At 42.1% G+C, this 57,671-nt stretch carries 58 protein-coding genes (1 of these 58 only partly in view); 39 read left to right on the top strand and 19 right to left on the bottom strand.

Annotation, left to right across the window (positions count from 1 at the left end; all coding sequences use genetic code 11):
• Window positions 1-31 precede the first annotated feature (31 nt).
• On the top strand, window positions 32-268 hold the full coding sequence (locus tag U859_RS0119080; protein WP_029985961.1) for a hypothetical protein: 237 nt from the start codon (window positions 32-34) through the stop codon (window positions 266-268).
• A 492-nt stretch (window positions 269-760) separates the two neighbouring features.
• Here the strand turns inward: U859_RS0119080 and U859_RS0119075 are convergent, their stop codons facing one another.
• Window positions 761-1,120, bottom strand: coding sequence for a response regulator transcription factor (locus U859_RS0119075; RefSeq protein ID WP_025144920.1), 360 nt, complete (start codon window positions 1,118-1,120; stop codon window positions 761-763).
• Window positions 1,121-1,533: 413 nt separating this feature from the next.
• Here U859_RS0119075 and U859_RS31245 point away from each other — a divergent pair, with 413 nt between their 5' ends.
• The 3 genes from U859_RS31245 to U859_RS0119060 all read left to right on the top strand — a co-directional run bounded on the left by U859_RS31245 (window position 1,534) and on the right by U859_RS0119060 (window position 5,704).
• A complete protein-coding gene (locus tag U859_RS31245) occupies window positions 1,534-3,684 on the top strand; it encodes an ATP-binding protein (protein WP_025144919.1) in 2,151 nt (716 codons plus the stop codon).
• Window positions 3,685-3,871: 187 nt separating this feature from the next.
• Window positions 3,872-4,450: a hypothetical protein gene (locus U859_RS0119065; RefSeq protein WP_025144918.1), complete on the top strand. Its 579-nt coding sequence runs from the start codon at window positions 3,872-3,874 to the stop codon at window positions 4,448-4,450.
• Between the two features lie 588 nt (window positions 4,451-5,038).
• Window positions 5,039-5,704 carry an SOS response-associated peptidase gene (locus U859_RS0119060; protein WP_162799994.1) on the top strand — a complete coding sequence of 222 codons (666 nt, stop codon included), beginning with the start codon at window positions 5,039-5,041 and terminating at the stop codon, window positions 5,702-5,704.
• A gap of 1 nt (window position 5,705) precedes the next feature.
• Here the strand turns inward: U859_RS0119060 and U859_RS0119055 are convergent, their stop codons facing one another.
• Window positions 5,706-6,509, bottom strand: coding sequence for an XRE family transcriptional regulator (locus U859_RS0119055; protein ID WP_029985958.1), 804 nt, complete (start codon window positions 6,507-6,509; stop codon window positions 5,706-5,708).
• 1 nt (window position 6,510) lies between these two features.
• Between U859_RS0119055 and U859_RS0119050 the strand changes: the two genes are divergently transcribed.
• The 6 genes from U859_RS0119050 (at window position 6,511) to U859_RS0119025 (ending at window position 15,546) form a co-directional block, all read left to right on the top strand.
• Window positions 6,511-7,323 carry an ImuA family protein gene (locus U859_RS0119050; protein WP_240183074.1) on the top strand — a complete coding sequence of 271 codons (813 nt, stop codon included), beginning with the start codon at window positions 6,511-6,513 and terminating at the stop codon, window positions 7,321-7,323.
• Between the two features lies 1 nt (window position 7,324).
• Window positions 7,325-8,821, top strand: coding sequence for a Y-family DNA polymerase (locus U859_RS0119045; RefSeq protein WP_025144915.1), 1,497 nt, complete (start codon window positions 7,325-7,327; stop codon window positions 8,819-8,821).
• Between the two features lie 15 nt (window positions 8,822-8,836).
• Window positions 8,837-12,061: an error-prone DNA polymerase gene (locus U859_RS0119040; RefSeq protein WP_025144914.1), complete on the top strand. Its 3,225-nt coding sequence runs from the start codon at window positions 8,837-8,839 to the stop codon at window positions 12,059-12,061.
• On the top strand, window positions 12,061-12,357 hold the full coding sequence (locus tag U859_RS0119035) for a DUF3253 domain-containing protein (RefSeq protein ID WP_240183073.1): 297 nt from the start codon (window positions 12,061-12,063) through the stop codon (window positions 12,355-12,357). Before U859_RS0119040 ends, U859_RS0119035 begins: the two co-directional genes overlap by 1 nt.
• Before the next feature lie 127 nt (window positions 12,358-12,484).
• Window positions 12,485-13,300: an XRE family transcriptional regulator gene (locus U859_RS0119030; RefSeq protein ID WP_025144912.1), complete on the top strand. Its 816-nt coding sequence runs from the start codon at window positions 12,485-12,487 to the stop codon at window positions 13,298-13,300.
• A gap of 56 nt (window positions 13,301-13,356) precedes the next feature.
• Window positions 13,357-15,546: an ATP-binding protein gene (locus U859_RS0119025; RefSeq protein WP_025144911.1), complete on the top strand. Its 2,190-nt coding sequence runs from the start codon at window positions 13,357-13,359 to the stop codon at window positions 15,544-15,546.
• Between the two features lie 199 nt (window positions 15,547-15,745).
• Here U859_RS0119025 and U859_RS0119020 read toward each other — a convergent pair whose 3' ends face one another.
• The 3 genes from U859_RS0119020 to U859_RS0119010 all read right to left on the bottom strand — a co-directional run bounded on the left by U859_RS0119020 (window position 15,746) and on the right by U859_RS0119010 (window position 18,195).
• Window positions 15,746-16,033: a hypothetical protein gene (locus tag U859_RS0119020; RefSeq protein WP_025144910.1), complete on the bottom strand. Its 288-nt coding sequence runs from the start codon at window positions 16,031-16,033 to the stop codon at window positions 15,746-15,748.
• 109 nt (window positions 16,034-16,142) lie between these two features.
• A complete protein-coding gene (locus U859_RS0119015; protein WP_025144909.1) occupies window positions 16,143-17,333 on the bottom strand; it encodes an FAD-dependent monooxygenase in 1,191 nt (396 codons plus the stop codon).
• Between the two features lie 373 nt (window positions 17,334-17,706).
• On the bottom strand, window positions 17,707-18,195 hold the full coding sequence (locus tag U859_RS0119010) for a DUF4385 domain-containing protein (protein ID WP_025144908.1): 489 nt from the start codon (window positions 18,193-18,195) through the stop codon (window positions 17,707-17,709).
• A gap of 247 nt (window positions 18,196-18,442) precedes the next feature.
• Here U859_RS0119010 and U859_RS0119005 point away from each other — a divergent pair, with 247 nt between their 5' ends.
• Both U859_RS0119005 and U859_RS0119000 read left to right on the top strand, forming a co-directional pair.
• A complete protein-coding gene (locus U859_RS0119005; protein WP_240183072.1) occupies window positions 18,443-19,999 on the top strand; it encodes a PAS domain-containing sensor histidine kinase in 1,557 nt (518 codons plus the stop codon).
• On the top strand, window positions 19,989-20,351 hold the full coding sequence (locus U859_RS0119000; RefSeq protein ID WP_025144906.1) for a PleD family two-component system response regulator: 363 nt from the start codon (window positions 19,989-19,991) through the stop codon (window positions 20,349-20,351). Before U859_RS0119005 ends, U859_RS0119000 begins: the two co-directional genes overlap by 11 nt.
• Window positions 20,352-20,373: 22 nt before the next feature.
• Here U859_RS0119000 and U859_RS0118995 read toward each other — a convergent pair whose 3' ends face one another.
• From U859_RS0118995 to U859_RS0118985, 3 genes are all read right to left on the bottom strand, one after another.
• Window positions 20,374-21,918: a cryptochrome/photolyase family protein gene (locus tag U859_RS0118995; protein WP_025144905.1), complete on the bottom strand. Its 1,545-nt coding sequence runs from the start codon at window positions 21,916-21,918 to the stop codon at window positions 20,374-20,376.
• The gene (locus U859_RS31670) at window positions 21,902-22,054 is read right to left on the bottom strand and encodes a DUF2256 domain-containing protein (protein ID WP_084153109.1); all 153 of its coding nucleotides are present in this window, start codon (window positions 22,052-22,054) and stop codon (window positions 21,902-21,904) included. Before U859_RS31670 ends, U859_RS0118995 begins: the two co-directional genes overlap by 17 nt.
• A gap of 147 nt (window positions 22,055-22,201) precedes the next feature.
• Window positions 22,202-22,474, bottom strand: coding sequence for a DUF3072 domain-containing protein (locus U859_RS0118985; protein WP_025144903.1), 273 nt, complete (start codon window positions 22,472-22,474; stop codon window positions 22,202-22,204).
• Between the two features lie 539 nt (window positions 22,475-23,013).
• Between U859_RS0118985 and U859_RS0118980 the strand changes: the two genes are divergently transcribed.
• The 5 genes from U859_RS0118980 to U859_RS0118960 all read left to right on the top strand — a co-directional run bounded on the left by U859_RS0118980 (window position 23,014) and on the right by U859_RS0118960 (window position 27,808).
• Window positions 23,014-23,631, top strand: a complete 618-nt coding sequence (locus U859_RS0118980; protein ID WP_025144902.1) for a hypothetical protein — start codon at window positions 23,014-23,016, stop codon at window positions 23,629-23,631.
• 53 nt (window positions 23,632-23,684) lie between these two features.
• On the top strand, window positions 23,685-23,960 hold the full coding sequence (locus tag U859_RS0118975; protein WP_025144901.1) for a hypothetical protein: 276 nt from the start codon (window positions 23,685-23,687) through the stop codon (window positions 23,958-23,960).
• An 87-nt stretch (window positions 23,961-24,047) separates the two neighbouring features.
• Window positions 24,048-24,338 (top strand): hypothetical protein, encoded by a 291-nt coding sequence (locus tag U859_RS0118970; protein ID WP_025144900.1) that lies wholly within the window; start codon window positions 24,048-24,050, stop codon window positions 24,336-24,338.
• Window positions 24,339-24,372: 34 nt separating this feature from the next.
• Window positions 24,373-25,173, top strand: a complete 801-nt coding sequence (locus tag U859_RS0118965) for a GLPGLI family protein (RefSeq protein WP_025144899.1) — start codon at window positions 24,373-24,375, stop codon at window positions 25,171-25,173.
• Window position 25,174: 1 nt separating this feature from the next.
• Window positions 25,175-27,808 carry a carboxypeptidase regulatory-like domain-containing protein gene (locus U859_RS0118960; protein ID WP_025144898.1) on the top strand — a complete coding sequence of 878 codons (2,634 nt, stop codon included), beginning with the start codon at window positions 25,175-25,177 and terminating at the stop codon, window positions 27,806-27,808.
• Between the two features lie 323 nt (window positions 27,809-28,131).
• Here the strand turns inward: U859_RS0118960 and U859_RS32505 are convergent, their stop codons facing one another.
• Complete coding sequence (locus U859_RS32505) at window positions 28,132-28,257, bottom strand: hypothetical protein (protein WP_262496801.1); 126 nt, start codon at window positions 28,255-28,257, stop codon at window positions 28,132-28,134.
• A 38-nt stretch (window positions 28,258-28,295) separates the two neighbouring features.
• Window positions 28,296-28,709, bottom strand: a complete 414-nt coding sequence (locus U859_RS32050) for a hypothetical protein (protein WP_025144897.1) — start codon at window positions 28,707-28,709, stop codon at window positions 28,296-28,298.
• Between U859_RS32050 and U859_RS0118945 the strand changes: the two genes are divergently transcribed.
• The 13 genes from U859_RS0118945 (at window position 28,699) to U859_RS0118880 (ending at window position 36,261) form a co-directional block, all read left to right on the top strand.
• Window positions 28,699-29,094, top strand: coding sequence for a single-stranded DNA-binding protein (locus U859_RS0118945; RefSeq protein ID WP_025144896.1), 396 nt, complete (start codon window positions 28,699-28,701; stop codon window positions 29,092-29,094). The two genes, U859_RS32050 and U859_RS0118945, sit on opposite strands and share 11 nt — an antisense overlap.
• A 48-nt stretch (window positions 29,095-29,142) precedes the next feature.
• On the top strand, window positions 29,143-30,213 hold the full coding sequence (locus tag U859_RS0118940; RefSeq protein ID WP_025144895.1) for a DUF932 domain-containing protein: 1,071 nt from the start codon (window positions 29,143-29,145) through the stop codon (window positions 30,211-30,213).
• 370 nt (window positions 30,214-30,583) lie between these two features.
• A complete protein-coding gene (locus U859_RS0118930; RefSeq protein WP_025144893.1) occupies window positions 30,584-31,024 on the top strand; it encodes a hypothetical protein in 441 nt (146 codons plus the stop codon).
• A gap of 19 nt (window positions 31,025-31,043) precedes the next feature.
• Window positions 31,044-31,529, top strand: coding sequence for a hypothetical protein (locus tag U859_RS0118925; RefSeq protein WP_162799993.1), 486 nt, complete (start codon window positions 31,044-31,046; stop codon window positions 31,527-31,529).
• Window positions 31,530-31,561: 32 nt separating this feature from the next.
• Entirely contained in the window at window positions 31,562-31,870 is a 309-nt protein-coding gene (locus tag U859_RS0118920) for a hypothetical protein (protein ID WP_025144891.1), read from the top strand.
• Between the two features lie 25 nt (window positions 31,871-31,895).
• Window positions 31,896-32,084, top strand: a complete 189-nt coding sequence (locus U859_RS0118915) for a hypothetical protein (RefSeq protein WP_025144890.1) — start codon at window positions 31,896-31,898, stop codon at window positions 32,082-32,084.
• Window position 32,085: 1 nt separating this feature from the next.
• Window positions 32,086-32,334 carry a hypothetical protein gene (locus tag U859_RS0118910; RefSeq protein ID WP_029985955.1) on the top strand — a complete coding sequence of 83 codons (249 nt, stop codon included), beginning with the start codon at window positions 32,086-32,088 and terminating at the stop codon, window positions 32,332-32,334.
• 32 nt (window positions 32,335-32,366) lie between these two features.
• A complete protein-coding gene (locus tag U859_RS0118905) occupies window positions 32,367-32,822 on the top strand; it encodes a hypothetical protein (RefSeq protein WP_025144889.1) in 456 nt (151 codons plus the stop codon).
• Between the two features lie 21 nt (window positions 32,823-32,843).
• Entirely contained in the window at window positions 32,844-33,359 is a 516-nt protein-coding gene (locus tag U859_RS0118900; RefSeq protein ID WP_025144888.1) for a hypothetical protein, read from the top strand.
• An 18-nt stretch (window positions 33,360-33,377) separates the two neighbouring features.
• Complete coding sequence (locus U859_RS0118895) at window positions 33,378-33,596, top strand: PRTRC system protein C (protein WP_025144887.1); 219 nt, start codon at window positions 33,378-33,380, stop codon at window positions 33,594-33,596.
• A 142-nt stretch (window positions 33,597-33,738) separates the two neighbouring features.
• Window positions 33,739-34,761, top strand: coding sequence for a hypothetical protein (locus tag U859_RS0118890; protein ID WP_162799992.1), 1,023 nt, complete (start codon window positions 33,739-33,741; stop codon window positions 34,759-34,761).
• A complete protein-coding gene (locus tag U859_RS0118885; protein WP_025144885.1) occupies window positions 34,748-35,464 on the top strand; it encodes a hypothetical protein in 717 nt (238 codons plus the stop codon). The genes U859_RS0118890 and U859_RS0118885 overlap by 14 nt, the downstream gene beginning before the upstream one ends.
• Entirely contained in the window at window positions 35,461-36,261 is an 801-nt protein-coding gene (locus U859_RS0118880; RefSeq protein WP_025144884.1) for a PRTRC system ThiF family protein, read from the top strand. Before U859_RS0118885 ends, U859_RS0118880 begins: the two co-directional genes overlap by 4 nt.
• A 139-nt stretch (window positions 36,262-36,400) precedes the next feature.
• On the opposite strand, the gene U859_RS0118875 is transcribed toward U859_RS0118880, so the two are convergent.
• Both U859_RS0118875 and U859_RS0118870 read right to left on the bottom strand, forming a co-directional pair.
• Window positions 36,401-37,186, bottom strand: coding sequence for a hypothetical protein (locus tag U859_RS0118875; RefSeq protein WP_025144883.1), 786 nt, complete (start codon window positions 37,184-37,186; stop codon window positions 36,401-36,403).
• Window positions 37,187-37,336: 150 nt separating this feature from the next.
• Entirely contained in the window at window positions 37,337-37,615 is a 279-nt protein-coding gene (locus tag U859_RS0118870) for a hypothetical protein (RefSeq protein WP_025144882.1), read from the bottom strand.
• A 175-nt stretch (window positions 37,616-37,790) separates the two neighbouring features.
• On the opposite strand from U859_RS0118870, the gene U859_RS0118865 reads away from it, so the two are divergent.
• The 4 genes from U859_RS0118865 to mobC all read left to right on the top strand — a co-directional run bounded on the left by U859_RS0118865 (window position 37,791) and on the right by mobC (window position 42,553).
• On the top strand, window positions 37,791-38,678 hold the full coding sequence (locus U859_RS0118865) for a toprim domain-containing protein (protein WP_084153114.1): 888 nt from the start codon (window positions 37,791-37,793) through the stop codon (window positions 38,676-38,678).
• 187 nt (window positions 38,679-38,865) lie between these two features.
• Window positions 38,866-39,255, top strand: coding sequence for a plasmid mobilization protein (locus tag U859_RS0118860; RefSeq protein WP_025144880.1), 390 nt, complete (start codon window positions 38,866-38,868; stop codon window positions 39,253-39,255).
• Window positions 39,243-40,556, top strand: coding sequence for a relaxase/mobilization nuclease domain-containing protein (locus U859_RS0118855; protein ID WP_025144879.1), 1,314 nt, complete (start codon window positions 39,243-39,245; stop codon window positions 40,554-40,556). The genes U859_RS0118860 and U859_RS0118855 overlap by 13 nt, the downstream gene beginning before the upstream one ends.
• A gap of 5 nt (window positions 40,557-40,561) precedes the next feature.
• Window positions 40,562-42,553, top strand: coding sequence for a conjugal transfer protein MobC (mobC, locus tag U859_RS0118850; RefSeq protein WP_025144878.1), 1,992 nt, complete (start codon window positions 40,562-40,564; stop codon window positions 42,551-42,553).
• A 64-nt stretch (window positions 42,554-42,617) separates the two neighbouring features.
• Here mobC and U859_RS0118845 read toward each other — a convergent pair whose 3' ends face one another.
• Window positions 42,618-43,052 carry a helix-turn-helix domain-containing protein gene (locus U859_RS0118845; RefSeq protein WP_025144877.1) on the bottom strand — a complete coding sequence of 145 codons (435 nt, stop codon included), beginning with the start codon at window positions 43,050-43,052 and terminating at the stop codon, window positions 42,618-42,620.
• A 586-nt stretch (window positions 43,053-43,638) separates the two neighbouring features.
• Between U859_RS0118845 and U859_RS0118840 the strand changes: the two genes are divergently transcribed.
• From U859_RS0118840 to U859_RS0118820, 5 genes are all read left to right on the top strand, one after another.
• Window positions 43,639-45,189: a hypothetical protein gene (locus U859_RS0118840; RefSeq protein WP_025144876.1), complete on the top strand. Its 1,551-nt coding sequence runs from the start codon at window positions 43,639-43,641 to the stop codon at window positions 45,187-45,189.
• Window positions 45,190-45,247: 58 nt separating this feature from the next.
• Window positions 45,248-48,811, top strand: a complete 3,564-nt coding sequence (locus U859_RS0118835; RefSeq protein ID WP_162799991.1) for a hypothetical protein — start codon at window positions 45,248-45,250, stop codon at window positions 48,809-48,811.
• A gap of 4 nt (window positions 48,812-48,815) precedes the next feature.
• Entirely contained in the window at window positions 48,816-53,099 is a 4,284-nt protein-coding gene (locus tag U859_RS0118830; protein ID WP_025144874.1) for a DUF6443 domain-containing protein, read from the top strand.
• On the top strand, window positions 53,096-53,506 hold the full coding sequence (locus U859_RS30540) for an SMI1/KNR4 family protein (protein WP_025144873.1): 411 nt from the start codon (window positions 53,096-53,098) through the stop codon (window positions 53,504-53,506). The genes U859_RS0118830 and U859_RS30540 overlap by 4 nt, the downstream gene beginning before the upstream one ends.
• A 107-nt stretch (window positions 53,507-53,613) precedes the next feature.
• Window positions 53,614-54,105, top strand: coding sequence for an SMI1/KNR4 family protein (locus tag U859_RS0118820; protein WP_025144872.1), 492 nt, complete (start codon window positions 53,614-53,616; stop codon window positions 54,103-54,105).
• 155 nt (window positions 54,106-54,260) lie between these two features.
• On the opposite strand, the gene U859_RS31240 is transcribed toward U859_RS0118820, so the two are convergent.
• From U859_RS31240 to U859_RS0118790, 6 genes are all read right to left on the bottom strand, one after another.
• A complete protein-coding gene (locus tag U859_RS31240) occupies window positions 54,261-54,752 on the bottom strand; it encodes a hypothetical protein (protein WP_051584733.1) in 492 nt (163 codons plus the stop codon).
• 28 nt (window positions 54,753-54,780) lie between these two features.
• Window positions 54,781-55,152, bottom strand: coding sequence for a hypothetical protein (locus U859_RS0118810; RefSeq protein ID WP_037505635.1), 372 nt, complete (start codon window positions 55,150-55,152; stop codon window positions 54,781-54,783).
• Window positions 55,152-55,565: a hypothetical protein gene (locus tag U859_RS31235; protein ID WP_025144871.1), complete on the bottom strand. Its 414-nt coding sequence runs from the start codon at window positions 55,563-55,565 to the stop codon at window positions 55,152-55,154. The genes U859_RS0118810 and U859_RS31235 overlap by 1 nt, the downstream gene beginning before the upstream one ends.
• Window positions 55,566-55,605: 40 nt before the next feature.
• Complete coding sequence (locus U859_RS0118800) at window positions 55,606-56,073, bottom strand: hypothetical protein (protein ID WP_025144870.1); 468 nt, start codon at window positions 56,071-56,073, stop codon at window positions 55,606-55,608.
• Window positions 56,063-57,130 carry a hypothetical protein gene (locus U859_RS0118795; RefSeq protein ID WP_025144869.1) on the bottom strand — a complete coding sequence of 356 codons (1,068 nt, stop codon included), beginning with the start codon at window positions 57,128-57,130 and terminating at the stop codon, window positions 56,063-56,065. The genes U859_RS0118800 and U859_RS0118795 overlap by 11 nt, the downstream gene beginning before the upstream one ends.
• A gap of 378 nt (window positions 57,131-57,508) precedes the next feature.
• Window positions 57,509-57,671, bottom strand: partial view of a metallophosphoesterase gene (locus U859_RS0118790; protein ID WP_025144868.1) — the final stretch only. The gene runs 593 nt beyond the window's last position; the window shows 163 of its 756 coding nt (coding positions 594-756); its start codon lies off the right edge, out of view — the gene reads right to left on this strand; its stop codon occupies window positions 57,509-57,511.

Raw genomic sequence — 57,671 nt, 5'->3', positions numbered from 1 at the left:
ATAAAGCGCCAGGTCTAAGTGTTCTGGGAATATGAAAAATCTACACTTGATACTTAGTACCTTGATTTTATTATCACTGGGTTCCACAAATGGCTTTGCGCAGCAGTTGGAATCCAGGATGAAAATCCAGCTAAAGATCCAGGCAGGCGGCAAAGAAATTATTACCTCCCTGAACAGTGTCAGCACCTCTATATCCCGTTATGAGGCTGATCCCGCCCGGACAGGCGGTGTGAAAGGTGGGGTTAAAGATTCTGTAAAGAAAGGCTAGGATAAGACCCAATCATCTTTGACTGGACAAAATTCCTTTTATCTGCTACTGGATACCAAGGAAATGTCGGATCAGCTGCTTTCGGTTCTCCAAAAACGATAGCCGGTTTTAATGGGACCATTACGGTGACAAATACCTACGGCAAGCTGCCAACCAGGACCTTATCGTGTTCACAGGCAAGCATGAGTTCATACTCAGACCGGTTTTCATCAGGATATTATGCAGAAACATTTGGAAGTGCATCACTTTCCATCATCTGCAGATCAATTTCTACAAATGGGATTAATATTGAGCAGTAGACATATGCGCAGTATTTAACATGACTTTATCGTAATCTAACTCCTCAACATAAATAAGTCAATGAGAAAACCACCCTTGATAAGGGTGGTTTTTTAAGGAATAAATAAATTCCGGTAGCCATTTAGATGCAAATGAATGAAACGATTCTAGAATGCCGATAATAAACACTCTAATTTCCAATGGGATTGAAACTTATGCGACCAATGCTTTGATCCTTTTTTCGAGATCGGCAATATCAAAGGGCTTCGAAATGAAATCATCAGCTAACGAATCGTTTAACGCAGTCTGATTACTGACGCCTGCAGACATTAAAATTACAGGAATACCTGAAAAACGTTTATCTGATTTCAAGTCCTTGCATACCTCAGCGCCATTGCCATCAGGTAAATTGATATCCAATAACACCAGATCGGGCTTTGATGCAGCAATCCGGTCCTGAAAATCATTTACGGTCGGGCTACAGGCGATTCTAAAACCGCTATCCTGCAATATAAGTTCAATTATTTCCGCAATATCTTTATCATCCTCTAAAACAAAAATTAAGTTTTTCATTTGTAGTCTTCAATTTTCATAGGGTTCGTAGGAGCAGGCCCCTATTTTAGGTTATTATCTAAATTCAATAACATTAAAAACTGGTTAATTGTTACCCTTTTTTGAAAAAATATTTTGCCAGGGTTATTTTAATGTTTATGAAGGCCCTATCTGTATTTATTTAGGATAAGTATGGTCCAAAATGATAGCTACTTTTTGTGAAGATGAAAGACACAAAAGTTTAGTCAAATCCCTGTCATTAAAATGATGTAACCACAATGTGTTCAAAGGTTATTTATAGGTCGAAGATATTCTTATGTTGCGTAAACCGGTAGCCACAACACGATGGTTGCATTTTGCGAAACAATTCTGTTATTTTATATTTGCAATCTGAAAATATAAAGAATTGCCGGAGCTAATTATCCGGTGTGCTGATGATAAATTTTATTAATTCGATGGGCAGCAAGGCGCTGCTGGACATTTTGATGATGTCGATGGATGCCACAGCCATTTATACAGGCCCGGAGCTTACCATACAGTTAGCGAACGATGCTATGCTTAAGCTTTGGGGCAAAGATAGATCTATACGGGGGCAACGTTTCGAAGATGCACTTCCGGAAATGAAAGGCCAGCCTTTCCCTGAATTACTGAAATCAGTATGGCGTACCGGAGAAACATACGAAGCCAGGGACACCGCTGCAACGCTTGAGATCAATGGCAAGCTGGTCACATCCTATTTTGACTTCGTGTACAGGGCCATCAAGGACGAAAATGAAAACATCATCTGCATCTTGCATTCTGCAAAGGATGTTTCTGCCAGGATCATAGCCTGGGAAATGGTAGCGCAAAAAGAAGCCAGAGAAAAAGAGATCAATGAAGAGCTCCATACGGCCAATGAGCAGCTTTCGGTCCTCAATGAAGAGTATCAGGCTTCAAATGAACAATATCACGCGCTTAATGAGGAATACCAGGCCACTAACGAAGAACTCAATGCTTCTAATGAAGAATTCGCTGCTTTGAATGAAGAATTCCAGGTAACCAATGAGGAGCTTAGCCTTGCCAATGAAGAGCTTAATGCCAGCCGTACTGTTTTAAAAGATGCCAATCTCAAACTCGATGCGCTAAATGCTGCGCTTCATCTGGACAACGTTCAATTGGCAGCAGAAACCAAAGGGACCCTGGCCCTTTTGGCCGACGCCCCTATTGCTATTGCTCTACTGGACGTCAAGGACTATCGTATCATCAGCGCTAATGCCTATGCTTTAAAACTTTGGGATAAAGATATATCGATTTTGGGTAAGCGCCTGGCGGAGGTGTTGCCGGAACTTGGTGAACAGCATTTTATCCATAATGTTAACAAGGCCTTATCTGAACAGACGGTAATTTACAGCGATTCAGAAAGGGTTTTATTGCCAAAGTCCGGCGAACTCACACCCTACTATTTCAATATCGTTTATAAGCCTGTCTTCGGGGCTGATGGTTCTGTATCTGCAGTAATGGTGGTTGCCAGCGATGTATCTGAACAGACCATGGCTGCCCAGGTCGTGTCGGAATCCAGGGATCGCTTATCACTGGCACTTTCCACCGGAAAGCTGGGATCTTATGAACTGGATCTTTCGACCCACAAAATGATATGCAGCGACCAATGCAAGGCTAACTTCGGAAAAGCTGCAACAGACCGGTTTGATTTCGCGGATCTGATGGAGAGCATTCTTCCTTCCTTCCGCAACGATGTGCAGAAAAATATCGAGGATGCAATAAAACTCCACGAACTTTACGAAGCAGAGTATCAGGCCAGGCTACCCGACGGTTCGGTAAGATGGATACATGCTTCCGGGAAAGCCAATTATGACGGCACAGGTAAACCTCTGACCATGACCGGCGTTACCAGGGATGTAACGATGCAGAAACACTACGAACAGCGACAGGATGATTTCCTTACTGTAGCCAGCCATGAGCTTAAGACACCGATTACGGTTCTGAAAGCTAACTTTCAATTGCTGGAAAGAATGAAAGATAGTATCTCTCCCCAGATTGCAGTAAAGCTGATCGAATCTGCAGGCAATAGTCTGGAAAAATTTAATGTCATGATCAATGAACTCCTTGATGTCACCCGGCACAGAGAAGGTAAGCTCAAGTTAAATAAATCAAAATTTAACATCGGTCATCTGCTCAAAGGCTGTTGCGACCACGTGAGGCTTGCTGGCAGCCACGAGCTTATCATTCGCACGCCGGATATTATGGTGTATGCCGATGAGCACCGGATCGATCAGGTACTCGTCAACCTGGTTAATAATGCAGTAAAATATTCTCCTGCCGGAACTGCAATATTTATTACCGGTGAAAAAAGAAATGACTTGGTAAGAATATCAGTAAAAGATCAGGGTAATGGGATTAAGGCTGAGCAGATCCCTCATCTCTTTGACCGCTTATGGCAGGCAGCCGATCAAAGTACAGAATACAATGGCCTGGGCATGGGGCTTTATATTTCTTCGGAGATCATTCAACGTCATGGTGGCAAAATGGGTGTAGAAAGCGAACTCGGGAAAGGAAGTGAATTCTGGTTTGAAATTCCATTGGCGTAAATAGGACCCAGGATCTTGCAGTTAATATATTTCTGCAGAAATCTGATCTATAGCGTATTGAAGGATTATTCACCGAATTTATCATAGATGAAGATCCTGATTTTGTGTATTGCTCCTAAAGGATATAAATGCATTAAGCCTTCAAAACTGAGAAGACTCTTTCTACACAGCGACAATAGAACCGAGCATGAAAAATTTTGCGATGATCGTCCTTACCTTCCTGACCTTAAATAGTGCTTTTTGTCAGGAAAAACTAGTTAAGGATATTGATTTTGATAAGGTGATGGATACGGTTTACCTGGATGCCAATACTTCTGAGCTTATCTGCCGGTTATCGGGCTTAGGCTTTAAGAAGATAAAAAGTGATCCTATGGAAACAGCTGGTGATAATTATCAGATCAAGAGTACCAAAAATGGTTTCGAGTACCAATGCAACTGGATGCGTGCAGGATTTGCCGCCCAGTTCCGTTACGATAAGGTTGCAAAGAAAGTGCAGCTTATCGGTATGAGCCGTTATGAATTTGGGAATGCAAGTAACGATGGCAGCGGGGAATCCAGCATAAATCTTTTGACTACAGATTACATCGGCAACTGGAATTATTTCGATCAGGATAAAATGAAACTTGTGAAGATACCAGCTATCAAAAGTAAGATGCCAATGAAAACAGTTTTTCTGGAAGATTTCAGTGAAGGAACTTACACACAATACGCAGACAGGTGTGCTGAACTATATAATAAGAACAAAAAAAGATTGCTAAATAAATAAAATGAAAAAGACCAACTGTATTAACAGATGATCTCTTTCCAACCATTGCAGGGACGGCGGGTCCCTTAAATGAATTCTAAAGATAGAAATAATCTTTTAGACTGAACCGACTTTATTTTACGAAGGAATTATCGATCTAAATTATTTGAGCCGGGCATTACTTGCAAACGCTTAAAATATCTTAATTACTATTGTATTCTTTTTAATATCAGTTTTTGGCATACAATATGCTGATTACTTAAACCAACAGGTTGTAGAAGTCCTGTGGTAATAAATTGCTTCAAAATGGGTATTGCTGGATAGCAATTGCCCATTTTATTTTAACGAAGAAACCTTGAATGAAAACTAATGTCAAAAATCAGATCGACCTTTATTTGATTATCATGTGAAATACAGGCAGGCGAAATTCAAGCGATGATTTAATGATGTTTTTAATCAGCATGCAAATTAATTAGGAATTACAATTGGTGCCGAGTACTATCATAGACAAATAATTACACTCCTGTTACTAATTTATTTAGTAATAGGTGCCAGATTTGGTAACTTTGGGATATGTGTACAAAAGCAGTAAGAGTAGATGCGCGTGCGATGTCAACAAGGTTGAATGTACCAATTATCAATTCCAGGACATCAGTATCTTCCGGTCAGAAAGCGGATGATGCTCAAAAACAGGAAACACTTCCTACAGATTATACTCCGGTCATCACCATCCAGCGTCCACGGGAGATTCAATATATGCGATGGGGCCTCGTTCCTGCCTTCGCAAATGATCTAAAGGAATATGCCCCTATGCTCAATGCCAGGGCGGAAACCTTATTCACCTTGCCATCTTTCAGGGATCTGGTAATGACTTTCAGATGCCTTATTCTTAATGAAGGTTTTTACGAAAGCGAAGTGATAGGTAATGAACGGGTCAACTGGCTGGTGAAGCCTGCCCAGGAAGATTACTTTTATAAGGCAGGGCTCTGGACCACATGGCGCGATCCGCAGTCTGGTGATTTGACTGAAAGTTTTACGATGATCACCTGCGATCCAGGTAGTTCTGAATTCGGAAGGATACACGACCGGATTCCGATTATCATGAATAAAGCGGAGCGCAGGCTTTGGATGAATCCTTCAGCGACAAAGGATCAGCTGATAGGATTGCTTAAGCCATGTGACCCGTCGATGTATCATATTACCGAACATAACCGCAAACAGGTTCGCCCAAAGCGTTCCGATAAAGGTCAATCGGGTGGCCCTACCTTTTTTTAATTCAGGTTTTAGCTTGGAGCGCCTTGATATCGGCATGGATCTTTCTCACCATAGATGCGATGCTTTGTATATCCTGGGCCTCCGGAATATCGCGGGTATGGTAGCTGTAGTATTGCCACAACTCTAACACATCAGGTATGGGCACAACATAGGGTTTATAGACAGGATTCAAAGATTCCATCAGTAAACCGTCGGTTTGCACCGTTACCCTCTTAAACACAAAGTCCTGTTCACCTTGTAATATGGCGATACAGAGGGTTTGCGGTTTTAAACTTCCCCAGTCTTCGATATACTGGCATACAATGTCACATCCGTCCGGGAAGGGCAGCATGGAATCACCTGTGGTCGGAAACATGCGAAAAGTTTTGCCCTTTGGCAGGGACGGCAGGCTGAATTTAGGAAGTGTGGCAATATAATCCGGATCATTAAAGCCCGAGCGATAACCGGCTTTCGCTTTAACAGGCACATATTCGAGATTCTCTTTGTTGTTTTTATCAACAGATATGGCCAGCACCCTTATCTTGCTCCCATTCATATAAACATCGTTGCCCGCTTCCAACTCCCTCAGTTTCAATTCGCCGAGTTTGGAAAGGTCTACCTTGAATAGACTGTCGATACTGACTTTGAAATAATTAGAAAAGTTAATTACATCTTCCGGCGCCGGCATCTGGGTCATCCCATTTTCGATTGCCGAGAGCTTTGCACGCTTGATTTCCAGGGCACCGGCTACGCTTTCCTGGCTTAATTTCCTGCGGTTTCTCAAGAATTTAATATTGCTGCCGAAAAAAACTTTTTGGTTATTCATTTTGTATTGCTATTATTGGTGTCAACGTTTTGACATTAATTATATCAAATGTAGTCAATTAATTTTAAATACAGTGAAACAGGCGGTAGAGAAAAGTGAGCTGATAGCGAAGTTGCAGAAAGAGATTCTTTCTCTGCAGGGATTCCGTACGGCATCCGATGACAAGCGGCTGCAGTTTGGTCTGGGCCCTTTGGAAAATGCTTTCCCCAACCATGTCTTTCCTACCGGCGCCGTTCATGAGTTTATAAGCCCGGGCACAGCAGAAGCCGCAGCCACTACAGGCTTCCTGGCAGGCATGCTCGGTACTTTGATGCAGGATAAAAAATCATGTGTCTGGATCAGCACACACAGGACCATTTTTCCACCGGGGTTAAAAGTTTTCGGCATTGAACCGGACCGGATCATTTTTATTGACCTGAACAAAGAGAAGGACCTGCTTTGGACTGTTGAAGAGGCGCTTAAATGCGAAGCACTTGCAGCAGTGGTAGCTGAGGTAAAAGAGATCAGCTTAACGGAATCCAGGCGGCTGCAGCTGGCTGTGGAACGGAGCCGGGTTACGGGTTTTCTGCACCGTTGCAATCCAAATAAAATAGAAAATATTGCCTGCGTTTCCCGCTGGCAGATAAGGCCCATTTCCAGTGAGCTGGAACCTGGGATGCCCGGGGTAGGCCACCCACGCTGGGACGTACAGCTGCTAAAGGTACGCAACGGAACTGCCGGCAGCTGGCAGCTGCAGTGGGCCGATGGCCGGTTTGAACATATCCCGGTATTGAGCAAGATACTTCCTTCAGCTTATATCAAAAAAACGGGATAGTATGGAGCGGCGATTTGCTTATATATGGTTTTGCCACCTGACAACAGATCAGCTGGCCATCCGGAAGCCAGAGCTGAAAGGTATTCCGTTTGTGCTTGCTGCACCGGAACGGGGCCGCATGGTTATCAGGGCTGTAAGTCCGGCAGCAAATGCCGCAGGTATTGTGGTAGGTATGGTGCTTGCAGACGCCAGGGCCCTTATGCCGGACCTTAAAATGTTTGATCAGCAACCTGGCAAGGAAGAAAGGCTGCTCCGCGCACTTGCAGCATGGTTCCTCCGCTATACACCAGTAGCTGCCATTGATCTACCTGACGGATTGATACTGGATATAACAGGATGTGCCCACCTTTGGGGCGGGGAGCAGAATTATCTTGAGGATATACTGGCGCGGCTCAGTGCTGCTGGTTACCATCTCCGCGCCGCCATCACAGATACCGTAGGGATGTCCTGGGCGGTGGCACGGTATGGAACGGGCAGGGTCATTATCGAACGGGGAGCACAAAGGGAAATATTAAAGGCAATGCCACCGGCAGGCCTAAGGCTCGCGCCGGAAATACTGGACCGCCTTAGCAAACTTGGGTTTTACCGGATCGGTAGCTTTATAGATATGCCCAGGGCGGTACTGCGCAGGCGCTTTGGGGTATCCATTGCTGAGCGCCTCGACCAGGCACTGGGATTGGTTACTGAAACGATAACACCAGTTCAGCCCGTGGTGCCTTTTGATGAGCGACTACCTTGTTTGGAACCCATACGCACCGCCAATGGTATCCAAATCGCTATCCGTAACCTTTTGGAGCAAATCTGCCTTCGCCTGCTCCGGGAAAACAAGGGGCTTCGTAAAAGCGTTCTGACCTATTACCGGGTAGATGGTGTGGTCCAAAAGATAGAAATCGGTACAAACCAGGCCGTACGCAATATGGAACACCTTTTCAAGCTCTTTGAACTAAAAATAAGCACGATCAGGCCCGGGCTGGGTATAGAACTTTTCGTGCTGGAAGCACCGATTGTGGAAGCGCTCAGCCGACAGCAGGAAACGCTATGGACTGCGGCACACCAGGAAGATACCGCGGTGGCCAATCTGCTGGACCGCGTAGCAGGCAGGGTCGGTGCCGGCGCAGTGCACCGTTACCTGCCCGATGAGCACCACTGGCCGGAACGTTCGTTAAAGCAAGCTGCTTCACTGGATCAGCAGCCGGACATACCCTGGCCTGAAGACCAGCCAAGGCCCGTGAGCCTGCTGCCGAAACCGGAGCCAATACAGGTCACCTCACCGGTACCGGATTATCCGCCCATGCTTTTCATCTACAAAGGAAAGGTACATAAGATCAGGAGAGCGGATGGCCCGGAAAGGATCGAGCAGGAATGGTGGATAGACAATGGGCTGCAAAGGGATTATTACTGCGTGGAAGATGAAAGCGGGGCAAGGTACTGGGTATTCCGCTCCGGCCATTATGATAGCGGAGCTACACAATGGTACCTGCATGGTTTTTTTGCATGATGAAAGGAGGCAATTGTGGGTTATACAGAGTTACAGGTTACAACTAATTTTAGTTTTTTAAAGGGGGCATCCCATCCCGACGAACTGGCCGAACAGGCCGCTGCATTGGGGTATAAGTCCATTGCCATTACAGATCATAACACACTTGCGGGTGTGGTCCGTGCACATGTGGCGGCTAAGGCTAAAGGGATCAGGATCATACCTGCCTGCAGGCTCGATCTTATGGATGGGCCACCGCTACTGGCCTATCCCACAGATAAGGATGCTTATGCCAATCTATCCGCATTACTTTCTGTAGGAAATCTCAGGACGGAAAAAGGGAAATGCGAACTATACCGGGCCGATGTTTATGCCCACGCAAAAGGTATAAAGTTTATTGCCCCGCCACCGGCAGCGCTCAATAAGCAATTTGATATTGACCCGTCTTATAAAAGTGCCGTCAAAGAGTATCGTGAGGCTTTTGGGCAGCAACTTTACCTCGGCGCATCATTTTCTTACCGCGGAAGCGATACAAAAAAGCTCTATCGGATCAACCAGTTTGGCGGGCAGCTGGGGATTCCGGTGGTAACGACCAATGATGTCTATTATCATGATCCACAGCGGCGGGAATTTCAGGATATCCTTACCTGTATCCGGGAAAAACGTACGATATATAACGCTGGATATCATCTTTACCAGAACGCTGAACGGTTCCTGAAGCCTAGAAAGGAGATGGAGCGGCTTTTCCGGATGTACCCGGATGCGATCAGGTATACGCAGGAAATAGAGGACGCCTGCCGGTTTTCGCTTGATGAGCTTAAATACGTTTACCCGGAAGAACTTACAAGCGAGGGACGCAGCCCGCAGGAGGAAATAACCTATCTTGCCTGGAAAGGGGCAAGTGCATTTTATGGCAGCAATATTCCGCAAAAAATTATCGCCTCTATTCATCATGAGCTGAAGTTCATCGAGGAAATGGATTTTGCTGCTTATTTTCTTACGGTTTATGATATTGTAAAGTTTGCAAGAAGCCAAGGCATCCTTTGCCAGGGTCGCGGATCTGCGGCTAATTCAACTGTTTGTTTCTGCCTGGGCATAACCTCTATTGATCCTACCAAGTTTGATCTGCTCTTTGAACGCTTTATTTCTTCGGCAAGAAATGAGCCACCGGATATCGATATCGACTTCGAGCACGAGCGAAGGGAAGAGGTTATCCAGTACATTTACAATAAATACGGCAGGGACCGGGCGGCCATTGTAGCTACAGTAACCCAGGTACATCAAAAAGGGGCAGTGCGCGACGTAGCCAAGGCCATGGGACTATCCACAGATGCAATTAACCGCCTATCCAAATCCATATGGGAGTTTACCGATGAATGGTTCGAGGGTAAGATCATTTCCGATAACGGCTTTAATCCCGGTGATCCGCACCTGATCAAGGTGCTGGACCTTACCCGGCAATATATGGGCTTTCCCCGTCAGCTCGGCCAGCATACAGGCGGCTTTGTGATCACCAGGGGCAAGCTAAGCGATCTTTGCCCCACCATGAATGCACGCATGGAAGACCGGACCTGCATAGAATGGAACAAGGACGACATAGACGCCCTGGGCTTCATGAAGATCGACGTACTGGCGCTGGGGATGCTGACCTGTATCCGCAAGGCGTTCGATCTTGCGAAAATGCATTATGGTCTTAACCTTACCCTGGCCAATATTCCGCAGGATGATCCGAAGGTCTATGAAATGATCCAGCGTGCCGATACCCTGGGCGTTTTCCAGATTGAGAGCCGGGCGCAGATGTCGATGCTGCCGAGGCTGAAACCCAAGAATTTTTATGACCTGGTTATAGAGGTAGCCATTGTGCGTCCCGGGCCGATACAGGGTGATATGGTTCACCCCTACCTGCGCAGGCGAAACGGCGAAGAAGAAGTTGTATATCCGTCAAAGGAACTCGAAGAGATCCTGGGCCGTACGCTGGGTGTCCCCCTTTTTCAGGAGCAGGCTATGAAAATAGCTATCGTTGCCGCAGGCTTCACTCCCGCTGAAGCTGATGAGCTTAGGCGCAGCATGGCCACCTTTAAAGCCAAAGGCCTGGTCAGCCGCTTTCATGACAAACTGGTAAGTGGCATGACAGCCCGTGGATATCCACAGGACTTCGCCGAAAGGGTATTTAAGCAGTTGGAAGGGTTTGGTAGTTATGGTTTTCCGGAAAGCCACGCGGCAAGCTTTGCCTTGTTGGTGTATGTTTCCTGCTGGCTTAAATGCCATTACCCGGATGTTTTTGCCACGGCATTACTCAACAGCATGCCAATGGGGTTTTATCAGCCCTCCCAGATCATCAGCGATGCCATTAAACACAACGTTCCTGTAAGGGAAATCGATATCAATTGCTCTAACTGGGATCATAGCCTGAAGCAGCAGGAAGGGAAATACCGGGCAATCCGTATGGGGTTCCGGCAGATCAAAGGCATTCGGGAAGATGATATAGCCAAACTGGTTGCAGGCAGAAAACAGGGATACAAGCATATCCATACTTTGTGTGATCAAGGTATAAGCCTGGCAACGCTGGAAAGGCTAGCGGATGCGGACGCTTTCCGTTCTTTGGGTATGGACCGGCGCCAGGCATTGTGGCACGTATCCGCACTTGCAGACCGTCCATCAGGTTTGTTCACGGGACATTATCAACCGGACGAACAGGAAAGTGCTATTCAATTACCTGCGATGTCACCGTCCGAGCATGTGATGCAGGATTATAAAAGTACGGCCTTATCTATAAAAGCCCATCCTGTAAGTTTCGTCCGCCGGCCTTTATTTGAACGCGGCATACTTTCAACCAAAGAACTGGAATTATGGCCCGATGGCACATTGGTCAAAGTAGCAGGTCTGGTCATGGTCCGCCAAAGGCCGGGAACTGCAGGCGGCGTGTGTTTCATTACCATTGAAGATGAAAGTGGAAATGCAAACCTCGTCGTATTCAAAAACCTGTTTGAACGCTACCGAAAGGAAATCCTGTATTCCACTTTACTAATGGTAGAGGGCAAGTTGCAGCGGGAGGGCGAGGTAACGCATGTAATTGTAAAGCATTGCCACGATCTGTCGTCACTTTTAAAAGGTCTGACCACGGAAGTAGAAACACCACCGCTACTTACCTTATCGCGTGGCGATGAAAATAACGGTGAAGTATTCCCTGCTGAAAATAAAAAGACACAGGTACGAAAAGCGGTGCAAACAGAACTTTTTCCTTCCAGAAACTTTAAATAATGGCCCATTTATGTTATTTTCAGGAAAATATGCAGGATCCGAAAAACATTGCTTCAACCATTTTATCAACCGCTATCCAACGCGGACCTGAAAAAACTACTTGTCCATCTGAAATTGCGCGCATGCTATTTCCCGGGGATTGGCGTAACCACATGAAGGAAGTACGTGATGTGGCAATCGATCTGCATAAGCAGGGTAAAGTAGTGATGACACAAAAGGGAATACCTGTTGACGTAGACCATATTAAAGGTCCGGTGCGCATTAAAATTATCTTATTTGACAAGAGTAAAACCTGATCCGAGAAGTGTCTATTTCTTCATAAATCACAAATAGATCAGATAATATTTGTCGGATTTGAATAAAATTATTTGTAGTTTTGGCACCCACTGTACCTATAGAATGACCGGTATAGTATCATACAATATGCAGGAACCCAAAGTTTTTCTAGCTGCTAACCTTCGATTGCTCAGGCAGCGTAAGAAACTGAGCCAACAAGAGCTAGCCAACGTTCTTAACCTCACCCGTTCGAAAATAAACGCACTGGAGCGTGGCCATATCAAAGCCCCGCCGCCTGAGGATTTTATAAATATCGCAGGTTATTTCAATATCAGCGTAGATAACCTGGTAAAGATTGACCTCACTGCAATGTCGGAACAGGCGGTAAAACAGCTTGAATCCGGAAATGATGGATTCACCACCGGTAGGAATCTGCGCATTCTGCATATCTCGACCGATTCGGATAACAGGGAAAACATTGCCTATGTACCGGTCAAAGCTAAAGCAGGTTATCCCACAGGCTTTAACGACCCGGAATATATCGCAGGACTTCCGAAGTTCAATTTTCCCGTGCTTCCTGACGGCAAGACCTTCCGTATGTTTCCTACTGAAGGTGATTCCATGCTTCCTATACCTGAGGGCAGCGACATCATTGCTTTCTATGTCCAGGACTGGCGGTCGTTAAAGCCTGCCACGCTGGGTATCGTTGCCTTGCATGGCGACCAGGAACTTGTCTTCAAGCAAATAACTATTGAAGGCGATGAAGTATTACTGGAATCGCTCAACACAGCTTACGAACCTTATAAGGTCAAGCTTTCCGATGTACTGGAAATCTGGCAATATTACAGTTTCCACTCCAGGATTGTCCCCAAAAAGGCTTCAGATCTCGGTGAGATCAGCAAGAGCCTATCTGATCTGAAACGGGACGTAAAAGCAATTCAAAGTAAACTTGATAATGGTTAGGTTCCCTTATCGAAAATTATCCAACAGCTCCAATTTATCAAGATAGAAAAAATTAAATGAACACAGCGGACCTTACCAATTGTGACAAAGAACCCATACATATACCCGGCAATATCCAGCGTCATGGATTTCTGATTGTTGTCGATAAGGATCATATGATAACGCATTGTAGTGAAAATGTCGTCGATCATATCAATATGACCAGCTATGAACTGTTAGGTCATATCTTTGACGATTTCAACCATCTTTTCGGCAAAGATGATGAGTCCGGCTTTTTAGGCGGCCTTATGGACCTTGCTTCCGGTTCTTCAATGGATAATGCCTATCCCCTGAACTTCGGTTCACAGGACTGGAACCTGATCGTTCATAATTCCGGGGAATTTTTCCTGCTGGATTTCGAGCCGCAACGCTCCGATCTGGAGCCTGATCTGCAGGACATTGTTGGCCAGTCCCTTTCTCAGATACTTGGCGACCGCAACCTTGGGGAAATCCTTAAAAATGCATCTTTGAAGATCAGGGAGTTGATCGCTTACGACAGGGTCATGATTTACAGGTTCGACCAGGATGGGGATGGCGAGGTCGTAGCGGAAGCCTGTGATCCAGGCCTGGACTCCTGGGTTGGTCTGCACTATCCCGCATCAGATATTCCCAGGCAGGCCAGAGATCTGTATCGGATCAACTTGACGAGGCTCATCAGCGATGTTGATTCTGCACCATCCCCGGTACGGACAAAGCTTACGGCTCCCCTTGACCTTACCCATAGCCCACTGCGGGCAGTTTCGCCTATTCACATCCAATACTTAAAAAACATGGGTGTAGCGTCAAGCTTCAGTGTGTCACTGGTTCATAAGGGGGAATTATGGGGTCTGATTGCCTGCCACAATTATACGCCAAGGTTTATCAACTTTAACCAGCGCAGGTCGGCAAAGCTGATCGGGCAGATCCTTAGTTCGGCCATCAGTTACCAGGAACAACAACAGGAACAGCACCTGCTCAACCAGCAGCAGTCTGCTATAGCTGCTCTTTCCAGCAACCTGCTCAAAGGCAGTGATGTAAATGAAGCGCTATTCGATACGCAGATTAATATTGGGGATGCAGTCAGTTGTAGCGGAGCTGCAATGCTTTTTGATAACGAGCTGAGCGTTTGCGGCGAAGTACCCGCCCGGGAATTCCTGGAGCCATTTTTTGCCTGGCTGTCCGAGAACATGAAAGATGACATTTTCGATACCGATGACCTTGCGGCAATTTACCCTGCTTCGAAGGAAGTTGCTGCCCAGGCAGCAGGCGTCATGGTTTGCAGGCTTGCAAAAGATCTTCCTGAATTTTTGATATGGTTCCGCCCGGAGAAAATAAAGACCGTCAACTGGGCCGGTAACCCTCATCAAAAATCGGTATCTATCGACCCGATGGAGGTTATTTCCCCACGCAATTCATTTGAGCTTTGGATCGAAGAAGTGAGGGGCAGATCTTTAAAGTGGCTACCTCATGAACGCAGAATTGCACTCCTCCTCAGAGATGAGATCAATTATGCTATCGGAAGAAAGGCAACCGAGCTCAGGGCATTGAATCTGCGCTTGCGGGATGCTTATGCAGAACTGGATACTTTTGCCTATACCGTTTCCCATGATCTTAAGAATCCGATAACTGTTATTAAAAGTTATGCGCAGTTGATCATGGGTGCAAAAAGTATTGGTCAGGCAGGTAAGATGGCCGATAAGATCCACAGCAGTGCAGAGCGTATGCGCAGGATGATCGACGAAATTCTGGATTATTCCCGTGCCGGCCAGTCTGCACTTTCTATGCAGCATATAGAGTTATTGCCTATCCTGGAAGAAATCAGAGCAGATCTGTTGCTGAGCTATCCCGGTAGCAATCTGGAAATAAACTTTGGCCCTACGCCCAGCATCCAGGGAGACCGGCTGATGATCCGCCAGGTGTTCAGTAACCTGATGGAAAATGCGGTTAAGTATTCTCAGGAAAATGAAAATGCTACAGTCACCGTTACCGGTGAGATCAAAGGCGAGGGGGTTCAATATAGTATTATTGACAATGGTATGGGTATAGATGAGCTTGAGCATGGCAAAGTATTCGAGCTTTTTGAACGGTCCTCAGAAGTCAAAGCTATAAGTGGTACAGGTGTTGGCCTGGCAATTGTAAAAAGAATTATGGAACGTCATGAAGGTTCCATCCGGCTGGAAAGCGAACCCGGGAAAGGAACGATTTTTTACCTGGAATTTATCGGTTAACACCTTATAAAATCAAGTGCTGAGTGCTATTAACCTAGAATAGGTTGAAATTGTTTTAAGTCAGATTGATGCCGGGGCTATGAACTCGAAAAAAAATATCACGCTCGCTGTCAATATAAAATGCCTTATTAAAATTAGTATGGAGAACGTACGATAAAATGTTGTTTGATTAAGCTTACCGATAAACGTCAAAACTTAATTAATCATTCGATCTGGTTGCAAGCTGCGTTAAATAGTTAACCGCATCTGCCAGCACAGATTGTACCTGGGCGAACCTAAAATAGATTAAATTTCCCCGCTCCAACCTTAATTTTGCTAATAATGCAGGATGGTTATTTGTGCTGATCTGAATATAAAATCCTATTGTTTCATTTTGCTCATTTTTGATGTCATGTAGCCCGGTATATATTAAAGCATCAACCTCTTCTTCTGTCAGGTTCAATAGAATCGCCAGATAGTAATTTGGTTGCCCATTTAATGTTTTCATATTTCAGTTCGACAGAAATCGTTATTTTAAGGTTTAGTCTATAGTTAAATTATATAAACTAATGGATGACAACGTCGCATTGGAATCAAGAGCGGCTTTATCCCATTAACTATACGTTATAGTCCGGTAAATGCAGCTCACTTTCCGGATGTTTTTTATTGTTGCTAAAAAGTCCCATAACCATTTTGGCTGGTCTGCTACCAACTACCCTAAACAAAGAATTGAGCACCGCCACACCCCATGTCGTTTTGGGATACACCAGGCGGGGTACGCCGGGCGGGAGTTTCTGAACTTTTGCCACAAATGGACGAAGCCTTTTTTCATAAGCGACGAATGCTTCATTATGTTCTGCCCGGCAAAGTTCTCCTGCGATTATATAAGCTCCTGATATGGCCAGGTCGGTACCTTTCCCACCTATAGGCGTGACACAATAGGCCGCATCTCCTATCATCGCAACCCGCCCCTTGTGCCACCGCGGTGCTAATACCTGGCTTAAACGTTCGAGATACAGATCATCACTATTCATTATTTCCTGGATCAGCCGTGGACCCTCCCAGCCAGAATATTGGATTTTTTTGATAAGCAGATTTTTTTGTTGATCTGAAGGCAGTTTTTCGTAACCCATTTCGGGGGAACGAAAATTGATACAGGCCCGTGTCGTACCGTAATTGTCAGGCCGGAGCAGAAAAACAATTCCTCCTTTGGCATTGCACCAGCGTGCCCAGTTGCTATCCGTATCCGTCTTGGTGGCTGTGAAGTAGGATGTGTAAAGCCCGAGGTATCGAAACTGCACTTCATTTCCAAAAACCTTCCGTCGTGTGGAAGAACCAATTCCCTCGGCGATGATGACTGCGTCAAATGTTTCTGATAGATCGTCTGCAAAATTAACCGCTACACGGTCGCCTCTGTCCTCAATTACCTGAATATAGTTGCCAAACCTAATGGTTGCTTTATTCTTTACCTTATCATAGAGTATTTTAACCAGGTCTCCCCTTAAAATCTCGAGCTCCTGGGTCATGCTCAAGGCATCATCCTTGGGAAATTCAGCTACAGTCAGATCATTGATGTCTACAAATCGAATCCCTACTTCAGTTGTATTTGCTTTCCTGATCTTTTCTTCCAACTGCATTTTTTTGATAATTTCCCACGCAGGACCTTTTACATCAATATTTTGTCCACCAAGCCTCAGTTCCTGATTGCGTTCGACTACAGTTACTGCGAACCCATAATGTTCCAGCCAGTATGCAGCAGTCAATCCGGCAATACTGGCACCGGAAATAAGAATTTTACGATTGATCATTGTGGAGATTTAGGGCCTCAGATAATATGCGTTGTGAAAACACGTAAATCCGGAATAATGTTTTACAGTTTATCAATATGCCTGACAGACGCTATCGGACTTTAACTGAACTAATGATTTCGTTGCGTCATTTTGGATTCAGTCATATCCGCCGACAATATTACCCATTCTCCGCTATCCTCAATCCTGCATGCATTTAGATAGCACATTTAGGTAATTGGATATTAGAAACATTAACCTACTCACTATCTATAATAATACAATAATTGCCTCATAATGGTAGATTTGAAAATTTTAGTGTCGGAGTTGGAAATGGTTAACTAAATTCCAGGATGCTATTGAAATCGTCGCTGGTCTCGGACAATACTATACATCAACCTTTTTCTGCTTTCCAAAGCTTTTTCATTTGTTGATACTTTGGCATTGCTTCAGCCATTTTATACAGGCGATAAAATATCTTAGCTGATTCGGCCTTTTGTTCGGTTCCGGTTCCACGTTCAAGAAGTAGGTAACTGTTTTTGGTGTCATATTTTTGGCCCCCTTTATAATTAGCATATCTCCTTGCCCGTGTAAAACCCATCTGCAGATATTTCCTCGCCATATCTGCCCCGACAAAATCATCGGATCCAAGATAGTCTAAAAACATTTCGTAGATCTTTTCACCACTTTCGGTTGCAATTTCAGGGGTTTTAAACCGCCAGTACATGCCGATTTCTGTTTTATACGGTTCGCAGGTCAGTACACCTTGTTCTCCTTTGCCAACACGATACATTTCCGGATGCTCGCGGTAGTTGATGTCCGGCCTCCAGGCATAGCTGCCCTTATCAAAATTGAGGTAAGACGGTTTAGTTACAGCGCTCATAATTGTTTGTCTGATCTACTTTTTTATAACAACGTGCAGCAAGGATGGTTTCCCATACTTTAATAAGAAATTGACAGATGCCAGTTATATGCGCCATAAATTGCAGGGTCTATCACTATTTACCAGCAATTTCAGGAAGTGACAAAACTTTAAAGATATTTAATTGTTAAACGAATTGATATTTGATAACTATTGGTTTTACCGTATTCTTACGTATAAGACTATAACTAATATAAACTGTAATTTTTTGGATACTTCAGATAACGGCAAATTTGAACTGTTAAGCAGCTCAATGACCGATAACTTTAAACTCCTGGTCAAGGCGCTTGATTCGTCAGTATCAGGGATTGTTATAACAGATAACAGCTTGGAAGACAATCCCATTGTTTATTGCAATGCTGCCTTCGAGGCAATTAGCGGATACCCCCGAAATGAAATTATCGGCCATAACTGCAGGTTCCTTCAGGCTGATGACCGGAGCCAGAAAGAGCGGGATCAGCTTAGGGAAAGTATCAAAAATGGCAAGGACTGCTTTGTGGAAATCAGGAATTATCGCAAAAACGGAGACTTATTCTGGAATGAACTTTACATGGCACCGGTCAAAGATCCTGATGGAAATATCACCCACTTTATTGGCGTTCAAAACGATGTTTCCAAAAGGAAAGCTGTAGAACAGGATCTTCGGCAACAGAAGGCGATAATGGAGCAGCGCGTTGAGGATCGAACTATGGCACTTCGCGATAGTGAAGCCTTTTTGACAAGTATTATTGAAACCGTCAGGGAGGGTTTACTGGTTTTAGATCCGGATTTCAAAGTCCTAAGTGCAAATCAACACTTTCTCAAAACGTTTAAAGTCAACGCCGAAGAAACCGTAGGGGTTAACCTTTATGCGCTGGGTAACAATCAGTGGGACATAGCCAGGTTGCGGGATTTGTTGCTGGAGATATTGCCGACAAGTAATCCTGTAGTAGATTTCGAGGTTGAACATGACTTTCCGCATATTGGTAAGAAACTCATGTTACTCAATGCCTACCGGATTGAGCTCGAAGGTCAATTCAAGGATCAGATTCTGCTAGCCATAGAAGATATTACAGACCGCCGGGAAATTGAGCGCCGAAAGGATGATTTTCTTTCCATTGCCAGTCATGAGCTGAAAACCCCTCTAACTACAATCAAGGGCTATATGCAGATCCTGGAACGGAGCATACCGGAACAGGCGTCTGAGAAGTTTACGGCCACCCTCGGTAAAATATCTGCCTATGTCGAAAGGCTAAATAACCTCATCTCAGAATTACTTGATGTTTCCAAAATACAGACCGGAAATATTACCCTTCACAAAGCTGATTTTGATTTTGATAAAATGGTATTGGAAGTTATCGAAGGTATCGGGACCTCTGCACCCAGACATAAAATTTTGCTCCAGGGCCGCTCCGAGTCAACCGTCCACGCTGATGAATCCCACATCGTACAGGTACTTAATAATTTGTTGTCTAACGCTATCAAATATGCTCCTGAATCCCTTAATGTTGAGGTGAGCGTCTCCAGTGTAAGTGATTTTGTTAAAGTATCTGTCCGCGATTTCGGCCTGGGCATGAATGCTGAAGATAAAAAAAGGGCATTCGAACGTTTTTACCGGAGCAGCGAAGTCCAAAAGCGGTTTTCCGGAATGGGTATCGGTCTTTATATCTGCGATCAGATCATACAGAATCACAATGGTACACTATGGGTAGATAGTGAAAAGGGAAAAGGGTCAACTTTTAGTTTCACACTTCCAAAAAATAAGGTTCAGGATAATGGGCGCTAAAAAAATATTGATCTGTGATGATGACCGGGGCATTATCGATGTCCTGGAAATGGTCCTGGAAGAAACAGGTCACCGGGTAATTACCGAAACTAACAGCTTAAATGCACGTGCAATTATTGATTCCGAAAAACCAGACTTGATTATCCTTGATCTGTGGATGCCCGTGCTATCAGGAGATCAAATCCTTCAGATGATCCGCCGTACACCTGAAACACAGGATATACCTGTAATAATTATATCCGCCAGCAGGGATGGTGCACAGATTGCTACTGAAGCCGGGGCGAACAAATTTATCGCAAAGCCGTTCGATATCTATGATATGGTTGATTCGGTTGAGGCACTATTGGCTTAAACATCTAAGTATGTTTTAAACCTTAAAGAGCGTTCAAATCTTTAAGGCAGTCATCTGCTCTCAACAAGATCTCTTCTCGCATATCATTATCCATTTTATCCCAGGCACGGTACACCAAACTGAGCCTGGGATTTTTTTCCAGCTCATCCCGGTGCCGGTCATGGAAATCCCAATAGAGACTGTTAAAGGGACAGGATTTAGGACCTGTTTTCTCTTTCCGGTCATAGTAGCAGCCTTCGCAGTAGTTGCTCATCTTGTGGATATAATTGGCGCTCGCGGTATAAGGTTTTGATCCGGTCATACCTCCATCTGCATATTGGCTCATGCCGCGGGTATTGGTGATCTCCACCCATTGGATCGCATCTATATAAATGCCCAGGTACCAGAAATCAACTTCCGCTGGATTAATTCCGGCCAGCAGTGCAAAATTTCCTGTAATCATCAGCCGTTGAATGTGATGTGCGTAGGCATGGTTTAGCGATTGGGTGATACTGTACTTTAGGCACCTCATCTTCGTTTGTCCGGTCCAGTACCAATCTGGCAGCTTCCTTTCATAACCGAAATAATTCATGCTTTCAAAATCCGGCATTTTAAGCCAATAAATGCCGCGCATGTATTCCCTCCAGCCAAGTATCTGCCGGATAAAGCCTTCAACCTGATTGATAGCGATACTGGTTGGATTGCTGATCCACGCCTGAATCGCACCACTAATAACTTCTTTGGGCGACAACATTTTTGTATTCATGCTAAAGGAAAGTCGTGAGTGGTACAAAGACCATTCATCGCTATGCATTGCATCCTGAAAGGTCCCGAAAAGTGGTAAGCAATTTTCCAGGAAATGGTTTAGCAGTTCTAGTGATTGGGTTCTGGTCACCGGCCAATAAAAGTTCTGCGGATCAATCGTACCTATGGTTTTGATACCTGCCTGTTTAACGCGCTCGTGTATCTTGCGCATATCATTATTGAACAAATATGGCTGGTCGGGATTATGATTTTTAGGAAGTTTTTTCCGGTTTTCCTCATCGAAATTCCATCTGCCCTGTTCCGGCCCATCACCATTAACAAGCACATTGTGCTTTCTGCGCATCTCCCTGTAAAAGGTTTCCATCAGTAAGCCTTTCTTATCCTGAAAAAAGACCCCAAGCTCTTCACGTGTGGTATAAAAGTGTTCTGTGTCAAAAGACTGACTAGGGATTTGCAATTTTTCACAAAAGGCTTTCAACTCAATATCCAGCCTGTATTCATCCGGCATTTGATATTGGAATTCTTCGATGCTATGGCGTTGTATAAGCGCTGCACAATTAAGAGGAAAACTCTGTTTATTTTCACTGTCATCAAGCTTAAGGTAAATAAAATCATGGCCTTCTTCGATCCGTTCTTCCGCAAACTGTTCCATCGCTAAGAAAAAAGCACATACCTTTTGAATATGGTGCCAAACGTAATCTGTTTCACTTCTTACTTCCATCATTACATAAAGCGTATCCGGGTCAATGGTGGTAAACCATGAATGTTGTAGGTTGAGCTGATCGCCCAAGAGTAGCTTTAACCGTTTATACTTTTTTTTCATGCTTTTCACTTTTGCATCTATGGCTGCAATAAATTACCTGATCCCAACCCTTGCTCCATTTCTTCCGCCACAAGAAGGGTCTGTTGCAGACAGGACAGATCTTCGAAGGAAAGTTTTGTTTCTTGAGGGTTTTCATAGGGCCAATGCTTCCGGGCGATCGACAGTCTTTCTGATATACAGGCAAAATAGACTCTTATAATAACCAAAAATCAATTTTAAATAGAGACCTAGTATCATACGCAAAAAAAACCGGAGCAATTTATCTGCATCCGGTTTTGCTTTATTATTTGTTTGGAGTATCTAATCCTCTGCCTGTTTTGTGCTGGAGTTCGTCTATACGCTTTGAAGCCTCAGATTTTGTCAGCGTATCATCGAACTCTTCACCTGCCTCGTCAGAGAGGGTTTTTAAATAGGAGCCTTGTGCTCCGGTCATTGATTCATCTCCTGTCGTCCAATCATCAGGATTCTTAACTGTGTTATCGCCTGATACCTTATTCGTATTATGACCAGGTTGCTGTTCATCACGCGGCGGATTAAGTTCTTCGCTATTGCTCATAAGATAATTTTTTATTTTACTAATTCAACAAAAGAAATCGCCCAAAGTTTAATTTAATTTATAACGGCCGTAAGGAAATGCGCGCACCGAAATAGAAGTTTAAGACATCCGCAGTTAAGGGATATCTGCTTTCAACATCGAAAAAAATTGCGAAGATAACTTTCTCAAATTCCTGCCCTGTTGAAACTACCACAACAGTATTAAAATGAACATCAGTAATTAATGAAGAATTATTATATTAGCAACTAGAGCGTTAGTTAAACGGGGTGCGGCACTGCTGTATTCCGTTTTTTATTATCAAATCTTCAATTACAGACGGAAACCGGCTCTATTATGCCCATAAGCAGTAAAATATCTTTGAGCTTTTCCGATCTCGCTTTAGCTAATAACTAGCGTTATTTCCATGGTGCAATCACCATTCTATTTAGTTCAAGTGAGCATAAATATATTTTCTCAATGCTATTGTATTATATAAAATTTATACATACGTTTGATTCATTCATCCTTGTATTATCTAACTTACTTAAACTATAGCATTGATGATAAATATACGCTCCAATTTTCAGACACAATTACTTAATAGTAATTCTACTACAGGCAAAAATTTTTTCAGTTTGCCAGTTAATGCACGTAAGGGATTAACACCTCTTGTTATCAGTCAATGCAGGGCTGCGATTCTGGCATTGGGCCTGATGTTATTTGCTTTATCCCTAACTATTAAACCGGCTTCAGCTCAATCTGCTAAAACTTCCGTTACACCAAACCTTCATAAAACCAACAACTTAATAAGTCATCTTACGAAGCTATCGCCCTCGAACCTATTCCTTAAAGGACAGAAACCTGTTAATGGCCTTACCTATCACTATTCCAATTGGAACGGCAAAGGTGGTATCCAGGTTTTTTCGGGTGGCGAAAATGTGAAGATGCTAAGCATCATTGCTATAAGCAACGCCGAAAGTTTATCCCACCTTAAAACACCCATCCCTATTGACCAATTGATCACCGACCTGCTCGGTAAAGCCGATGCAGAATGGTTCAGTCAGCGTCTACCAAAACTTACAACCTTAAAAAAGGAACTGTATAGTAAAGATAAACAGGTTGCAATAGCCTATGATCAGCATGTTCAGAAGTTAACAGTGACCTTAAGATTGCTTTAAAAAAACGGATGCCAGCCCGGAATCTATATTAACCTTTATTAAAAACTTACATCATGAAAAAACTATTAGCATTTGCATTACTAATTTTTGCTTTGTCCGGCGCTGCCTCTGCCGCTTCTAAAAGCAAACCATCAGTTCAACCAGTTGACCACACTATAGTATTTAAAGAGATCACTAAAACCAAAAAGCTGGAGGAAGGTACGCGGGTTTATCTGTTTACCACGACCTGCGGCCTTTGGATCTTGACCGCAACCGATGCGCGCGATATCAGCCCTCTTGGCTATGTTGCTGTCTGGGCTGCTTTCCAGGCCGCTTGCTACGAACTATAACCATTAACTAACAATCGGAGCTGGCACTCCTTTTTGTTTTGAAAATCAAATAGTCAATTCCAAAACATAATTCTAAACTATTAAATCATGAAAAAATCAATTCTAACATTAGCGCTGATCATATTGACCTCGGTTGGTATGGTAGCATCGGCAAGTAATCATAATCCGGTTAAATACAAAACATTTGATGTGTCCAAAGACCTGAAAACGGTTCAGGCAAAGGCAAAACAATTAAGAATAACCCAGGAAGACCCGATCGCATGGACGGCCTTCCTGTTGGACTGCGGCTTCGTTGTTGCCGTTAAAACAACAAGCGAGCTCAGCAATTCTGCATTGGCAACTATGCAGACCGCACTGAACTACGCTTTTTGCTGGTAATAATTAACTGAATCCGGAATTGACTATTTAAAACATGAACCACATTAAAAAAACATTTCTTGCCCTGTTCGTACTGATCCCAATCCTTTCTTTTGCGCAGGAGAAAGACCTTGTTGTTGCAAAAGCCTATTATAAGTTTACCCATATCCGTGATACTATTAACCTTTCCCGCACCGTTGAGGATAATATGTTGCTGCTACTTGGCAAAACATCCACGGCATATAAAAGCTATACAAAAATGGCCCATGATTCTATTATGCTGGCCAACATGGAGAAAATGAAAAAGACACAGATCTCCAGCCCGGGACAGAGTGGTACGGGAACTCAGATTTATGTTTATCAGAAACAGAAAAAAGCCTTTCAGCTTGATCCGTTGATCAAAGATTATTATTATGAGATCAAGTATCCGGTAATAAAATGGAGTATAAAAAGCGATACCACTACCATTTCCGGCCTCAAATGCCAGAAAGCGACCGGAACCTGGGGAGGCCGTATCTATGATGCATGGTTTTGTCCTGACCTTCCCTTTAATGCAGGCCCATGGAAGCTTAGGGGATTGCCGGGCCTGATCGTTGCCGCATCGGACAGGAAAAAGCAGGTTGTTTTTGAATTTACAGGTTTTACAAAAAGCGATAAAAAAGATGCCTATATTGAACCGCCTGTTGGATATATCGCTACAAACGAAAAACAATATAACAAAATGCATGAAGCCTTCCTTAACGATCCCATTGCTTATATGAAATCTGTTATGCCGGAAATAAAATCAATCGTACCGCCAAGTAAATACGTCAGGAAACCACCGATCAACAATCCAATGGAATTGCCGGAAAAATAGTATGAGATTTTACCTGCTGCTTTTTCTTCTGTTTACATCCTTTACCGTTTCGGCGCAGACCATTTCCGGAAAGATCACCGATAGCTTAGGCAGGGAGGTTTCTGGTGCTAACATCAGCCTCAAAAAAAGGAGCATTATCGTTGCCTACCAGATATCGGGAGATGACGGCACTTATAGCTTTTCTCTTTCAAAAGGCATTGCTGATTCCCTGGAAATGTTTGTTTCGGCCCTCGGCTACAAACCTTTTTCCTTGAGGCTTCAGCCGCAAAGGAATGTTTACAACATAACGCTTGGCAATTCACCGCACCAATTGGAAACGGTACAGGTCAAAAACAACATACCGCGAATCCGCATGAACGGTGATACGATTTCCTATAAAGCATCCGCTTTTCAAAACAAAGGCGACCGAGTGATCGGTGATGTGCTCAAACGGATACCGGGCATCATTGTAGCCAAAGATGGAAAGATTTCTTTTAATGGTAAAGCCATTTCCAATTTCTACATCGATGGTGACGATGTCTTGGATGACCGCTACAATATTGCAACACGGTCGGTGCCTCCAGGTATTGTCGATCAGATCCAGGTCTTTCAGAACCACCAGCCCGTAAAACTTTTAAAAAATAAAGTTTACAGCAACAATGTGGCCTTAAACCTGACCCTGAAAGAGGATGCAAAATTGAAGCTTATTGGTAACGAGACCATTGGCGGAGGCATCAAGGATAAATATTTTGCTGATCTGAGCGGCATGCTATTTAAAAAGAGACATAAAGGCTTAAACCTCATCAAAGCCAATAATACTTCCATCGATCTGATGGAGGATCTAAAAAAGCATGACCTCGAATCTTTCCAGAAACGCATTGATAATGTTACGCCCCAACCCTTGTTAAGCAGCGGTACTAAAAACCCGGACCTCGACAATGAACGCTATCTCCGTAACAGTTCACAGATGTATAATACCAATAGCCTGATTAAATTACGGCAGGATGAGCAGTTTCGGCTAAATGCCTATTACCTTCATGACCGAAAATTAAATGATTACACCACATCCACTTTGCTTCGCCTGCCTACCGGAAATGTAAATTATGGCAATAGCGAATCTTCTACTGCCATCCGTAATGCTGTAAATGCCAATTTGAATTATCTTATCAATAAGGATAGCTATTACCTGAGTGAAAGTTTCGTGTATGCTAATGATAAATCTTTGTCTGGTTCTGACATCATCAATAGTACACCCTTTTCTTCACGACAGGATTATAATGTCCGCAGTATCTCAAATGAACTAAATTTAATGCGGTACACAAAGGCGGACAATATCTTTGAAATCTACAGTTATGTTGGCTTCAACGACAATACACAGAAAGCTTTGTACGATCCCGGCATATTTACCGATCTTTTTAATTCCGGTACTCCATTCCCCTGGCTTCGGCAAACCGGTACCAACGCTGATAAATTCACCAATAATTACGCAACTATACGATTTGCAGGAAAAAACGTAACGCACTCCTATAAGCTGGGCATGACCTATCAGGATGTAGATCTCGTTTCCGGAATTGATGCAACCGGCCTATCAACACTCCCCGACAGCCTGGCAAACAACCTGTCCTGGAAAAAAGCTAAGGTTTACGCCGAGGCTTCGATTGATCTGACGCTTAAAAAACTTAAAGTAAATATTGCCGTCCCAATTTTTTTTCAAAGCCTAAATGCCAAAGACCCGGGCTATGGCTACAGCAATAAAATTGACCGGTACTTTATCAATCCCTCAGTTTCATTGCGCTACGATGTTGGTAAGGAAAGTGATCTTTCCCTGACTTATACCATGAGAAATGACCTAGGTATACCTAATGATCTCTACCGGGGCTATATTATCACGGGTTTCCGTAACCTGAATACCAATGACGGACAGTTCGCCGATACAAGGAATACGGCTACTTCACTGGGTTATTCCTACCGCAAAACAGAAAACATGTTTTTCCTTAGCCTCTTTGCAGCCTATAATCGTAACCACAACAGTAGTATCCGCTCCCAGGTCTATTTTGGCAGTTATCAAAGGAACATCTTACTGCACCTACCTAACAACTCAGATTCCTACAGCCTAAATGCGCGGGCAAGCAAATATGTATTCCCCTTATACACTACAGTAACGATCAGTTCGAATCTGGCCTATAATACCTCCAGACAATTACAAAACGGACAGCTTATCCCAATAAGCTTTTATTCGTCACGCTTTGAGGCCAATACCGAAAGTAATATCAACAAGAAATTTTCATTGAGCGGAAATATTCTGTATTCCCGCTATCAAACAAAACCAACAGGTAACGTATCCGTTCCCAATATCGGCCAGCTACAATACAGGCTCGGACTCGAATACGAATTCAGCGACAGTTTCAGTGTAAAAGCAGCCAATAGCTATTACTCATTTTTGAGATCGGATATGGAAGGCCTCCGCTATAACTTTACGGATGCTTCTGCAAGATATAATTTTCCTAAAACGAAGCTGGATCTGGTAATAAGCCTGAACAATATATTTGATGTAAAGACCTATCGTACAGCCAGTCTAAACGATCTCTCAGAGACAAATACGGCTTACACCTTACCAGGGAGGATGATACTTGCGAAACTGAACTTCAGCCTTTGATAACAGCGACAGAAGGCTAAGGTCAATTAAGGGTCCTTACGAAGATAGGCCGGGTTAAGAGGGATGCACAAAAATAATTTGCTGTATTGATCTAAGCATTAATTCTGATACAGAATAGATCATCGCTGCATTCCGTTTAAATTGGTTAAACCATCTACCGGCTAATCTCAATAGATACTCTTCTGCCTGAAAAGACTTCATTTCAATATCATGGTCCGTTCCGATCTGTTTAGCCCCCCCTTCCACGCTAGCCGATAACCTGATGAGCTCGCCCAGGATGAACCTACCAATTTAATTTTTATATTAGCCGTTGAGAGCGTTAATTAAACGGTGTACGGCATTGCTGTATTCCGTTTTCCTTTTTCTACCTGGCCGTTCCCTTCGGCCCGGGCTTTCCGCTCTAATTCCTCGCTATGCTGCGGGATTCCGCTTCCATCCCTAACGGACATTACAAGGATTTATGACCGCTATATTTCCCGCGTATTAATCATTCCTTTCCGATAGTGGTACCCCATACCATATTTATTCTTTGATCATTATCGTAGTGATACATCCATTCTACATCCCTTCCGCATAACGGCTCTTCAAAACAAGATTGAAGCCAACTACCATAAATACATTTTTCGCATTCGAAACGGATAAAAAGGCAGCGAATCTCGTGTAGCCAAGCACCCGCACAAGGGCTGCCAAAAAATTTTTGAATGAACGGTTTCCCCCCAGAGGGTCCCCCCATTAAGTCAAATATTTTTTGGCTTTCTCCATTTGGCTCCACGAAAGTGATTGCTTTCTTTTTTTCCGTTTTTTCTTTTGAAAAATGCTCTTTCGGGCAGGCGGCTGAAAAAGAAAAAAGCGAGAAACAATCAATTTTTTCATCATTAAAATCAACCGTTATGCAAATCAAAGGCAGGTTAACAGCAGATGCAAAACTGCAGACCACAAAAACAGAAAAACAAGTGGTCAATTTCAGTATCGCCCATAACCAGGGCTACAAACCCAAAGGCCAGGCTTACCGTGAAGAGCCGGTATTCTTTAACTGCTCCTATTGGCTCGATCCCTCAGCAGTTGAGCAATTGCTAAAAGGAGCTTTGATAGAAGCTACAGGCCGGATCGGTACTTGGGCATATATCAATCAGGCAGGTAATCCAGTAGCACAGCTCATTTTCCATGTAGATGATTTTGAAATCAAAGCCTACGCAAAGGATCGGGAGCCTTACACAATCCCGGTAAATCAGGATGTAGCAGTTGCGGCAGTTGGCGCAAGTACCTCCGAGGACCTCCCTTTTTAATCCAAACCCAAATCAAAAAAATCTTAAATCAATTTCAATTTTAAAATCATGGCACATAACATTTTTTTCAACGAACAGACAGGCAGACATTCATTTTTTTCTGTGAAAGAGCAGGCATGGCATGGGCTGGGACAGATCGTAAAGGATTATCCGACCAGTTCCGAAGCGATCAAACATGCCGGGCTGGATTACGAGGTCGTAAAGGCTCCGCTCTATATCAAAACGGATGGTCTTGCCATATATGATGGTGGTATGACCATTCAAGAAACAGAGGTAAAAGTTCCGGGTTACTACGCTACAAAAAGAAGGGACAATGATGCCATACTGGGTGTAGTCGGCAAGGATTACCAGATTGTACAGAACGCCGATGCATTTGCCTTCTTTGATGCTATTGTAGGTGGTGGTGATGGTATCCTATATGAAACCGCAGGCGTATTAGGTCAGGGTGAGCGCATATTCATTACCGCAAAGCTGCCCGATATAATCCAGGTGGGCAAAAAAGATATGATAGAAAAATATCTGTTTCTTACTACCTCACATGATGGTAGCGGAAGCATTACTGCAGCCTTTACCCCCATAAGGATCGTTTGTCAGAATACCCTTAACGCTGCGCTCGGTAAAAGTTCCCACACGATTAAAATCCGGCATACCGCAAATGCAAAACAACGTCTTGAAGAAGCACACAAGGTTATGGGGTTATCTAATAAATTGTCCGTTCAGATGGAAGGTATCTTTAACCAATGGGCAAAGGTCAGGATCACAGATGACGAGGTGCGCAAGCTGATCCTTATGGCCATGGCACCCAATAAAGAAACCTTAACGAACCTGATCAAAGGTAAGGATGATGAACTTTCCACCCTATATAAAAACACCTGCAATGATGTCCTTGCTTATGCCATGAACAGCGAGACACAACAAATGGAAACTACAAAGGGTACTGTCTTTGGCGCCTATAATGCGGTCACCGGGTATTTCCAAAACGTCCGCAATTACAAAGACGACGAAGCCAAAGTAAAATCTACCCTTATGGGTGGCACCGCTCAGCTGTACAGCCAAAAGGCATTTAATCTATGTGCAGATTTTTCAAATGACGGAGCCGATATTTTCCAATTCAATTAAATCAACAGGGATGGCCACCCCGGTAGCCATTCCCCTTTTCTCTTAATCTTTCCATACGACCAATTATGAAAAATCACCTGCTCAAATCCCACGTAACGATCCTGGAATATGCAAAGAGGAAAAGCGTATACCCACCTAGTGTATACAGCGCAATCGAAAAGGGAAAAATCAAAGTGGATTACATCGGCCAGTCTAAGACTAAAATGATTGACCTGTCGAAATACGGAGGGTACAAATTCGGGGTACATAACCCGGATAAGTCCACCCTGCAGAAATGGTTTGACCGTAATGGAAAAAGTCTTTCCGCAAACAAAAAACCCAAACCATAATCCTTAACCGCCAACCCCAAGGAAGGCACAACACTAAAAAAATGTCCATACAAATCATAGAAGAAACCATATTTCTTGCTGTAGCGAGAAAAATGTTTGAAGCCAGTATAGCACTGAAAGTAAATGAAAATTTTTATCCCTGCTGCCGCGATATGTCCAATGAAAGGATTATTGACCTTGTTGCATCCTGGCATAAATTAAACTGGGATTCTTATGAAGATGAATACAACGAAAGCCAGCAACTGTCCGACCGGGTTGAGCTTCTTATTGGCATAACGCCCCCGCCACCTACGGCAGTCCAATTTTTGAAGTGGCTTCATTGCATCCGCTACAATATTAACCATAACTGTATCCCACGGCAAAACAGCCAAAGCCTACGAGATATTCTATTCTTAGATCGGCTGATAAGGGACGTGTCAAAAGCTATTATTGAACAACTGCCGGACTATAGGGATGCATCTTGGTCAACTTACAGGAAATAATAATTTAAAAAAACATGCTATGGGAAGGGAGGGAAAATTCAATGAAGAAAGGCTGTTCAAAATCCGGCGTATGCGCAAAGCGCGTAGACTGTTTAAGCAGATGCCATTATTTGCATTTGTTATGATGCAGGCAGAATATCAGGGATATAGCCTTGCACAGTTTCACGACGATCTTAGGCGAAGGTCAAAACCTAAGCCGAAGAAAAAGGGCAAAAGCCCTTTAGTAAGGTTCGGCAGGTACTGGAGGATACAACAGCTTATCGCCCGTTATAGTTACACACAGGACGAATCCCTGATTATCAAGGCGATGAAACTCCGGCAAAGAATAACCAAGCCTTATCGTCTGGAGATGCGGCTAAAGGGAACCGTACATGAATTTACCCTCTCTCCCTTGATACCGATCCAGGACGTTGAAAAGCTTATGGCACAATTCAACCAATGTAAAACAGAAGCAGAAATAGACATGGTATTTGCCAACTTCCAAAAGTTAGCGCATTTACGGTAAGCAATTATTAATCATTACAAATTCAATTAGATATGGAAAAACTGAGCATTTGTTATGATTTCACCTTTTTCGTTGTAATCGAAACAGCAAAAGGAAGAATCTACAAAAATTATATAGCGTTAGCAATTGGTAGAAATTACGAAGCTGCATTATGGTGTCTGTACTTCGACCTTAAAAAAAAGCGCAAAAAATTGGTAAGCGTAAATAAGGTTTCCGTAAACCGGATTTGCTTTGCCTTCAACGAAGCCTTAGAATCCATTAAGGTCAGCCTTGCAGATTATCCACCGCAGATTCCCGAAGATTTAAATGCAGAAGTGAAGCACCTGCCGAAAAAAAAATAATCATCAAATACAAAAACCAAATACCATGTGTATAACAGATTTAACAGGACAGGATATAGAGATCACTGATATAGAAGCAGCCCTTGCAATGGTAGAAAGATTCCTAAGCTATACCAGGGTAGAAGAAATTAAATCCCTACAGGAATTTGAACAGCAAAGACAAAGGTACTGGCAGGACATGAAACAAAAATTATTAACCCTTAAAGAACATTAAAATGGAAGCACTATTTCACATCACAACCGCAAAGCTCATAGGCCTTATACTGATCCTAACAGGTTGCCTTATCAGGCATTGGATGAACAGCAGAAGTTTTAACCGCCGTAATAAAATGGGCGTTGAAATTTTCCGAAACCATACCCATGAGGTTTTGCTTACCTCGCTTGAGCGACTGTTAAAACTATTGGGAAGATTACTCCTGATCCTGGGGCTGATCATTATTGGTGCAAACTGGATCAACCACTGATAGCAATTTCTAAAAACATAAAACTCATAGTTATGGGACGATATATGACTGTAGAATTAAAGGAGAACTATAAAACAGAAATTTTTATCCAGTTACTCAATATGGAACTTGCTTCTCAATACGGGGGGAATATCGGAACTACATTTAACACCTGGGAACATTTAGAGCAACAAGCTGATTATATCAATCATAATACCGAAGGCCTAAAACAGTTACCCGACTGGAAGCGTCCGATTTCGGTGCAACAGCTACACCGGAATTTCTTTTGGTTACAATTCGGCTCATTTTCCTTCAAACTTTCAGGGGAAGGAAACAGTGACGAAGCTAGGGATGCAATTGCGGTCAGCAAATGGATCGAAAATACAGAAGCAAAATTTATCAATCTATCCGCATCGGATAACTATAGCCCGGTAATCGTTAAGGAATACCTCGACCATCTTTTTGAAGACGCAGGATACGATCTGTCCGAACTATGGAAAACAACATAAACAATCTAAAATCAAATTTTTATGGAAACCAATTTCTTTAAACAAATAGCAGAAATACAAGGTAACGGAGAATGGGTAATCGTAGTAAAGCCCATCGGGACAGAAAAAATAATTGTATCCGTGCTGTACAACGACGACAGTTGCGGAGATAATGCAAGAAAAACCATACCTCCGCTAACATTTTCCAATACCGCAGCTGCATTGGATGATGCTTTCTTCGCAGATATAAGGACAGCTTTTACAGGAACCATCCAGCTATATAACAGCATGGAACATTATCTTAAACAGCAGGGGGCAGCAGTCCAGCAGGCACAGATGAATAAAAAGCCTTCCGGAACTGCAAAACAGAAGGCAGAACCAACCAGTAAATATGATGTTGCCATGCAAAAAGTAGCGGAACTGGAAGCACAGGAAAAATACAGGGAAGCATGGATGAAAGTCCCCGATCCTTTGGAGTATCCCAAAGAAGCTGATTTCCTGCGTAAGCGCAGGGAAGAACTATCTGTTCATTTCGCCCCTGATCTCTTTAATATTTAATCTCCAAATTTTCAAGTCATGATAGTAGCAAAAGTACTCCCCCGGATTTTTTTATATAAAGTCAAAAACGAAGAAGTTAAACTTCCCGATCCCGAACTAAGCCTAAGCCCACAGGCGGTGATGAATTTCTACACAAGAACATACCCTGAACTGGTTACTGCCAAACTCGAAGGCCCGGTCATCCATGATGATGAAGTGCAGTATAAATTTACCTCAACCGTAGGGACAAAAGGCTAACCATGAAAAATCACAATAAAAAACCCTTCAGGGTTATATCAAAAAACATCAATGAAGATTTATGGAAACAATACAGCAAGGTCGGACAGTTCGCAAAAGATTTAAACAGGCTCAAAAATGCCGCCGAGATACCCGGGCAAAAATGCAGAAGCGTTCCGATAGCAGATTTGCCAATGCTTTTTTAAACAATACTTTTTGTCCTGTTATATGTGATCCGAAAATTGGCAGGAAATGGCAGCAGCAGGAAGCCTATTTTATACAATGCCTCCGGCACCTGGAAGCGGATTTCAAACTAAAACCAATTTCCCTTACGGATGACCCGTATCCGTTCAATATCAAGGCTGCATTTGAGCAGGCAAAACCAATGATATCAGAAAAATCCTATTACAAAAAACTGATGCTTATAGAAAATGGCAGCCATCCTTTTTGCCTTGCTACCGCTGAGGAGTTTGGATGTAGCTGCACCCTTTACTATATCCCTCTTGATATGCTGCTAAAAATTATGCGGAACAAAAAAAGAAAAGCGGAAAGCAGGTTATTGGTTATGCTTTGCGCCTACCTCTATTCCAAAATTAAAATCCCCTCTTACACGAAGGGGGATTTTATTAGCGGCATTTACGACCAGTTCAGGGAATGGGTAGAAAACGATGAGGAGCAATTGGAGCAAAAAGACGTGCAAACTGCAAGGAGTGCGCTTTACGCGGCTGAACATTTCGAAAGACGTTTTCACCGGATTTTAAGTCACCCATCGCATCACGAAAATTGGCAACAGCAGCAGGATTGTTATAAGCCAAAAGACCTTTTGGGCAAAAGGGTACTTTCTCTATCCAGGAAATTCCATGCCCTTTATAAAAAATACCCCTCCCGGAAGATTTATGATCAGTTCAACCGCATACAGTTGCCCGACGAATACGACGAAATCATGTCAGCAGATCAGTATATATCCTTTGTTTGGAGTAATGACGGATGGCTTGGAGCGGAAACTGTTAATTACATGAATGATAACGCAGGTAATTATTCCGGTACCGAAGCACCTTTGGAATATATAATTTATGATACGCCAGGAGGGCGCAAGCCCGAGAATTTAAAATTTGAAAAACAGGTATTCCTTTTAATGGATGATTTGGTAACCCTTTTATACGACCTTAACGATGATAAAGATTAATCAGACTTTTGAGCAGGTCTACGAGCCTAAGAAAGCGCTATTAGTTTACGAATCCGTAAACGCTGACAATTTTTATATTGAAGCGTTCGATATCGGAAAAAACGGCAAACCCTTAAATGCCCATCCCCTTTCTGTTTCCGAAAGTATTGCATTGGCAAAATCACTTGCTAATACCGCAGAACTGAGCAACACATTCCTGCAGTCCCGAAACCTTTTGCCGGAAAATTTACTCTATACCTCTACTGCAATAGAAGGCTTTGCCATTTGGTACACGCCGCCTCAAAAGGTTAGCCTACGGTTTATTGAAACCCTGGGTATCCCATGCGGCAGCGTTGCTGTCCCGGCTATGATCTGGAAGGCCAACAAATCCGGCCTTTCTGTTTATGCGGTCAAGTCCCCTAACAAGATAAAACCGGACGCCAACCAAAAGCTATATCATGCCCCTTTCTTTAATGTTTATGAAAGCGGAAAGGTATGTATGGGAACAGTTGAAATCAGAATCGAAGAAGACTGCTGCCTGGAAGATTTTATGGAGCGGTGGCAGGCCTATTTTTACAACTCTTATTTTAGCCATACCATGCACGGCCACGTTCCGGTGAAAGGCAATATCGTCCAACTTTGGCAGGCACTTTATAAAACCGGGAAGGCATTCCCGGTAGAAAATCTGATTGCTACTCCACTAAAAATAAAAGACCTGTTATGAAAGCTGTTAAAACACCAATACACTTTACCCATAATTTCCTGATCAATCCGACAAACCCGGTAACGGTTAACCTGATCGGCGGTGGTGGTACCGGAAGCCACATGCTGACAGCCCTTGCAAAAATGAATTATTCTTTAAATCATATAGGCCACCCAGGCCTACAGGTAAACCTTTGGGATGATGACGTAGTAACGCAGCCCAACATAGGCAGGCAGCTTTTTGCAGAATCCGAGATCGGTCTTCCGAAATCCGTTGCGCTGGTCAATAAAATCAACCGCTTTTTCGGCTTTAACTGGAAAGCGAAAACAGAACGGTTCGAAAAAAATATGCATGGCTGTCCTGAAATACAGGCCAACCTGTATATATCCTGCGTGGATACGGCAAAAGCCCGGTTTGAAATTGCGGATATACTTTCCTGCTTCCGAAAAAGAACCGCTATCCACCGGGACGCACCGTTGTATTGGTTGGACACCGGAAATTCTCAAAGTACCGGGCAGGTAGTATTGGGAACCATCCCTGAGATAAAACAGCCACCAACAAAACGATATAAGCCCGTATCCGTTTTACCGTTCATCACAGATGAATTTAGAAATTTATTGGAAGTAACCGATGATCAAAATGAACCAAGCTGCTCTACAGCGGAGGCATTGCAAAAACAGGATTTATTTATCAATCCCCATATTGCCATATTGGGTGCATCATTGCTTTGGCAGATTTTCAGTACAGGAATGACCGAAAACAGGGGCTTTTTCACCAACCTAAAGGATTTCACGTCAGCACCCTTGAAAGTGACCTAACGGAGCTTAAAATTCGTCCAGCTCCTATAATTTCGGTCATAGGTGCGGCCGGAGAAGGAGCAGCCGCCAACCCCTCTGCTAATTATTCCTTTCGGAATCGGGGTTGGCGGCTGCGCGTTTGTTGATGGTATTATATTTATCACAATCCATCAGGGTACCACCCGGTGTAATAACCGCATACCTCACTCCAGGTAACCGTTTCCTCTATCAGTACATCGTAAGGCGAGTTTTTGACCAAATGCCATCCCACTACCGTTGCATCTGCAGCAATAGCCGTTATCACGCCTGCTATTTTCCTCAAGATCCCCAATATTCCCCTTTTGGGTTTCATACCGGAAGAAAAAACCTTCATCCAGTAATATCCCGAATGACGAAGGACAGAAGCGGTAGCCAGGATGTATTTGGCTTCTTTAATATCCAACCGGGAAATCAATACCGAATTTTCTATACTGATCAGTTTATCCCGGTAGGCTTCAAAATGTTCCATATCTCTTATGCCATCGAGTACGGTCATCATTTCCAGGATATACTTTTGCGCTTCCACTGAAAAACCCGGCTGCTGCATGAATTTATGGTAGTCCTGGATAATTGCTATCCCGGTTTCTTTCTCCATTACCGGGTAAACCCTGATCCCTTTATGCTTCAGGAAATATTGTTGCAGGTACTTTACCGCGCCTGCATGGGTGGTATCGTTATTGACGGCTACATAATTCCGTAAAGAATCAAGGAGTTTATTGTGCTCAATGCCGATGCTGTCATATGGGTTCCGGTTATTTGCCGCAGGCCCACTATAAGTGTTTATAAGATCGGGTTTCACATCAGTAACTAAAGGATCATTTTGCCGACCCTGGTTTTTTTCTTTTGTACAGCCAATAAGGACTGCGAACACGATGATCAATCCGCTCATTTTTAATTTTGTTTTCATACGCTTTTGAATTTTATTTTTTCAAAAGAGCAGATAACTCCTAAGCTCATTTTACAACCCTTTTCAACCTTGTAGTTTTTTACCCCACCAAAACGCAAAATGGGCACGAGGTGTAAACCCTATGCCCATTACTTTTCCTGTGGATCTTAGCTAAGCGGAAAGCTGCTCCAGTTTGAGCTTGACTTCCTTTAGCCCGGCTTTGCTAAGACAATCTTCCGCAAAATCCTGGATTTCAGAAACAGCCTCTTTGGGCAGCACGGAGAGCAGCTGGGAGATGCTGCCATCTTTCGACTTCAATCCTCCTTCAATCACATGGCTCAGGAGTAGCACTATTTTTCTGCTGATCCGCTTATCCAGCTTAATCATCTCGTCCATACTCGGTACGCTCAACAGGGTATCATAAACCCTTGAAATCTCGTTTGTGTTCATCTTGCTTTTTTTTAAATCCTAATCACTATTGATCACGGCACAAATGTAAATGCATCATCCTGTTTTTACCTCCGTAGAATTTTAGCATGTCGCTGTAATACGCCACCAGCCTGATATTTTTGTCCTACACGCATTGATTTTAGTTGAAAGGATTTTGAGGATGATGGACAAAAAAATGCATAAGGTATCCTGTGAGGCAGCCAGAGATAGGGATATCGTGATTTACCTGGAATCATTGGGTATTCTGCCACAAAAAATAAGAGGAAACAGTTACTGGTACCTATCTCCACTTAGAATTGAGAAAACGGCCTCTTTTAAAATTGACCGGAAGCTTAACCGATGGTATGATTTCGGACTGGGGCAGGGTGGTAACCTGATTGATTTCGGCACCCTTTACTTCCGGTGTTCCGTCAGCGATTTTTTATCGGGCTTATCTAATGGATCTACTTCATTCCCTGGTCCAGATTTAGCGATTGCGACAATCCCGGATACCAGGATAAAAATAAGCAACACAAAGCCGCTTTCACACCCTGCGCTCCTCCACTATATATCCTCTCGGAAAATAGCTCATAGTTTAGCCTTCCAATATTGCAATGAAGTCGACTTTGATATTGGTAATAAAAAATATTTTGCAATTGGCTTTGTCAATAAACTTGGCGGTTACGAGCTACGCAATAAATTCTTCAAAGGCAGCAATTCCCCAAAGACAGTAACCTGGTTTAAAACTGGCAACGTCCGGCTAAGCGTTTTTGAAGGATTTTTCGACTTCCTGTCCTTTCTGTCCCTTCAACCAACCACAGTCAGTAATAACGATTTCCTGGTGCTTAACAGCCTCGCCTTTTTCGAGGGTGCTACGGAAGAGATACTCCATTATGATGAAGTCCATCTTTACCTCGATAATAATCCTGCAGGCAAGAACTGCACCAGCTCAGCAATTGAACGAAATTCAAAATTCCAGGACCGCTCCTTTCTATATACCGGCTTTGAAGACCTGAATGATTTCTTATGCAAGGGTCATCGGTTTCCAGACGGATTGAAAGATATGCCTGAAAAGCCACCATGATCATATCAATTCCCCGGGATCACAAAATAGCCTTCTAAATAAAAAAGAAGGACCGATGACCTGTGAGCCCCGTCATCGGCCAGATGTACGGTTGTAATACAACCGGCTCTGGCTGCCCTTTTTCTCCGGAGTCGTGGGCAGGCTCTATTCGATAGCAATACTTTTTTGAAGTGAAAACGATAACGTGATGGAAGATCAAAAAAACAACCGCATTAAGCTGCTGCAGGTGCGCCTGACAACAGCGGAGCACCATGCCATTTTAAAAACTTTTTCAAAGACCACCAGCCGAAAATTAAGTGATTATGTCCGCAAAATCATCCTGGGCAAACCCCATATCGGCAAGATCAGAAACGAATCCCTGGATGACTTTGTAACCGTCCTGGCCCAGCTCAAAATGGAACTTAAAGCTGCCGGTAATAACCTGAACCAGGCAGTGAAAAAACTGCATAGCCTGAACCAGGGCGGTGAGCTGGAGCAGTGGTTGATATCCTGGGAACTGGGCAAAAGAACCTTCCAGAAAAGTGTGGATGCCATTACCCGTCACCTGGATAAAATTAATGACGAATGGTTTCGGTAATCCACCTGGGCAGTTCCTTCAGGCAGGTGCTGAACTACAATGAGAACAAGGTAAAAGAAGGTGCTGCCACATGTTTTGAAGCAGCTTACTACTTAAAAGAGGCCGATAAATTATCTTTTAATCAGAAGCTGGGCAGGCTAAAGCAACAGGCCTCCAAACGCGAAAGTGTAAAGGTAAACTGCGTTCATATTTCGCTGAATTTTGATCCTTCTGAGCACCATTCCCAGGATAGATTAAAGGAGATTACGGCAGCTTATCTGGATAAGCTTGGCTTTGCCGGACAACCTTATCTTCTTTATGAGCATAGGGATGCCGGGCATCCACACCTCCATATTGTCACCACCAATATCCGCAATGACGGCTCTCCGATCAGCCTGCACAATTTGGGCAAGATCTATTCAGAACGTGCCCGGAAAGAAATCGAAATTGATTTCAATTTGGTTAAGGCTGAGGACAGTCCCAAACGGAAAGCCAATGATATAGAGCCGGTAAATATAAGGGCGGAATATGGCAAATCGGAAACGAAAAGGGCTATCTCCAGCATACTCACCTCTGTACTCAAAGCTTATAAATTCAGCTCGCTTCCCGAACTGAATGCAGTGCTTAAACTCTATAATGTCATAGCCGATCAGGGCTCAACGGAATCCCATGTATATAAAAATGGCGGCCTCACCTACCGTATTCTTGATAAGGATGGTAGTCTGCTTGGGGTACCGATAAAGGCCAGCGATTTCTATAATAAGCCTACGCTAAAGAACCTCGCTCCAATATTTATCGCTAACGATAAAGCTAAGCAATCCGGTAAAAAAGCCTTAAGGACCGCAATAGACCTTGCCTTGTTATCGCCTAAAACCACCAGCCTCAATAGGTTGATACAGGTTCTTGAACAGGGCGGTATAGATACCATTATCAGGAAGACAAAAGACGGTACGGTCTTTGGCCTTACCTATGTCGACCACAATTCCAAAAGTGTATTTAAGGGAAGTGACCTGGGCAAAGCCTATGGCACAAAAGGTATACTTGACCGGTTCGAACCGGCAGGTGTAAGTACCGGTCAGGAAAGAATTATCCTCCAAAATCCCCGGCAGCATGCGCCTGAAAAAGGCAGTACCGCTGCTAATCATTCCTCCTTACCTCCTCAGTTTTCCGGGCCAGACTATGCCCCGGACAATTCCATCGCCGGACAATTGCTGGAAGAACTGGCCCAGCACGACGCCAATTCCGGCTCCACTCCATATGAACTCAGCGGAAAGAAAAAAAGAAGAAAAAAACGAAAATCCATAAACAATTCAAATCTATAAACATCATGCAGACAGGTGAAAACGAACAGGCGCTCAGGAAGATTCTCGACATGACAAGGCTTATAAGCATCATCATTCTATTTATTCATTGTTACTATTTTTTATATGCTGCCTTTAAGGAGTGGCAGCTCACAACCATTTTTACAGACCGCATATTAGGCAACATCCGAAACACGGGATTGCTCACCTGCTTCCATAAGTCCAAACTCATCGCCCTGGGATTCTTGGCTATTTCCCTATTGGGTGCTAAGGGAAAAAAGGACGAGAAACTTGGTTATAAAACTGCATTTGCATACCTCCTTTCAGGTCTGGCTATTTACATTTTCTCCTACCTATCCTTGTTGCCGAAGATGGACTATTCAGTGCAGGCAATGACCTACATGGGCATACTTTCAGTTGGCTACTTGCTCACTTTATCTGGCGGAACATTATGCTCCAGGATATTAAAAAGCAGCTTTAATAATAAGGACATTTTCAACCTGGAGAATGAAACCTTTCCCCAGGAAGAGCGGCTTCTGGTCAATGAGAACTCGGTTAACATCCCGATGAAGTACCGCTTAAAAAACAAGTGGCGCAAGGGCTGGCTAAATTGTATTGCGGTGTATCGTAGCGTTTTAATCTCCGGATCTGCAGGTGCCGGTAAGACCGCGTTTTTGATCCGGCAGTTTATAGCGCAGGCGCTGGGAAAGGAAAAAGATCCGTTTACCATGCTGGTTTACGATTTTAAATTCCCCGACCTCTCCATTATCGCCTACAATCATTTTTTAAAGAACAAGCATAAGTATAGTGGGAAGCCGGAGTGCCTGTTCATCAATTTTGAAGACCCTTCACGTTCCCATCGTGGCAACCCATTGGAGCCGAATAGTATGGCAGACATTACCGATGCGTCGGAATCCTCACGTACGATTCTTCTTGGGCTTAACAAAATCTGGCAGACCAAACAAGGGGATTTTTTTGTCGAAAGTGCCCTGAATTTTGTTACTGCGATCATCTGGTTTTTGAGAAAGTATCAGGATGGTGCTTATTGCACGCTTCCCCATGTGATCGAGCTGATCCAGCTGGATTACGATAAACTCTTCACCATTTTGAGGTTGGAAAAAGAGATCGAGGTTCTGATCAATCCCTTTGTAAATGCTTATCTCAATGACGTGATGGAGCAGCTCGAAGGTCAGATAGCCTCCGCCAAAATCGCGCTGGCAAGGCTGGCTTCCCCCCAGCTTTATTACGTACTGACTGGGAGTGATTTCAACCTGGAGATTAATGATCCCGAAAACCCAAAGGTGCTTTGCATCGGCAACAACCCCCAAAAACAACAGATATATGGAGCTGTGCTTGCTCTGTTTGCAAATCGCCTATTAAAGGTGATCAACAAGAAGGATAAGCTGAAAAGCATGTTGATCTTTGATGAATACCCGACCATTTTCGTTGACCTGGTGCCCACGATTTCAACCGGGAGGAGTAACCGGATCTGCTGCCTGATGGGGGTTCAGTCGATCAATCAGCTGCGTAAAGAATATGGTAAAGAGCAGGCGGATGTCATCATGTCCATTGCGGGCAATATCTTCGCCGGGCAGGAAACCGGTGATAGCGCCAGACAGCTCTCCGAACAGATCGGTAAGATCATGCAGGAGCGTGAAAGCCTTTCTATAAGTGATAGCGGTACCTCCATAAGCAAGAGTAAGCAACTGGAAGCGGCAGTTCCTCCTTCCAAAATTGCCAAACTTTCTTCTGGCCAGTTTGCCGGAATCCTCTCCGATCTGCCACATCAAAAGATAGAGCTTAAGGCATTTGACTGTGAAGTGATCGCAAATTTTGACGCTATTAAAAAGGAAGAAGATGCTTATCAGCCCATTCCGGTTATCCGGCAGGTGAACCAGGAAATGGTCCTGCGCAATTACCATCAGGTGAAAAATGATGTACAGGAAATTGCCAATAATGAGATTAGGCGGATGCTCAATGATCCTTCTTTAAAGCACCTGGTTATCAAAAAGAATTAAATGAATAATGGCCTCCAATTGGAGGCCATTATTTTACGGATAGTTATTTAGAGTGCTTTCAGAATTAACCCTTTTCCATCAACTGTTTCTTTAAAATTTCATTCTTTTCCCTTTCGCTTTTTAGGAGGGCTTCGTATAATTCGGTCTTTTCCTGCATGCTTTTTATCAGTGTGTCCACCAACTCGTTTATTTTTTCACTTGGATATAATTGATAGTTGGAAATATGATTAAAGACAGAAACCGTTTCATTGTTATGTACAAAGTTATTAAACATAGCATCCTCATTGAAGTTCTTTATATCCTCCTTGCTAACCCCCAGTTGCTGGGCAATCTGCTCCAGCTTATCATCGTCTATAACCTCGGCGTGCTCTAATCTCGATAAGTTTTGTCTTGTCATCCCTAATGAGCTGGCTAAAGTTTCCTGGCTAATGGATTTCATTCGCCTTATTCTTTCAACTTTATAGCCAAGGTGTGTTGCCTTATTAATGATTCCTTCCATAAATAATATGTTAAGGTTTTTGTAATTATCGCTCAAAATCGGGCTCAATCGGTTACGTTTTGTTTCAGATTTTAGCGCAGGATGTTACGGTTATTTTGCAAATATAAGCCAAAGCAATGATTTACAATTCTGAAACCTTATTAAGCTAAAGAACATGGTGTTATGCAAATATAACAAGATGCAACCTGGGTTATTGTAAGGTTTTTACCTGTAGTTTATCTCGTATTACGATCCCATTTTTACACTCAATTCATGGCTGAATTATGGTGTATAGGGGCTTGTGTTTGGTTAAGTGCGGAAATTCCTCCCTCTCATTTGAGGGGGGATTTCTTAACCTTCAAATGATCTAGCAATAATTCGCTAATAGCAATTGCAAATTTTAGTGGGTGAGTTAAGGGGAAATTTCCCCTTCCAAATTCAGGGGAAAATCCTTCAGCCCTTAACTTAAAATTTACAAACCTTTGTACTGATTTCAATGTCGGGTGGCATTGAGTTATAAATCCGGTTTCAGCATAAATTCCTTAAACGCAATTCTATTATTTATCGATATTACCATCCCGGTAATGCGATAGAATTATCACATCCTTTGAAAAAATACCTTATTATATTATCTATCTTCTTTCTTTTCATCCTTTTTTTCTTAGGTTTTGCTAATTCTGTATTGGCCCAGGAACAGGAAGAAAGTATTAACCAGGCGGAGTTATACCTCGGCAGCCGGATCCATGCTTTGGACAAATACCTGAACCGTACGGAAAAGATCCAGCACCGCCTGGTTAAAAAGCTGAAACGTAAAGAAGCGAAGATCGCCCGGCAACTGGCTGCAAAAGATTCGGCTTTGTACCGTCAGTATATGCAGCAAAATCTGAGCTATGATTCCATAGCTACCCTGTCCAAGGATACCGGCAGGCTGCAGCAGCTGGCCTTTAAAAAGAACAGCCTGGTCGATAGCTTCAAAGGCGTACAGAAGTTCATACAGAATCAAAGCAGCAAATTAAACAGCGCTTCGGGCCTGGCCGGCAAAGCCGGGATCAATACGCCTTATACCAAAGAGCTCAACAGCCTGCAACAAAAGCTGAACGGGCAGCAAAACATAGATGAGCTGATCCGGCAGCGCACCGGCAGCCTGGAACGGCTGGCCGGCGCACAAAATATAAGTGGTCTGCAAAACATACAGAAGAGCGTATACTATGCCCAGGAGAAAATGAAAGCCTGGAAACAGCTGGCCGATGATCCCGACGAAGCCGAGGAAAAAGCCATGGAATACCTCCAGGGTACCGAAGGTTTTGACCAATACCTGCGTACGGATAACAATGCCTTTGGCGGCCTGGACAACAACGCCACCGCTGAAGACCTGCAGCGTATGGGCTACCAGACCAAAAGACAGGTGAACAATATGCTGCAGCAAAAGCTGGGCAATAACCTTGGCGCAGTACAGCAGCAGATGGCCGCCCAGGTGCAGGACTACAGCGATAAGCTGAACGGCATCACCGGCACAGTAAAGGAAACCAAAGCCGGCATCAAAAAAGCCAAACAAACGTTGAATGAAGCCAAACAAGCCAAAGACAAATTAAAACATATCGAAAAACCCGCTTTCAAAAAGAATCCCGAACGGGGCAAACCCTTCTGGCAAAGACTGGAACCCGCCTACAACTTCCAGACCACCCGCGCCACACCCGACGGCCTGCGCCCGGCCATGCTGGAGCTCGGCGCTTCGGTAGCCTTCAAGTACAGTACCCGCCTGAGCTACGGAATCGGCATTGCCTTAAGTGCCGGTCTTGGTCAGAACTGGCAGAACATAAAATTCACCTACGAAGGCCTGAGCGCCCGTGCCTTCGCCGACTGGAAAGCCATCTACGGCTTCAGCCTGCCGGCGGGGTATGAGCGCAGCTTCAGGCCCTGTAACCGGCCTTACCTGCGCGGGCAGCAAAACAATCCGGCTACGCAACCACAAACCACGGACAACGCGATCAAAGAAGCCTTGGGCGGCCAGCAACAGGCAGCTTACATCGGCATCATGAAACGCTATCGGATCAACAGTAAATGGAACGGGATTTTTTTGGTGGGGTATAATTTTTTGTGGCAGCATGAAGAATTGCGAACGCCATTTATAATCCGATTTGGAAGTCAAAGTAATTAGTTATGCGCCACATATAGGCGTAGTGTCCTTGTAATTTTAAAGTCTTAATCCATTATTTATGAAGCATAAAATGAACTTGAAAATGTTATTGGTTGTAATGTTATTACGAACTGTTGCACATGGGCAATCCCCATCAACACAGGTAACACCATTCTCCTTTACTACGATTCCCCCTTCTCCCCAAGCCTCAGCTATGGGTAAGTACGGAGGGCTACCGGTTAATCTTTCTACTGGTGCCCCTAATTATACCATCCCTCTATATAATAAAGAGGTAAATAACAACATCTCCCTTGATTTGTCCCTTAATTACAATACGAACGGAATAAAAGTTGAAGAATTAGCAGGCGTGTCAGGCTTAGGTTGGTCCTTATTTGCTGGCGGGGTTATTACCAGAAATGTCAATGATGAGCCTGACGAGCTTTCTCAGGATCTTGCAGCTCCTCTTACCACATCCACTCAGGCAGAGCGAAATATCCAATGGTACATGGATAACCCTTTAAAAAGAGTAATATTTTACGGTCAATCTACACCGTTTTATGATATTCAGCCAGATTTATTTTCCTTTAATTTCTTTGGACATACCGGTCAATTTTTTCTTGATTCCGGTATGGTTTATATTATTGACCAGGAAGATTTAAAAATTGAAACAGATTGGAGCTATGCTACAGCTCCCTGGACCTTCAAAATTACAGATCAGTTCGGCAACATATTCCTCTTCGGCGGCACAGCTGCAACGGAAAATACCCAGACTTCAAATAATGCTCAAACATATAATGGTCAACTTTCTAATTGGAATCCCTCCAATAATTTCCGGACTGCCTTTTATATTACAAAAGTCATAACGCCACAGCGAGATACTGTTTCTTTTGACTATGTAACCAATCAATATACCACTATCAGCGGGCAAACGAAGGAATTAATCAGCCAAACGACAGAATCTCAAGGGCCAAATATCGGAGGTCAGATATGTGATTGTATCAGTCCTACAATTATGATGAATCAAACAAGAAATGTTTATGGTTATGATCTGAAAAAAATAACTATAAATAATTCGTTACAGGTAGATGTGGAGCATATAAACAACCCAGACCTTGTCGGAACGCAATTGATCAAAACACTTAAGATTAAGGACCTCATTTTTAATCAAAGCCTGAAGGAAATTAAATTTAATTACCAGATGCCTGCATCCTCCAACAGGCCGGTACTACAAAATCTGATGATTTGTGATAATCAAGGAGGCAATTGTGACTCTTTCTTTTTTGGTTATAATAATTTAACTAACCTCCCGGCAAGGACTGCGATCGATAAAATGGATTTTTATGGCTACTTCAATAACAACACGGCAAGCCGCGCCGTTGACTGCCAACAAGCCAAAACCGGAATGCTAACAAGTATAAAATATCCAACTGGTGGAAAAGATGATATATCCTATGGATGCTCTCAGTCAACATCAACCCAAAATGTCCTGACCCTGTTACTCGCTAAATATTTGACGGGCTATGGTACCGGTGATCACAGCCCCGTTGATTATACCTTTGATTTTGTAGTTCCCAGTAATGCTCAAGGATTTCGCGTATACACAGAAGCTATATGGCATGGTGCCGGAAGTCCAACGACCAATTACAATAAGGTTGTGGCAAATATTTACAATAAAAGAACACACAGTTACTGCTTGTTTTCACCTTGGGCAATGGCGCCCGGAGCCATTGTCGAATGCGGGCAAACATTGGAAGCAACTGCATCAGCCGATCCGGGTGATACCCTTACTTTTTATCTCACACCTTATGGCGCAGATGTAGAGGGAAAGGCATACTTTCAGTACTATGCTCCGGTTCCGCAAACCACAACTTCTTATTATGGAGCTGCCAAGGTAGAACAAGTTACTACTTACGATCCAGTATCAAACCAGTCAACCATTAAGAAATACCTTTACGAATATAAAAACAATCCTGGTGTATCTTCTGGAATTGCCTTAAATCAAATTTCTACTGACGAGAATTATTACTTCCGTAATATTTGCCCCTATTCCTCTTTTGCTTTTACATATAAAGTTTGTCGCACAACTCTAAAAAGCAATTATAGTCAATATGATTTATACTCTTACATGCCGTCGAGTTATCTATACAAAAGCGTTCTTGAATATGAAGGAGCAAATGGTGAAGGTGGCATAACAGAACATATATTTGACATTAAAATTCCTCAAAAACCTACTCTAGTTTATACAAATAATGTAAATGTTCCTAATGACTTCAACGACTGGTTTGATGCACCTTATTCTTTAACAAGTGGTCAAATTTCCAGGGAGATTGAAACCAATAGATTTAAAAAAAATGGCAGCAATTTAATCCCTGTCCAATTTGAAAAAAAATGGTTTTCTGTTCATAAAAACTTTAAAGAGAGAATAGGATACGGCGTGAAGTCTGTTGACAATGGCGAACCGGGTGGAAATGGTCAGCAATTGGATATTAAAGGCAATGTCAAACAGTTTTCATATCGATCATCATGGACCGCATTAGACTCTATAAAATCGACATCATTTTTGGATTACGGCAGTCCGAGCATAACCACTACTGATTTTCAATATCAAAATGAAAATCATCTTTTACCCACTATAATTCGCACCAATAAGGATGATGTATCTGAGAACATGCTGCTAAACCTCTATCCATTGGACTACATAGGCAATAATGATTATATATCTACTATGATTGCTAAACACATCGACCATAAACCGATAGAACAACTAAATATTAAAAAACGTGGAACAGAGTATGTTATTACTCAAGGATCTTTTAATGAGTATTCGTTAAATGTACCATCTGCATTGACTAAAAAATACCCTTTAAATATTCAAACACCCGTAGTTTTATCATCTTTCAAAATATCCAACAGAAATCTTGGAGCTGACTTATATTCTTATGTTAAAACTACAAACGGTAAAGACGCTGTTTACAAAAATTATATTGAAAACAAAATATTTGACGCTTATTTAAATCCGGTGCAAACGAAAAACGATCAGGATGAAATTTCAAGTTATGTATGGGGTTACAGCGGAAAATATCTCTTTGCAAATGTAAAAAACTCTGAATTCAGCAATATTGCATATTCAAGCTTTGAGGATGATAAGGAAAAAGGAAACTGGATTTACTCTGGTGTAATAGGTAGCGACATCATTCCGGATCAATATGCACCAACTGGAAGTTATGTATATAATCTTGCTGCAGGAGCAATTATTTCCAATAATAATTTAAATCCCACAAAAAAATATGTAGTTAGTTTTTATTACCAAGGCCCCTCCTCTCCAACTGTGACGAATCAAATAAGTTATGTCAATCAAGGTATGGTCAATAACTACCTCTACTATGAGTGCATAGTTGGTAATACACAAAATATTTCAATTTCTTTTCCTGGAGCGAATACTAGGATTGATGAACTCCGGCTTTACCCTGTTGAATCCGTTATGACAACGCGAACTTTTAAGCCATCTCTTGGAATTACTTCAGAATGCGATGAAAAAGGAAACGTAACGCGATATGAGTATAATGGTAAAGGTCAGCTTATATTGACGAAGGATAGGCAGGGCTCAATATTGAATAAATTCACTTATAAAATTCAAGATTAATAATATGAAAAATATAACTATTAAACTCGTATGCTTTTACCTATTTTCTGCGATCAATTTGGCTAATGCACAAATCCAAGATCCGGAAATGAATATACCTGAACCGCCTCCAGCCAGTAATCCTGCGCCTGTTCCGTACCCAGATTTAAATGATTTGACAGGAGTGACACGATTTAATTATATTAGAAAAGAACAGCCTGACATTGCAACCAATTATCTAACTGCGCCAGGAAGTATTTACTGCCGTCAGCAAACAGAATATTACGATGGCATAGGCCGGCCTTACCAAAAAATCTTAAAGCGGGCCCATCCTAACAGCTTAGATATTGTGCAACCCTTTGTTTATGATATGTTCGGACGCGAGTCCTATAAATATTTACCTCTGGCAATTCCTTCTTCTTTATCCAATGGTTTAGCTAAGCTCAACATTAATGCAAGGATGCGACAGTTCTATGATCAAAATGGCCCAGATGAAAATCCCTATAGTAAAATCGAATATGATAATTCTCCCTTAATGTGCACCAATAAATTCCTTCATCCTGGGAACTCCTGGGTTGGTTCTAATAAAGGGGTTACTTATGAGAGACGTCTAAATTGCATTAATGAAGTTATTAAATGGGGTATTGCCGAGAATGCAAATTCAGTTCCGGTATTAATTGGGTATTATGTTCCAGGAGAAATAAATGTCACTAAAACAACCGATGAGGATGGAAAGTCTTCATTAGAATTTAAAGATAAAGATGGAAAATTGATTCTAATTAAATCCTTTGAATTCGATACCCATCAATCTGATACTACTTCGAACGGTGCCTCACTGCTTTACTATGTTTATGATGAAATGGATAGGAAAAGGTGGGTCATCACCCCAGAAGCAATGGTTCAAGCTAATCCGATAAATGACCTCACTAATGTAAAGGATTTATGTTATTCCTTTTACTATGATATAAAAAATCATCTAATTGAAAAAAAGGTTCCTGGAAAAGAGGTTGAATATTTTGTTTATGATAAAAGGGATCGCCTCATCTATAGGCAAAATGGAAGTCAGCGAAGTAAATTACAATGGGAATTTAATGTTTACGATGCTTTAGACAGAATCTTATTCACAGGACTACTTACTCGAAATGAGAATAGAATTCAAATGGCAATGAGGGCGGCTGATACTATTTCCACTAATAACGCGAATAAGATCGATTACTATACAAGTAATTATCGCCTTTGGGAATCCTATCCATTATTAATTGATAGCTGCAAAATACTGTCATACAATTATTATGATAATTATAGTCAGTTATCTGAATTTAATTTCGATTATTCACAATTTCCTGCTGTCAATCAATCCTTTTTGGTTACACCAATTCGATCCTTTCAGACCCGAAGCTTATCTACAGGTAACAAGGTTCGCATAATAAATCCCGAAGACCCCAATGATAATAAATGGATAAAGTCTGCGGTATTTTACGATGATAAAGGAAGAATTATACAAAAGCAAAAAAAAAATTTCAAGGATGGATTAGACATAAATTCTTATGTGTATTATTTTCAGGGAATGCTATGGAAAACCATAATTAAGCATAATAATCCAGGTGCAATAGCAGTATCAAATGCACAGGACATTCTTCCTGTTATAACACTTGAAAAAACATATGATCGTAATATTCAAATTGGTGGTGGAAGTGATCAAGTTAAAAGCATCACTCAAAAAATAAATAATGGAATCAACTATCAACTGGTTAACTATGGGTATGACCATTTAGGCAGGGTAGTTAAGAAATATTATACCTGCGGGTCGGTAACCAATGATTTCAATATACGAGGTTTTATCAGCCATATTAATTATGAGAATTATAGCGCTACAAATCCTCACTGCTTTGAAGAAAAAATCTTTTACGATAAAGGATTTCATCGCAAGTATTTAAATGGCAATATAGCGGGGGTAATTTGGAGTGGAAAAGATGGTTTGGAAAAAGCCTATGGTTATTCCTATGATGATGTCCAACGGTTAGTACATGCTGAATTTAGAGAAGAGTCAAATGGTGCCTGGAAAAAAAATGATCATGATTATTCTGTAAGTGACATTACCTATGATCAAAATGGCAATATTAAAACTATGTCCCAGCGAGGTATGAATCCTTTCATTAGCCAAAGCCCAATTGACATTGATATCTTGTCTTACTCATATAAAAGTGGATCGAATAGGCTTGTGAAAGTTCATGATAATGTTCAATCGGGAGTTACATTCTCTTTGCCTGATTTTAAAGATAGCGCTGATCTTGCTGAAGAATATTTATATGATACCAATGGCAATCTTATTAAAGATTATAACAAAAAGAGTTCTTATGTCTATGGTAATTTAGATTTACCCGCAATAGTTGAGGTGGAAAATCAAGGTTCTATTTTTTACACTTTTGATGCTAATGGAAATTTATTAAGCAAGAAAATAATCAATGGCTTAAACGTAGATAAATTTGATTATTTAGGTGATTTTGTCTACAAAAATGATCAACTGCAATATATAAATAATGAGGAAGGTCGTTCTAGGCCGTATGCAAACGATTCAACCCAACATCAGACAAAATTCATCTACGATTACTACGTAAAAGATCATTTAGGAAATATAAGAAGTACCGTTACCTCCCATCCGATGTCGGCCAATTATTTTGCATCACATGAAGTTGGATTGGCAAATATTGAGAACCTTGTTTTTGATAACATTCCTAATGTTAGGGATGGAAAACCTGGCAGTTTAGATCCGAAGGATCAAATGGCTGCAAGGTTAAATGGAAACGACCCAAATAAAAGAATAGGTCCAGCAGTAATGTTAAAGACTATGCCGGGGGATCATTTTACGGTGAGTGCAGATGCATTTTATGATGGAGATTACATTCAATCAGATGAAACTGGAAGTAAGCCTATTGTTGAGTCATTACTTAGTACGCTTCTGGGTGGCAGCAATTATGCTGGGATTCCAACGTCTGAACTTCCTTCTAACGTTAAAGATATTACTAAAGCGCTTAACAATCCATCTTTGGCTGGTCAGATAGAAAATTTGACAGAAGCAAATAACAACACTAATGCTCCCAAAGCCCATTTGAACATCTTATTTTTTAACGATAAGATGGAATTAGTTCCCGGAGCGAACAGTGTTACTCAAGTACCCCAGATACCACTTGGCGGAGGCTTTATCCCATTAATCCCAGGTTCCGTCGTGCAAGCTAATGGTGGTCAAGTAATTTGTTGTACTTCATTAAGCAGCGGTTTCGTTATTATTTATGTAGATAATCAAAGTATAGGTAAAGATGTATGGTTCGACAATCTATCAGTCGGTCATTATCACAGCGAAGTCTTAGAGGAAAATCATTATTATCCTTTTGGATTAACGCTAACAAATTCAAACCTAAGTAGCACTGCTGTAGAGAATAAAAATAAATATCAAGGAATTTATTTAGAAAAATCATTCGGTCTTGAAACTTACGAAACTGTATATAGAAATCTAGATCCGCAGATTGGAAGATTTAAGCAAATTGATCCGAAATCTGAAATAACGTATGCGATTAGCCCATACGCCTCGATGTTAAATAATCCCGTTTTAAAAACAGATCCTTTTGGAGATGTTGCAGGCGGCGATGGCGATGGTAAAGATGAACCACCAAGTAGACTTGCTGTTGGTATTGCCGGTTTAATAACAATGTTTGTGAACGCTGGCAGGTACATAGCACCAGCTAACTCTGAGATGGGTAAGCGTGCTTACAAGCCTGCTAAGTCACCACAAGATGAAATTATATATTTAAGCAAAGACTTCATTAGCACACTTGAAGGGATGACGATATTGGCAACGCCGATTGAAATGATTGGTCGTACATCACTACCGGGTGGATCAGCAGCTCAGCTTGAAAATAGAATTTTAACCTCTGATCTTACATTTGCTGAAAGTGCTTATATAAAGCCACAAAGCAGCTTTGAACTCATTAAGTATGCTGATGGTACATTTTCAATATGGAATTGGCAGGGTTATCCCAAAGATTTAGCAAAACCTCGTGGACCTTTTAATTTATTATATGGACAGGATTATTTAAATGCAAGAAATGCAGCAAATTCAGCAAATCGAAAGCTTAGCTTGGAATTGGAATTAAAAGGAAAGGAAATCGATATACATGAATTGATTCCAGTTAAATTTGGAGGCAGTCCAAATGATATACAAAATAAAGTACTTTTGGATAAATCTTTCCATCGTCAAAAAGTTACGCCTTTTTGGAATAACATTCAAAGGAGTATAGAAAAAACGCCATGATAGAAAAAGAAATAATAATTCTCAAAAATTTTTCACGAATAGAGCCGGGAGCTTTAAAGCAACAATTCGTCAATGTTGAAGAAGCTCTTGGAACTGATTTACCAAAGGATTACGTTGCAGTAATGCAAGAATTCAATGGAGGAGAAGGTGAGATCGGTGACAATAGTTGGCTGGAATTATTCCCAGTTGAACAACTTCTAAAAATAAATCAAGAGTACCACTTGTTAATGGAACAAATTCCAGAGTATTTTCTTTTTGGAAAAGATGCTGCTGATACTGGATATGCTCTGCACAAACAAAATAAAACATACCATGCATTCGGACTAATGTCGAACTTCAAATTTGATATTATTGAGTTCTGCGGAAATTCATTTCTAGAATTTCTAGAATTTTTAGATAATGCATGATAAATATTTGAAATTATGGAAAGAACATGCATTTGCGCGTTCTTTCCATTAACTATTCAATTGAATCTTGCTTAATTGCACTAATTCTAATCATGAAAATTGTGTAGATGAATTACCAAAAACAGTCGCTTCACAATTATCTCAAAGAATTAGATGAGGAATATGGCGGCGATATATCTTTTATACCAAAGGTAGACGCTCAACTACTGGCAAACTTCGAACGGACATGCAATTGGACGCTGCCTGAAATATTTAAATTTTTCCTCACCTCGGAATGTAATGGTCTTATTATTGGCAATAAGCGAATACTTAGCATATACGATCAATCTCAAAAGAAGACATTTGTAGAATCATTAGAAAGAAATAATGATCCAGATAAAAGCCCCTTGTTTAAAGGTCGGCCACAGATATTCAATGATTATTTGGTAATAGGATCAGATGGAGAAGTATGTTTCTGCTATTCAAAGAAATATGATTTCCCTAATCCAGGGATTTATATTTGTGAAAATGCCAATTCTAAAAATGGTGTGGATTTCGAAAATTTAGAAATGGATCTGATAGGTCTAATTAAAACTATGATCGCAAATGAATTTGAATAGGTGCTAAAATGCACTTAAGGTACAGGAGGGCATATCTTTATGCCCTCTTTTTTATTGCCCATAACACAAATTCTTTCAGTTCTGAAAGTGGTGACAAATTTTCTGCGTCACTTGTACTGAAAAATTTCGTCACTTCAACATAATCTATTTCCGCACTAATTCTTTCGCCTAGAACACTGTCCAGAACTTCGTATGCGGTAAATAGTATATCGTCCTTCAGTACTGACTTGAAATTCGGCACAGCAATTCTCAAAAGCTATGTCGTTCGCGTGATCATCATTAACCAATGGTAAGAAAAACATTTTCCGAGGATTTAATTCTACGCCATTATGAGAGGTAACAAAATCCAATCCTTGGCTTGGTTTAAACGCGATAATTTGCCAATTAGCAATTTCAGGTGCAGTTGATGTTAATTTAATGACGTCTGGGAAATAAGATTTATCGCCTTCAGCTGAAATAATTAATTCTTTTGCCGTACCCGGAACGCCACCAATTAAAAAATATAATCCCTCTGAATATTCATGAAGTTTATGTAGAAATTCATTCAATAAATTTTCTTTTACAGAGTCATCTTCTATACTTTCCAAAAAATAGTACTTGTTTTTATTGACATCAAACCATGACCAAAAATCTTTTTCGGAAATCATTTTTTTCTGTAAAGTTAGGGCTCTTTAGTTACTTACTTTTCAAAATAATCTTCCCAACATCCATTTTTGCACCCTTCTTCTGCCCGCCACCAAAAGTTTGAAAGATATTTATAGTATCCTTTTCATAACCATTCTTTTCGATAATTTCCATTACGATTACCGGAGGCGCTTCCAGCATAAACATTTCTGGAATGAAAAATTTATTATAGCGGATTTCTTTTAAGCTAAAACGGCCCTTTTGATCTGTAACAGTTTCACCAACTTTACAGTTGGCGATTGGGGTTTGTTGCTCGTCCACAATAACACCCGTAATTTCAGGTCGCCCTAACCTGGAAACACATGAACACAGGCAAAGAGCTGAACAAATCAACAGCGATATTTCGATTTTATTGTTGCCCATTATTCTGCCAACAAGGTTAAGTATTTTGGATCTTCATTCTCAAAAATCCGCCCTTCTGATTTTAGCATGGCAATAGCCAACTGTTCTTTTGCCTCATCCATCCTTTCCATTTCATAGTACACCTGGCCAAGCGCAAATTCAGTGGTACCCAGTAAAGAACTTTGGTCAAAAAGATAAAGCTGCCTTGCCCACTTTTCCGACTCCATTATCTTTCCTACCTTAAGGTTCAGATAGACCAGGCCTTGCAATAAGGCATAACCCTCTTCCAGATAATCATATTTGGGATGCGGAAATAAGCTCCATGCCTGTTCATGGATTTCTATACATTTATCATACTTCCCGGCTTCGAAATAATGTTCGTTCAGCTCAAAAAGCGAATCAAATTCCGCTTGAATCTCAATCGGTAGTTCCATTATATTTTAAGGTTAGTTAAAAACATATCTGCTTTTGGCATTAATCAAACTCAAAAGGATTTTCAATTCTTTCTCTTTTTAATCCATCATAAATGGCTTTTCCATTTTTCAAAATATAGAATATGTCCATTTTCCCATTTGTCCATCTGGCATACACATACAGATCATCGTCGTGGTTGCCTTTCAGATCATCACGATTTCCCTGGTAATCCTTATTCAAAATTGTAGTAGCTCGGTATACATAAACTGATTGGACCTTAAAAGTATCATCCTTAGAAATAAGCTTAAGCGATGGCAATAAGTCTGATGCAAGGTTATAATCTGCAGGCCCGGCGTCCGAAATGAAATAGTATTCATTTCGATTTTTGACTGAATCGGAAACCTTAAAAACAAAATTGTACGGGCTTAGCGGCTGCAGCCTAATTTGATTTCTTTCCTTAGCCTGATGGCAGGCACAAACCGTTATACTTACCAGGAGCAAAACCAATATCCAATTTTTATTCCTCATCCTCTTCCCGGTTAATTTGAGATTTTGGGACCTGAACAAATCTGTTCATTTTATCAAACTCGACGTTATAAGCATATACCAGATCAGGTTCATTTGGGACTTTTATCCTGATGGATTCGTACGGAGGCAACTCCTTCTCCTCTCCGCCCATGTACACATGATCGTCCCACCTTTCTTCCGGATCATGATACACTGTTTCCAGCAATACCTTATCGTAAAAGTCCTCGGTATAGATCTGGTAGACTTCCCCATTCCTGTTTTCGGCAAAGACTAACAATTTCTCTTTGTGATTTCCCTGGTAACCTGGTTTAGTTCCCAATACCAAAGTAAGCTCATGCTTACCTTTTCCTGTAAAGCTTCCGAAATGCACTAATTCGCTATGTACGCGTTGATCAGAAGTTATAAATTCAAAATTCTGCCCCTCGCTGCTATTTAGGAAATCAACAATTTTTTCTTTGTATTTTGACGGAATACTCCTTGTATAAACCGCTCCAAAATAGTTTTTGTATTTATCATCAAAAGATTGCTTTTCCAAAATCGACGAAGAAGTCAATTTCGGAAACTCAGCTTTTCCCAGCTCTGCTAAGTCAAGAAAAGCAGCAAAAAATCTATTATACTCCGAAATGTATTTTTTCTCCTGGCTTAGTTGTTTTTGATTTCTTGCACTCGAATACAAAGAGTATGTAGATAGCTCACGGTTATAGGGTTTGGCTATGCTATTTGCCGCCACGGCAACCTCGCCATTATCTTCCAGTTCATTGTGTAAATCGCAGTTCGCACAATAAAGAACACCACCAAATTGAATTTCAGCTAGGGTGTCCGGCAATCTGTCAAATTGTTCTTTGTAGTTTTTGTCCAATAGTTTTCCTTTCAATACGTAGGCTTTATCCCCAGTAAAAACGTCAACCTCCCTTAAAGTATCAGGGTAGTTATTTTCACTATCAGCATTGTAATGATGATTAAATTTATTGGGATCAAGGTAGAAATAATAAAGCGCTCCGAAGAGGATTAAAGCAACAATACTTGCAGCAGCGATCCATAAAGTTTTTCTTTTCATAGCATTTAGATGGTTTATACTGGCCTTTCAAAAAGAACAAAAGTTATACCAATGTGTAAATGAAAAATAATAACATTCAGATAGCCCTGCATTCTTTTACAGATGCATTGGTAAGAATAAATGATTCCAAATCTTGATAAGGATAATTGTCGAATAATACTGCTAACCTTTTTCATAATGACTTAATTACTTTATAAATGATAATTAAGCCAAACCTACCGTGATAAGATTTAAGTAATTGACAAGGTGTGACAACCTTTATTGTTTATTTATGGCAGTCAGAAATGCAGAAATCATGAATAGGGCCCTTGCTTCAATAATTGGGAGAAATACTATCAGGATGGATTATTTAAAGGGCTGGTCACCGGAATTGACTGATTATTCATCTGGAAAATTTTCCGGATACAGCTCACTCAGCGGATCGGATTGCCAGAATACCTTTTTGTCTATATCCATAATTGTCAATTTCCCATTATGTCCTGCACCGGTGTCCATGTTGACAATATTAAAAAGTTTCAGAGGTTTATCCTTGGGCGTCCGG

This window comes from Pedobacter jeongneungensis, assembly GCF_000633455.1.
GTDB lineage: Bacteria > Bacteroidota > Bacteroidia > Sphingobacteriales > Sphingobacteriaceae > Pedobacter > Pedobacter jeongneungensis_A.
Note: the sequence above shows the minus strand (reverse complement) of the source record. Positions and strands in the feature narration are given on the sequence as shown.

Coding starts and splice junctions, on each gene's coding strand:
- U859_RS0119080 (WP_029985961.1), top strand. CDS start 32: ATGAAAAATCTACACTTGATACTTAGTACCTTGATTTTATTATCACTG.
- U859_RS0119075 (WP_025144920.1), bottom strand. CDS start 1,120: ATGAAAAACTTAATTTTTGTTTTAGAGGATGATAAAGATATTGCGGAA.
- U859_RS31245 (WP_025144919.1), top strand. CDS start 1,534: ATGATAAATTTTATTAATTCGATGGGCAGCAAGGCGCTGCTGGACATT.
- U859_RS0119065 (WP_025144918.1), top strand. CDS start 3,872: ATGAAAAATTTTGCGATGATCGTCCTTACCTTCCTGACCTTAAATAGT.
- U859_RS0119060 (WP_162799994.1), top strand. CDS start 5,039: ATGTCAACAAGGTTGAATGTACCAATTATCAATTCCAGGACATCAGTA.
- U859_RS0119055 (WP_029985958.1), bottom strand. CDS start 6,509: ATGAATAACCAAAAAGTTTTTTTCGGCAGCAATATTAAATTCTTGAGA.
- U859_RS0119045 (WP_025144915.1), top strand. CDS start 7,325: ATGGAGCGGCGATTTGCTTATATATGGTTTTGCCACCTGACAACAGAT.
- U859_RS0119035 (WP_240183073.1), top strand. CDS start 12,061: ATGGCCCATTTATGTTATTTTCAGGAAAATATGCAGGATCCGAAAAAC.
- U859_RS0119030 (WP_025144912.1), top strand. CDS start 12,485: ATGCAGGAACCCAAAGTTTTTCTAGCTGCTAACCTTCGATTGCTCAGG.
- U859_RS0119025 (WP_025144911.1), top strand. CDS start 13,357: ATGAACACAGCGGACCTTACCAATTGTGACAAAGAACCCATACATATA.
- U859_RS0119020 (WP_025144910.1), bottom strand. CDS start 16,033: ATGAAAACATTAAATGGGCAACCAAATTACTATCTGGCGATTCTATTG.
- U859_RS0119015 (WP_025144909.1), bottom strand. CDS start 17,333: ATGATCAATCGTAAAATTCTTATTTCCGGTGCCAGTATTGCCGGATTG.
- U859_RS0119010 (WP_025144908.1), bottom strand. CDS start 18,195: ATGAGCGCTGTAACTAAACCGTCTTACCTCAATTTTGATAAGGGCAGC.
- U859_RS0119000 (WP_025144906.1), top strand. CDS start 19,989: ATGGGCGCTAAAAAAATATTGATCTGTGATGATGACCGGGGCATTATC.
- U859_RS0118995 (WP_025144905.1), bottom strand. CDS start 21,918: ATGAAAAAAAAGTATAAACGGTTAAAGCTACTCTTGGGCGATCAGCTC.
- U859_RS31670 (WP_084153109.1), bottom strand. CDS start 22,054: ATGAAAACCCTCAAGAAACAAAACTTTCCTTCGAAGATCTGTCCTGTC.
- U859_RS0118985 (WP_025144903.1), bottom strand. CDS start 22,474: ATGAGCAATAGCGAAGAACTTAATCCGCCGCGTGATGAACAGCAACCT.
- U859_RS0118980 (WP_025144902.1), top strand. CDS start 23,014: ATGATAAATATACGCTCCAATTTTCAGACACAATTACTTAATAGTAAT.
- U859_RS0118975 (WP_025144901.1), top strand. CDS start 23,685: ATGAAAAAACTATTAGCATTTGCATTACTAATTTTTGCTTTGTCCGGC.
- U859_RS0118970 (WP_025144900.1), top strand. CDS start 24,048: ATGAAAAAATCAATTCTAACATTAGCGCTGATCATATTGACCTCGGTT.
- U859_RS0118965 (WP_025144899.1), top strand. CDS start 24,373: ATGAACCACATTAAAAAAACATTTCTTGCCCTGTTCGTACTGATCCCA.
- U859_RS0118960 (WP_025144898.1), top strand. CDS start 25,175: ATGAGATTTTACCTGCTGCTTTTTCTTCTGTTTACATCCTTTACCGTT.
- U859_RS32505 (WP_262496801.1), bottom strand. CDS start 28,257: ATGTCCGTTAGGGATGGAAGCGGAATCCCGCAGCATAGCGAGGAATTA.
- U859_RS0118945 (WP_025144896.1), top strand. CDS start 28,699: ATGCAAATCAAAGGCAGGTTAACAGCAGATGCAAAACTGCAGACCACA.
- U859_RS0118940 (WP_025144895.1), top strand. CDS start 29,143: ATGGCACATAACATTTTTTTCAACGAACAGACAGGCAGACATTCATTT.
- U859_RS0118930 (WP_025144893.1), top strand. CDS start 30,584: ATGTCCATACAAATCATAGAAGAAACCATATTTCTTGCTGTAGCGAGA.
- U859_RS0118925 (WP_162799993.1), top strand. CDS start 31,044: ATGGGAAGGGAGGGAAAATTCAATGAAGAAAGGCTGTTCAAAATCCGG.
- U859_RS0118920 (WP_025144891.1), top strand. CDS start 31,562: ATGGAAAAACTGAGCATTTGTTATGATTTCACCTTTTTCGTTGTAATC.
- U859_RS0118915 (WP_025144890.1), top strand. CDS start 31,896: ATGTGTATAACAGATTTAACAGGACAGGATATAGAGATCACTGATATA.
- U859_RS0118910 (WP_029985955.1), top strand. CDS start 32,086: ATGGAAGCACTATTTCACATCACAACCGCAAAGCTCATAGGCCTTATA.
- U859_RS0118905 (WP_025144889.1), top strand. CDS start 32,367: ATGGGACGATATATGACTGTAGAATTAAAGGAGAACTATAAAACAGAA.
- U859_RS0118900 (WP_025144888.1), top strand. CDS start 32,844: ATGGAAACCAATTTCTTTAAACAAATAGCAGAAATACAAGGTAACGGA.
- U859_RS0118895 (WP_025144887.1), top strand. CDS start 33,378: ATGATAGTAGCAAAAGTACTCCCCCGGATTTTTTTATATAAAGTCAAA.
- U859_RS0118890 (WP_162799992.1), top strand. CDS start 33,739: ATGCAGAAGCGTTCCGATAGCAGATTTGCCAATGCTTTTTTAAACAAT.
- U859_RS0118885 (WP_025144885.1), top strand. CDS start 34,748: ATGATAAAGATTAATCAGACTTTTGAGCAGGTCTACGAGCCTAAGAAA.
- U859_RS0118880 (WP_025144884.1), top strand. CDS start 35,461: ATGAAAGCTGTTAAAACACCAATACACTTTACCCATAATTTCCTGATC.
- U859_RS0118875 (WP_025144883.1), bottom strand. CDS start 37,186: ATGAAAACAAAATTAAAAATGAGCGGATTGATCATCGTGTTCGCAGTC.
- U859_RS0118870 (WP_025144882.1), bottom strand. CDS start 37,615: ATGAACACAAACGAGATTTCAAGGGTTTATGATACCCTGTTGAGCGTA.
- U859_RS0118865 (WP_084153114.1), top strand. CDS start 37,791: ATGCATAAGGTATCCTGTGAGGCAGCCAGAGATAGGGATATCGTGATT.
- U859_RS0118860 (WP_025144880.1), top strand. CDS start 38,866: ATGGAAGATCAAAAAAACAACCGCATTAAGCTGCTGCAGGTGCGCCTG.
- U859_RS0118855 (WP_025144879.1), top strand. CDS start 39,243: ATGGTTTCGGTAATCCACCTGGGCAGTTCCTTCAGGCAGGTGCTGAAC.
- mobC (WP_025144878.1), top strand. CDS start 40,562: ATGCAGACAGGTGAAAACGAACAGGCGCTCAGGAAGATTCTCGACATG.
- U859_RS0118845 (WP_025144877.1), bottom strand. CDS start 43,052: ATGGAAGGAATCATTAATAAGGCAACACACCTTGGCTATAAAGTTGAA.
- U859_RS0118835 (WP_162799991.1), top strand. CDS start 45,248: ATGAAGCATAAAATGAACTTGAAAATGTTATTGGTTGTAATGTTATTA.
- U859_RS0118830 (WP_025144874.1), top strand. CDS start 48,816: ATGAAAAATATAACTATTAAACTCGTATGCTTTTACCTATTTTCTGCG.
- U859_RS30540 (WP_025144873.1), top strand. CDS start 53,096: ATGATAGAAAAAGAAATAATAATTCTCAAAAATTTTTCACGAATAGAG.
- U859_RS0118820 (WP_025144872.1), top strand. CDS start 53,614: ATGAATTACCAAAAACAGTCGCTTCACAATTATCTCAAAGAATTAGAT.
- U859_RS31240 (WP_051584733.1), bottom strand. CDS start 54,752: ATGATTTCCGAAAAAGATTTTTGGTCATGGTTTGATGTCAATAAAAAC.
- U859_RS0118810 (WP_037505635.1), bottom strand. CDS start 55,152: ATGGGCAACAATAAAATCGAAATATCGCTGTTGATTTGTTCAGCTCTT.
- U859_RS31235 (WP_025144871.1), bottom strand. CDS start 55,565: ATGGAACTACCGATTGAGATTCAAGCGGAATTTGATTCGCTTTTTGAG.
- U859_RS0118800 (WP_025144870.1), bottom strand. CDS start 56,073: ATGAGGAATAAAAATTGGATATTGGTTTTGCTCCTGGTAAGTATAACG.
- U859_RS0118795 (WP_025144869.1), bottom strand. CDS start 57,130: ATGAAAAGAAAAACTTTATGGATCGCTGCTGCAAGTATTGTTGCTTTA.